The organism is Bacillus sp. FJAT-27001 (assembly GCF_019039175.1).
Taxonomy (GTDB): Bacteria; Bacillota; Bacilli; order Bacillales; family Bacillaceae; genus Bacillus; species Bacillus velezensis.
Map to the genome: position 1 here is coordinate 1 of NZ_JAHOAA010000011.1, position 55027 is coordinate 55027.

Consider the following 55027-nt stretch of genomic DNA (forward strand, 5'->3'; position numbering starts at 1 on the left):
GCGATTTATTTAAAACTTTGAATTAACAGGTACGTTTTGTCTTGTTTAGTTTTCAAAGATCATTTTGTCTTTCGTTCAAGCGACTTTATTATTATATCTTATCAATCTCTTGAAGTCAACAACTTTTTAAATTTCTTTTTTCGTCAGCGCCTTGTTTAGCGGCAACGAATAATAATATACCACCTCACAAATAATAGTGCAATAGTTTTTTAAAAGAAAATCAAAAAAGTTTTACGAGCGGCTTGTTTCTAAAAAAGCGCCGTACTGCGATAAGCAGAAACGGCGCCTTCCCTTTTATTAGCGTTGTCTCATTTGAGGGAATAATAAAACGTCTCTGATAGACGGAGCATTTGTTAACAGCATGACAAGGCGGTCGATACCGATACCCAATCCCCCGGTCGGCGGCATGCCGTATTCAAGAGCTTCAACGAAGTCTTCATCCATCATATGCGCTTCATCGTTTCCTTCTTCTCTTTCTTTTAACTGCGCTTCAAAGCGTTCCCTCTGGTCAATAGGGTCATTCAGCTCCGTAAACGCATTAGCGTGCTCACGGCCGACGATAAACAGTTCAAAACGGTCTGTAAAGCGAGGGTCCTCTGGATTTTTCTTAGCAAGAGGAGAAATCTCTACAGGGTGGCCGTAAATAAATGTAGGCTGAATGAGTGTTTCTTCAATTTTTTGTTCGAAGAATTCATTGATGATATGACCCACCGTCATTGAGTTTGTGATCTCGATACCATGCTCTTTTGCATGACCGCGCGCTTCTTCAACAGTCATCTCATTCCAGAAATCTACACCTGTCGCTTCTTTGACCGCATCTACCATGTGGAGTCGTTTCCACTCAGGTTTCAGATCAATCTGCTCTTCGCCGTACTGGATTGTGGTGCTCCCAAGCACTTCCTGCGCAATATGTGCAACGAGATTTTCCGTAAGGCTCATAATATCTTTATAATCGGCGTACGCTTCATACAGCTCGATCATCGTGAATTCAGGGTTATGGCGTGTAGAAACACCTTCATTACGGAACACGCGGCCGATTTCGTAGACTTTTTCCAATCCGCCGACAATCAGGCGTTTCAGGTGCAGTTCAATCGCAATACGCATATAAAGAGGCATGTCGAGTGCGTTATGGTGCGTGATGAACGGGCGTGCAGACGCTCCTCCCGGTATGCTGTGCATCGTAGGTGTTTCAACTTCTAAGTATCCATGGTCATCTAAGTATCTTCTCATCGCTTGGATGATTTTGCTGCGTGTGATAAACGTTTGTTTGCTGTCAGGGTTTACGATGAGATCGAGATAGCGCTGGCGGTAACGCTGTTCAACGTCTTTTAACCCATGATATTTATCAGGAAGAGGACGCAGTGCTTTTGTCAGCAGTTCAAAAGATGTCGCTTTGACAGAAAGCTCGCCTACGTTTGTTTTGAAAACTTTCCCCGTGATGCCGATAACGTCTCCGAGGTCTGAAGATTTAAAGATTTCATATTGTTCTTCGCCGACACTGTCTTTTCTTACGTAAATTTGAATTTGACCTTCTAAGTCCTGCAGATGCGCAAAGCCGGCTTTCCCTTTTCCGCGCTTTGTCATCATACGGCCTGCAATGGTCACTTCGACCGCTTTTTCTTCCAGTTCTTCTTTAGAAAGCTCCTGGTAGGCGTCAATGATCTGTTGAGATTGATGCGTTCTCTCGAAACGTTCGCCGAAAGGGTCAATGCCGTTTTCTCTCAGCTGGTTCATTTTATCTCGTCTGACTTGCAGCTGGTCGTTCAATTCCTCATGATTTTGCTCTTCTTGACTCATTGGTATCACTCCGTTACATTTTGTTTTCACGAAAAAGCAGAAAAACTGCCAGCGGTAAGCTGGCAGTGAGCAGCAATAGAGGGTGTATATTAACCTACTTTTGCATCTTGAAGCTCTTTTGCCTCTGCTTCGGCGGTAAATGCATCTAAAAGCTGCACAACTTCTTCACGCGTCTCACATTGGTTAATTTCGTTGCGTACATTCGCATTGCCTCTGACACCTTTCAGATACCAGGCAGCGTGTTTTCTCATTTCTCTGACTGCCACATTTTCGCCTTTTAACTTAATCAGGCGGTCTAAGTGCAGTTTGCATACCGACATTTTTTCACGGACTTTCGGTTCGTCTTTTAACTCGCCGGTTTCAAGGTAGTGCACCGTACGGTAAATCATCCACGGGTTGCCGAGTGCGGCCCGGCCGATCATGACGCCGTCAACCCCTGTTTCCTCAAGCATGCGTTTCGCGTCCTGAGGCGTTTTGACATCACCGTTTCCGATGACGGGAATGGAGACGGATTGCTTCACTTCTTTAATGATATCCCAGTTCGCAGTGCCTTCATACATTTGCACTCTTGTGCGGCCGTGCAGGGCAACGGCTTTTCCGCCGGCACGTTCAACGGCTTGGGCATTTTTCACCGCATAAATGTGCTCTTCATCCCAACCCATTCTCATCTTCACTGTAACCGGCTTATCAACAGCATCTACTACTGCGGATACCATTTCATAAATCTTATCGGGATCGAGAAGCCATTTGGCGCCCGCATCACATTTTGTAATCTTGGGTACGGGACATCCCATGTTAATATCAATAATATCAGCAGTCGTGTTTTGATCTACAAACTTCGCCGCTTCCACAAGGGTTTCCTTTTTTCCTCCAAAAATCTGAAGGCTGAGCGGTTTTTCACGTTCATCAATGTAAAGCATCCCCATTGTTCTGGCGTTATTGTAAAGAATCGCTTTGTCACTGACCATTTCAGCGCATACCAATCCGGCTCCGAATTCCTTTACAGTCAATCTGAACGCTGAGTTGCAGACACCGGCCATAGGGGCAAGCACAACCCGGTTTTTCAATTGAATATCACCGATTTTAAACATTTTTCCCCTCCTTTCATTTGTCTATTTTTCAGGCGGGGCCAATTCGTCCGCACTTATATTTAAAACATCTGCCGCATCTTGAATGATGGCATCTGACGGCAACCGGTTTCCGCGTTCAATTTCACCGACAATAGAAACTGATATACCTAATGCTTTTGCAAATCCTTCTTGAGTATAACCTTTCAGCTTTCTGAATGCACGAATTCGCCTACCCCAGATTTCTGCTTCCATACTCTTACACCTTCTTGGTTTGTTTCAGCACTTATCGTGATATGATCCGCCTGCGGGCATATTTCTTTTAACGGCGCAAGGACAAATAAGCGCTCATACATTCTCGGATGCGGAACAATCAGCCGCTCTGTTTCAATATTTTCACGATTATACAGCAAAATGTCAAGGTCTGCCGTCCGCGGTCCCCAGCGAATCTCTCTCGTTCTGCCTAATTCAGCTTCAATGCTCTGCGTTACATCAAGAAGTTCAAAAGGAGATAACGACGTTTTCACTTCAACCGCCATATTAAGAAACTGATCTTGATCCTCATAGCCGACGGGATCTGTTTCATATATGGAGGACACCTTTGACACCGTCACGCCATGATGCCGGCTGAGCATGGCCACTGCCTGACGCAAATAATGTTCACGGTCGCCCATATTGGAGCCGAGGCCGATATATGCCGTATTGTTCATGATTTCTTTCTCGTCATTTCTATGGCTACTGATTTATAATGGCCGGGAATCGGCGGGTCAGGCTTAACAACCTTTACCGTACATTGCTGCACCGGCTCAAATTTCTCAAGGACGGTGTCTGCGATCCGTTCCGCAAGGGTCTCGACCAAATTAACGGGCTCGCCCTCAACGATGCCGCGGCAGACACTGTACAATTCCGCATAGTTAATGGTATAAGAAAGGTCATCCGTTTTTCCCGCTTTGCTCAAATCCAGTTCGGCAGTCAGGTCTACTTTGAAGCGCTGGCCGAGTTTGTTTTCTTCTTCGAACACGCCGTGATATCCGTAAAACTCCATACCTTCCACATATACTTTATCCATAATGTACGCCTCCTTTGTTCAACATAGCATCCATCATCTTCGTCATTCTTGCGATCTCTTTGACATCGTGCACCCTCACAATGTCGCAGCCTTTTTGGACGCCAAGGCATACTGTCGCTCCCGTTCCCTCGGCACGTTCTTCAGGGGGAAGGTCAAGCACACGGCCGATGAACCTTTTTCTCGATGTCGCCAGAAGCAGCGGATAACCTAACCCGCTGAACACCTCCAGCTTGTTCATGACAGCCAGATTGTCCTCATAGTTTTTCGCAAAGCCGATCCCCGGATCCAGAATCATATTTTCATCTGTGACGCCGGCTTCCGCGGCAATTTTTACGCTTTCCATCAAGTCTGCAAGCATATCAGGAATAAGATCGTTGTAGTTTCTTTCCATGCGGTTATGCATTAAGATAATCGGAACCCCGTGTGCGGCGGCTACTGACGCCATGTCAGGATCACCTTTCGCCCCCCAGATGTCATTAAGGATAGAGGCTCCCGCTTTGACCGCTTCGTCTGCCACGGACGCTTTGTACGTATCGATTGAAAGCGGAATGTCCAGCTCGCTTGTGATCCGCTCTATGACGGGGATGACTCGTGACATTTCCTCATCAGCCGACACGAGTGATGCGCCGGGTCTTGTCGATTCGCCGCCGATATCTATGATATGCGCCCCTTCTTCAGCCATCTTCGCCGCATGCAGAAGCGCCCTTTCCGTACTGTCGTATTTACCGCCGTCAGAGAAGGAGTCTGGCGTTACATTTAATATCCCCATAACGAGCGTCTTCTCTTTATAGGAAAGAGCGCCTTTTTTTGTATGAATCAGTTTAGGCTGTTCAATTGTTTGCTGCGCCATTTTGTTCCTCCTCCTGTACATTCATTTTGTTTATTTCCTGCTGATACTGATTACGGAGCAATTGCACCGTTTTTCCGCTCACTCCGGGCAGCGGCACTTCCTCTATTTTAGAAAACGGGATGATTTCAAGCACGGAGTTTGTCAACCATGCTTCATCCGCTTCAAGCATTGATTGAAAACGGAATCGGCCTTCGGTGACTTCTGTCCCCTGCCGTTTCAATTCATCAATGACAAACTGTCTCGTTACACCATCGAGAATTCCCGTATCCAAGGATGGCGTAAAGACCTTGTCTCCTTTTCGCCAAAACACGTTGGAGACAATGCCTTCCGCGACATCTCCTTCTCCGGTCAGGAAAATGCCTTCAAAATTGGGATCATTCCCGATCTCCCGTTTAGCATACATGTTGTTTAAATAGTGATGGGATTTTAACCGGAAATATCCTTCAGGCGTATTTCTCCTGATAGAGAGAAGCCTGCCTTCTTTTTGAACAGGCAGAGTTTCCGGATTGAGCCGGTTGACGAAACAAAGGACGGTCGGCTTTTCATAAGTCTGCGCGGCAAATCCCTTATCGCTGACGCCTGCCGAGATGTTAAGCCGGACACGTGCGCTGCCGTCCTTGATCTCATTGAGGAGCAACAGTCTCCGAAGCATATCAAGCAGCTCCTGTTTGTTCACCTCATATGCAATCTGCAGATCCCGAAGCGCCCTGTTGAGCCTGGCGACATGCGCATCCGGCAGAAACGGCCGGCCGCTGTAAAGCCTGAACGTCTCGAACGCGCCGATCCCGTACAGATAACCATGGTCAAAAGGAGAAAGCGCCGCTTCTTTCTCCTCTATATATTGACCATTCAAATATATAATCACACCGTCACTTCCTTTTTGCGGTGTGTCTCTATAAAGTTTCTGAGCATCTCTTTGCCGAAGGAGGTCATGATGGATTCCGGATGGAACTGAACACCTTCAACAGGCAGCTCATTATGGCGGATTGCCATAATTTCTCCTTCTTTGGTTTGAGCGGATACCGTAAAACAATCCGGCAGCGTGTCCGCTTTGACAATAAGTGAATGGTACCGGGTGGCGACAAGCGGATTTTGCAGGCCTTTAAAAATCGTCTGTCCGTCATGCATAACTTCTGACGTTTTGCCGTGCATGAGCCGCTCCGCTCTGACGACGTCGCCGCCGAATACTTGCGCAATCGACTGATGTCCGAGACATACGCCGAAAATAGGAATACTGCCGGCAAAATGTTTGATCGCTTCGAGGCTGATCCCCGCTTCATCAGGACTGCACGGCCCGGGTGAAATCATTAAGAAGTCCGGACCCAGCTCTTCAATCTGCTCAATCGTAATCTCGTCATTCCGTCTGACGATCAGTTCCTCCCCGAGTTCACCCAAATATTGAACCAAGTTGTACGTAAATGAATCATAATTGTCAATCATTAAAATCATCTCTGCTCACCTCGTCTGATTTTTTGTCTCTTCTTCGCTCAGCTCTAACGCCTTTTTCATCGCAAAAGCTTTTTTGAACGATTCCTTGTATTCATGCTTCGGAACCGAATCAATGACCACTCCTGCTCCGGACTGCATAAAAGCATGTCCGCCGGCTGCATAGATCGTCCGGATCACAATGTTAAACTGCAAATCTCCGTTAAATCCGAACCAGCCTATAGATCCAGTATAAAGCCCCCGTCTTGTCGGCTCAAGCTCTTCTATAATTTCCATCGTTCTCACTTTGGGCGCTCCCGTGATGGTGCCCCCCGGGAATACCGCATGAATAATGTCTGTCGCGTCATATCCGTCCTGCAGCTCTCCCTGTACGTTCGACACGATATGCATGACGTGGGAATACTTTTCGATCGCCATAAATTCGTTAACCCGCACGGAGCCGTAGCGCGATACGCGCCCGAGGTCATTGCGCTCAAGATCAACAAGCATGACATGTTCCGCACGTTCTTTTTCGTTGTGAATTAATTCATCAGCCAAAGCCTTGTCTTCAGCATCGTCTTTTCCTCTTGAACGCGTACCCGCGATCGGTCTCGTTTCAAGCTTCTTCCCCTTCTTTGTCACCAATAGCTCCGGCGACCCGCATATCACTTGAAACCCCGGTGTCTCGAGATAGGCCATGTAAGGAGACGGATTGACGTTTCTCAAGTGTTTATACACCTCATACGGATGAACGGATAAGGACTGAGACTGCCTGATGGACAAATTCACCTGGAACACATCGCCGCTCGTGATATATTGTTTAATTTGTTCTACAGCCTGTGAAAATCCTTCCTCAGTGAACGGAGCGGCGTACGATCCGTCCCCATTCCGATTCAGCGGTGAAAAAGGCTCGTCCGCCGTTTGGAGGGAACACCACATGTCCTCTAAGCGGGACAGCTTTTCTTCCGCAAGATCCGCTTCTTCCGCTTCAGTATGGGTAATGAGCCATAACGCCTCTTCCTCATGGTCATAAACGGCCACATCATCAAAAACAAGAAAGTAAATATCAGGTGTTTCCAGATCATCTAACGACAGCATCTTAAAATTCTCAATATATCGGGCGTAGTCGTAACTGATAAAACCAATCGCACCGCCTTGAAAGTCCGGAAACTCAACGTTTGTTTCCGTTCCGAGCGTTCCAAACCATTCATGAAAGGCCCGCAGCGGGTCACCTTCTTTAAACAGTGTTTCCCCCTCATGCTTGATCGTTGTAATTCCGTCTTTTCCTCTGACGGACGCAATCGGATCTAGACCGGCTATACTGAATCTTCCCCCTCTCGCGCTTTCGAGCAGAACATGCCGTTTTCTCGATTTCGAAAGGTTTTCATATCGCTGTAAAAATGCTTGTTTCGTAAAAGGTATTTTTCTTCCTGCCGGTCTGCGTTGTGCCATCATATCAATCCTCTGCTTCGTTTTACTGTAGTTTTATTTTAAAGCAATCACACTGGTGAAAAAAGTGAATTTCACTTCCAACCATAAAATTCGAAACGTTTTTTGGATTTTCGATGCTTCAGGCACAAAAAAACTCCCGGATACAGCCGGGAGCCGTGTGTATGTCTCTATTCAAACTGATAAAGCGGTGTGCTTAAGTAACGTTCTCCGTTACTAGGGATGATCGCAAGCACTTTCTTGCCTTTCCCCAATTTTTTCGCGATTTCCAGTGCCGCGTAAATGGCCGCTCCGGAAGAAATGCCGCCAAGAATCCCTTCTTCTTTTGCCGTTTTACGGGCATATTCAAATGCATCCTCGTTTTTGACGGGTATGATCTGATCATAGATGTCCGTATTCAATGTTTCAGGGACAAATCCCGCTCCGATACCCTGAATTTTATGCGGGCCCGGTTTTCCGCCGGAAAGAACTGGAGAATCCGCCGGCTCTACCGCATAGATTTTGATGGATGGATATGCTTCTTTCAGCACTTCGCCCGCTCCCGTGATGGTTCCGCCGGTACCGATTCCGGCCACGAACGCATCAAGCTGGTCGTCACCAAACTGTTCTACGATTTCTTTCCCTGTCGTTTGGCGGTGAATTTCCGGGTTTGCCGCATTGTTGAATTGCTGAGGCACAAAGTATCCGTGTTCCTCGGCAAGTTCTTCCGCCTTTTTAATGGCGCCCTTCATTCCTTCTGCGCCGGGAGTCAGCACAAGCTCCGCTCCGTATGCGCGCAGCAGATTGCGTCGCTCCATACTCATTGTATCAGGCATAACGAGAATGGCTCTGAGACCTTTAGCCGCTGCCACCATCGCAAGACCGATTCCTGTATTTCCGCTTGTCGGTTCAATGATTGTGTCGCCGGCTTTTAATTTTCCTTCTTTTTCAGCCGCTTCAATCATCGCCACTCCGATCCGGTCTTTTACGCTGCTGCCCGGATTCATGTATTCAAGCTTCAGATATACATCTGCACTGTTTTCATCCGTCAGGCGATTCAATTTCACAATAGGAGTATTTCCGATTAGTTCAGTAATAGAATTTGCAATACGCACCATGTTGGACACCTCAATTTCCGACTAAATTTATTGGTATTATAAATATAAGTTATCAATTTCAAAATTTTTTGTCAATCATTTAGTTCTTTTTTCCCCGTAGAACCAAGAGACCCCCGCCTCTTTCCACAGCGTTTTGACTGTCGCCTTGTCACCTAATTGATCCATCGCGATCTGGCGTCTGATTTGGCTCTTCACTTCATTGTATGAGAAAGTTCTCGATTTAAGCTTTTCTTTCAGCTGAATGACGGCGTATCCTGAAGAAACTTTAATCGGTTCAGCGGACCATTCATCTTCTTTAAGATTTTTAGCTTCTGTGATATATGCCTGCGGGATATTTTCCTGATTTTCTGTCACAAAGCCGAGGTCTCCGCCATACTGTGACGTGTATCTGTCCGTGGAACGCTCAGCGGCGACGGCTTCAAAGCTGGAACCGCCTTTCAAATCAGCAAGCACCCTGTCCGCCTCATCTTTGTTTTTGACGACAATGTGCCGGATTCTGTAGGAATCATCAAAATGGTACAATTCTTTATTTTTATTATAAAATGATTGCATTTCCTTATCCGATATATCGATGTCCTTCGTCAGCAGTTCTTCAAGAAGAATGTTGTAGCGGATCTGGTCTCTCCATTCTTTTTCGGTAATATGGCTGTCTTCATAAAATGAATTATCTACCGCTTTGATTAAAAGAAATTCCCGCTCCAATTCGCTGTTTGAAACTGTAAGTTTATTCTTTTTCGCAAGCTCTTCCACTACTTCTGCATTAATCATGTCTTCCAGAGTTGATTTTCCGTACTGGTCTTCCATCTTTTTCATCCAGTCTTGCCGTGTGATATGTTTATCACCGATTGTCGCGATGGATTCTTCAGATGACCCCGCGGCTTGGGATTTTGTTAACTTATACGCCACTGTCACACTGCATACTAACAGCGCCGCTACAATAATCGTCAAAAGTGTTCTCGATTTCAAAATCTACCCCATCCCTTTTATAAAATAGAACAACCCGCTAAAGAGCTAGCGGGTTGTTTCGTCACGAAGCTCTTCCAGTTCTTCTTTTGTAAATAAATATTTCTCATTACAAAAATGGCAAACCGCTTCGGCTTTTCCGTCTTCTTCTATCATATCTTGTATTTCTTTTTTGCCTAGTCCTAAAATGGCCGTTTCGAATCGATCTTTTGAACAAGAACAGTGAAATTTGACCGGCATTGTTTCGAGAACGTCCGGTTTTTGACCTAGAACTTCTTCTAAGATTTCTTCCGGTGTCAGGCCTTTTTGAATCAATTTTGAAATTGGTTCGATTTGAGATAATTGCTTTTCAATTGTTGAAATGGTTTCTTCATCAGTCCCCGGAAGAAGCTGAATGATGAACCCGCCCGCAGCGAGAATGGTGTTATCAGGATTTACTAGAACACCTACGCCGACAGATGAAGGGACTTGTTCAGAAGAAACAAGATAATATGTGAAGTCGTCACCGAGTTCACCCGAGACAATCTCTACTTGTCCCGTAAAATAATCACGTAAGCCCAAATCTTTTACGACACTGAGTGTTCCGTCAGTTCCGACCGCCCGTCTGACATCCAGTTTCCCTTGTTCATTGAGATCAAAATGAACGTGCGGGTTTGATACGTATGCTCTTACCTCACCCTTTGCGTTCGCATCTGCGACAATGGCTCCGATCGGGCCGCCGCCTTCTATTTTGACTGTCAGCTTATCTTCACCCTTAAGCATCGCTCCTAGCATCAGAGAAGCTGTCATCGTCCGGCCGATTGCGGCTGATGCCGTCGGCCACGTGTCATGCCTTCTTTGCGCTTCATTAACCATATCTGTCGTTCTGGCTGCATAAGCCCGCACTTTACCGTCATATGCAATTGCTTTAATTAAATAATCCATCGTTTACCTCCTATACGTGACCCACGCGATTTCGCTCATAAATGATTTCCAGCCCTTTCAGAGTGAGAAACGGGTCAACAATATCAATACAATCTGATTCGTTTGCGATTAATGACGCAAGCCCGCCTGTCGCAATGACTTTCGGTTCCTGTGTTGCCTGCCATTTCATCCGCTTTACAATGCCTTCAACTTGTCCGACATAGCCGAAAAGGATGCCGGACTGCATGGCGCTTACCGTGTTTTTGCCGATGATATTGTCCGGACGGGCAATTTCAATTCTTGGAAGCTTCGCCGCACGTGAGTACAGCGCTTCCGTTGAAATTGTAATGCCGGGAGCAATCGCGCCGCCCATGTATTGTTTGTTTTCATCAATGTAGCAATACGTCGTCGCCGTTCCGAAATCAACAACAATTAAGGGGCCGCCATACTGCTGGATCGCCGCAACGGCATTGACGATCCTGTCAGCTCCCACTTCTTTCGGATTGTCATACTTTATATTTAAACCTGTTTTCATTCCCGGGCCGACAACTTGCGGCTCGATGTGAAAGTATTTTGTGCACATTCTTTCTAAAGAGAACATAATCGGCGGCACCACGGATGAGATGATAATCCCTTCAATCTGTTCAAACATGAGTCCGGAATGTTCAAATAAGGAGCGGAGCAGCATGCCGAATTCGTCTTCTGTTTTGTGCCTGCTCGTTTCTATGCGCCAATGATATTCTAATTCCCCATCATGATATACACCAATCACGGTGTTGGTGTTCCCCACATCTATAACCAGTAACAACCTCTATCACCACTTTTGAATAGTTTCTAATCATAACATTTTCAACATTCTACAATACCATACACGATCTGCGGCTCTTTTGTAAACAAAACGGAACCAGTAAAAAAACCGCCGGTATACGCCGGCGGTTTTCATATCAGAAAGCGAACTATTCTTTCGGCTCGTCTTTCTTTTCGTCTTCTGTTTTAGACAGGATGTTTACTTTCACATCGTCTTTTTGAAGATGGTCATCTGAGAAATTGCGCTCAGGGAGTTTTCCGTGATCCACGAGATGCTTGATTTGTTCCGCATCTAATGTTTCCACATCAAGCAATGTCTGAGCAATCAATTCAAGCTTATCACGATTTTCAGTCAGGATGGTTTTCGCACGCTCATAACATTCTTTAATGATGCGCTGAATTTCCTGATCGATTTCGTAAGCGATCTGATCACTGTAGTTTTGCTCGTTGTTGAAATCCCGGCCCAGGAATACTTGACCGCCTTGAGATTGACCGAACTGAAGCGGTCCGAGTTTTTCAGACATACCGAACTCTGTCACCATTCTTCTCGCAATGTTCGTTGCCCGCTGGAAGTCATTGTGAGCGCCCGTGCTGACTTCGCCGAAGATAATTTCCTCGGCAACGCGTCCGCCCAGAAGACCGACAATTTTATCGAGAAGTTCAGGTTTTGTCTGGAAGTAACGGTCTTCTCTCGGAAGCATGACCGCGTATCCGCCAGCCTGCCCCCTCGGAACGATCGTTACTTTATGAACCATATCGGCTTCATCCAGCACAAGTCCGATAACAGTGTGACCGCCCTCGTGGTACGCCACGATATTGCGTTCTTTTTTCGATATGACACGGCTCTTCTTCGCAGGACCCGCAATGACACGGTCCGTCGCTTCATCAATGTCGCGCATATCAATTTTCTTCTTGTTTTGACGGGCAGCAACGAGTGCCGCTTCGTTAAGAAGGTTTTCTAAATCGGCGCCTGAGAAGCCGGGTGTTCTTGAAGCGATTGCTTTTAAGTTCACCGTTTCATCAAGCGGTTTGTTTCTCGCATGGACCTGTAATACGGCTTCACGGCCGATGACATCCGGACGGTCTACCGTAATCTGACGGTCAAAACGTCCCGGACGAAGCAATGCAGGGTCAAGAATGTCCGCACGGTTTGTCGCAGCGATAATAATGATTCCTTCATTCGCACTGAAACCGTCCATCTCAACAAGCAGCTGGTTCAGCGTCTGTTCGCGTTCATCATGCCCGCCGCCAAGACCTGCGCCGCGCTGACGTCCCACCGCGTCGATCTCATCAATGAAGATCAGACAAGGCGCATTCTTTTTCGCATTTTCGAATAAATCACGCACACGGGAAGCACCGACACCGACAAACATTTCAACGAAGTCAGATCCGCTGATGCTGAAGAAAGGAACGCCCGCTTCACCGGCTGAGGCTCTCGCAAGCAGCGTCTTACCGGTTCCCGGAGGTCCGACCAACAGCACGCCTTTAGGGATTCTGGCGCCAAGCTCGGCGAATTTGCGAGGATCTTTCAGAAACTCAACAACCTCAACAAGCTCCTGCTTCTCCTCATCCGCGCCGGCTACATCTTTAAACTTCACGCGTTTCTTTTCTTCCGTATACAGCTTCGCTTTGCTCTTTCCGAAGTTCATGACACGGCTGCCGCCGCCCTGAGCCTGATTGAGCAGGAAGAAAAACAGAATAAAGATGATGACAAACGGAATGATCGTCGTTAAGAACGTCACCCACCCGCTTGTTTCCTGTGCGGGATCAACTTTTACGTCCGTCTTTTTAATTGCGTCAAATATCTGGTCTGCCCCTTTTCCTTCAGGAACATGTGTTAAAAAGTACTGGTCTTTGTCGTATTTTTTCAGCTGTCCTTTTACCTCATAAACACCTCTGACAGGCTGAACCGATACGCTATCAACTTTCCCTTCATCGAGGTTCTTGATAAACGTACTGTACGACATATTTTCTGTTTTCGGGTTTGAAGTCTGGAAGTAACTCACAACCCCGATTACTACTAATAAAATAAGTAAATAAAAAATGGTATTACGGAAGACCCGATTCATTCCTTACCTCCTCCCACAGTAAGCACAACTATGTTCAATAGTACCATAGAAAATCATTCCAATACAACCGATAACCATCTCGGAAGCAGGCAGCCGATCAGCTTTCATAAATCGCCGGTTTTAATACTCCGATGTAAGGCAGATTGCGATAGCGTTCGGCATAATCAAGTCCGTAACCCACAACAAACGCGTCAGGAACTTCAAAGCCTACGAAGTCTGCTTTAATGTCCGCTTTTCTTCCGCTTGGTTTATCCAACAGGGTAACAATCTTAATTGATTTCGCTTTACGATATCGGAAGAGTTCTACGAGATAGCTCAAGGTTAACCCACTGTCGATAATATCTTCAATGATTAAGATGTCCCGGCCTTCTACAGATGTATCCAAATCTTTGATGATTTTGACTTCTCCGGAAGAAACCGTGGAATTTCCGTAGCTTGATACATCCATGAAGTCCATTTCCAAATATGTATCAATATGCTTTATAAGATCAGCCATAAAGGGAAGCGCTCCCTTTAACACACCGATTGCCAACGGAAACGTGTCGCTGTACTCGCTTGTTAATTGTTCTCCAAGCTGTTTTACTTTCTGCTGGATCTCATCTTCTGAGATCAGCACTTTTTCGATATCCTGTTTCATGTTAATGCTTGCCCCCTACACTTTTCATGCTGTCTATATTGTAATACAATGCGGTCACTGTTTGAAATCACAAGATCGTCAAAGATGGATTTTTTCAAGCCAGGCAGCCAGATAATTTCACCGCTCGCATCCGTTACAATCGGCCATTCGTCCCGATCCCGCAGAGGCAGTTTATGATCAATAAATATATCTTTCACCTTTTTCGAGCCATTCATCCCTTTAAGTTTGATCCGGTCGCCGATTTTTCTCGTCCGGATTGTTAAAGGAAATTGCACCTTGTTTCTGCTTGTCATAAAAACAGCATTCCCATTTTTGATATGAGGGTCAGCCTGATCGGCCACCTCTATCATAAAGCCGTTGGGGAGAACAGCAGTCTCGCCTTCCGCTCCTTGCAGCTGCAGCTCAAAGGGAACTTTTTCACATTGCCATTGTTCAAATGTAAACAAACATGTCTGATATGATTTGACCACCTTCAGCCCTTTCGGAAAATCAAGCACTCCCGAGGCGCTTCCATTTTCCGCCCATTCGAGAAACTGCTGTATGTGGCGGGCGGAAAACGACGATGGAACGTTTTCATAAAGATAGTTTAATATTAGTTGAACTCCTCTTCTTTGTAAAGGTATCGGAAGGGCAAGCAATTGAGAGGAATTGACTTCAACCGATGTGTCAGACTTGCTTGTAATAACCTTATTCATTCGTTCTTTCGTTAATGCCTGCAGGTATTGTTCGTCTTCTGTCAGTGCTTCACTCACCTTTTGAAACATTTTATGAACGTCAGGTGATTCATGTTTTAAAAAAGGAAGCACGGTCTTTCTGAATCTGTTTCTTGTATAATCGTCTTTTGCATTGCTCTCATCCGTTCTGTAGCTGAGCCCTTCTTGACGGCAGTATTCAAGGATTTCATCCTTTGCCGCATAGAGGAAAGGCCTGATCAGCCAGCCGGATGCAAATTCGCGGACGGGCTGCATTCCCGCAAGCCCTGCCCCGAGCGTACCTTTCGCAAGCCTCATGAGCATTGTCTCAACCTGGTCATCGCCGTGATGAGCCAGCGCCAAAAACTTCGCTTGGTGTTTTGTCATCAGATCTTCGAAAAACTGATATCTGCAATCACGCGCGGCAGCCTGCTTGTTCAGCTTATTCTTCTTTGCGTATGCAGAAACATCAATCTGTACCGTTTCGCAGAGGATATGTTCCGCTTCGCAATATGACTGCACAAACTTCATATCTTCTTCAGATTCAGGACCCCTGAACTGATGGTCGACATGCGCCGCTATGATAACGGAAGAATGCCCGAAGTGCTTATTCAGCATACTGAGAAGCGCCATTGAATCAGGGCCTCCGGAGACCCCGGCAATAATCGTTTCTCCCTCCGCCTGAAGATGATATGTTTTGAAAAAATCTTCCACGCTTTTCACAATGTCCCCCTCACAATGAGCAGGTTTTTTAAAGATATACATATCCTATCACTTTCATTCCCTCCAAGCAAAGAAGAAGCATGAGCGCAGGCGTCCGGCCGTCACTAGATGAGAAAAAAGACGATGTAAGCGAAATAAAGGGCGAGAACGCTGATTAAAATAAGTGTTGTTTCAAACAAACCATTGTGCTTTGCGGGTTTTTGTTTAGGTTTATACCGCGTTTGAGATACAGTGCCCTGCCGCGGTTTTGATTGCGGCGGCTTAGGCTTGACGGCGGCTTTCCTTTTGCTCCCGGCGCTCTGCCCCGCCGTCAGGATGTCATGCTTCATGGCTTCCGCAGACGGATATTGGCCGTTTAAAGCAGAAAACAGAACCTTCTTATACTTATTCAGAAACGGGTGGCCTTCAATGATAGAACGAAGCTGTTCTTTCGGCTGTCCTGACTTTTTGCACTCTTTCTTCTGGACACAGTGGATCATGATCATTGCGACAGCAAACAGGTCATAGGATGGTTCTGCTTTTCTTGTTCCATACCCCCAATAGCCCCTGTCGTAAAACTCCGTATACTCTTTAATCGCGCGGCCCTGTTTTGTCGTTCCCCCTACATCAATGCAGCGAATGGCAGCCGGTGGTCCGGTTACAATGAGATTGTCCGGTTTGAGGTCGCCAAAAACCCACCCTTGCTGATGGAGGACTGACAGGCTGGAAAGAAGCTGCACCATCAGCACCGGAATCCACTCCGCTCCCTTACTGCTGATATATTGCGGAAGAAGCGGCCCTTCTATGTACTCCATCACGTAAAAAGAGACATTTTTATTCAGCTGCGGAATAAACGCGTCGTCCGCATCAAAAAAAGAAGGCCCCATCGTTTGCGACCGGGCCTTTGAAAAGGATTTTAAGACATTCACTTCAGAGGTAACAGACATGCTGTCGCTGCTTATTTTCAAAGCGACCTGTCCGCCTGATGCTTCTGCCAGATATACAATACCGTTAGCCCCTTTTCCAAGCTGTTTGAGCAATCTGTAGGGTTTGCCGTTCCATTTGCCCTGAATTGCCGTCCCCGGTGCCAGACTACATGCCAAACTCGTTAAAGCGTCGTTCATCATCAGCCAACATGCTCCTTCTTGAGCGGATTCTCTCAAACTGCTGCGTCGCTTCCCGGATAGCGGGGCCCGTAGGGGTGATACCGCCGGTCGACAGCTTCGCAAAGAGTGCAGAAAGGGATTCAAGCTTCGGCGTCCAATTCAGCACAAGCTCAACTTCCTGGCTTTTCCCGGGAAATATACACATTGCAAATTTATTTTGCCCGGCCCGGGAATTTAAACTGATGGAAAGATCGATCAGCGCTTCTTTCACCGTCGGCAGTTTCGGCGCCATACTCGCACTCGTATCAACCAGCACAAGCACTTGCAGATGAACCGTTTCGCCGAGTTCATCAACCACTTCCATCACTTCGCCGCGTTTTTCAGGAGAAAGCTCTTCCATTTCAACGTTTTTCCCTAAGATTTGTTTAAGCTCTTGATTGACGACACCTTGCAGCGTCTGGGTCATTGCTTTTTTCGTCACCATTTGAACCGTCTGAGACAATTGTGACGCATACACAACTTGATGGACGCCGCCTCCGGCCATGGCGATGCCTTCAACTTCCTTCATTGCCTCTTGGTCAATCGCGTTTTCTTCCATAATTCCTATAACATTCACCGTAATCCCCTGCTCCTTGGCGAAAGCCGCCATTGCGATCGGGTCTTCACCATGATTGGAGCAGCCATCTGTAATCAGCAGAACTTGATTTAAATGTCCCTTATTCACATACATTCCTCCCGGTGATACGATTAGTCCCATCTTCGCCAGAAGGAAAGTGATTTATACGAAATGATTAAGAAATCTCCTTTTTATTTTGGAAAACCGCCGGCACCGGTATGGAAGCCCATTTCGGCGTGTTGTGGTCAATCCGGACAACAACCACTGTCATATCGTCTTCGATTTGGCCGGAACGCGTTCTGATGACCTCTTCCATTAATATATCAGCGATTTCTTGCGGGTCTTCGGTTTTCAGCCCTTTCATTTTCCGTTTCATCCACAGGTCGTGGTTTTCAACGTGCTTCGGCCCTTCAAAAATACCGTCACTCATCATGACGAGCAGATCTCCCGCTTTTAACTGTTCACTTACAACCTCCACATCAAATTCATTGATGATGCCGATCGGCAGATTGCTGGCCTGCACTTTCATGACTTGATCTCCCCGCTTGATAAAACTCGGCGTTGAACCGACCTTCAAGAATTTGCAGCTTGCATCCTGAAGATCAATGATAGAAAGATCGAGAGTTGAGTAGATTTCGTCTGTCGTCCGTAAAGACAGAATACTGTTGATCGTTTTTATCGCTATTTTTTCATCAATACCTGATTCGAGAATTTTTTCGAGCAGCTTAATCGTTTCATTGCTCTCATAATGGGCCCTCGCCCCATTGCCCATGCCGTCACTGATCGCGGCCGCATATTTTCTCGCCCCCAGTTCCATCATGCTGTAGCTGTCGCCGGAGACAAGGCCGCCGCCTTTTGCCGCATGAGCCGCGCCTGTCGATACCCGGTACGACTTGGTCGAACCGAACGCGACATGGCTGTAGCCATTCGGATGAGTCGAGTGCTGTTCGCTTTTGACAAGTATCTGCTCCTCAAGAATGTCAGACAGCATCGGGGCGATAATTTTCTCACTCTCGCCGTGTCCTCCGCTGAACGGGATTGTCATTTCGATATCAATATTGCCCTGCTCCAAGCTGTATATCTCGACATGCTGAATCTCGATTCCGAAATGCTGAAGCGCCTCTATCATTTGTTCTTCCTGAATAAAATGCTGCTCCCTCTCCCGTTTTATTTCCCGAGAAAAGTCCGCCATGACCTCAGAAACCCCCAACAGCTGCTCGGCAACAAGCCTTCTGCTGTCCTGAACTTTTCTCTTCAGTGTCAGATGGGCGTGATGGTGGGCAAGTTCGTCCTCAATCAGCTCTTCCACCTGTCTGGATTTGGAACAGTGCTGTTGAAACTCCTTTTTTAATCTGCGGTTTGAGGCATACTGTTTTTCTTCTGTTTCATGCATAACTTGTTTCATTAAGTCATATGTTTTATCAAAGTTTTGAACCCAGCATTTGCTTTTCTTATAGCAGGATTGGCACGAATGCTCCGTGATTTTGCTTAAAAAGAGATCCACTTCCCCTTCTTCCGCCTGCTCATCGGAAGACGTCTGATGAAAGGTGGCGAAGCTCTCCGACAAGGCATGAAACACATTGGAGAACTGGTCTACTTTCTGGGCGGTGACATCTCTGATTTTCCTCGCGTACTGCTGCTGTTCCTGACTGTGCTCAGCAGTGCCCGGTATGTATCGCGCCACCTTTTTCGTAATCGATTGAGGCGTAATCAAAAACAAAACAACGGCAATCAAAGATTCATAAAGAGTGGTCATTAATCCGGCAGACCCTTCTCCATATAATGAAATCAGCAGTGAGCCGATCACTAATCCGACTGCGGCTCCGGCTTTCTTTCCTTCTTTCAGCAGCCCGCCAAGAAGCCCGGAAAACGCAAGCAGACTCATTTGATAGAGGTTCCCGATATTCGCAAGCCCGAGGATCAGTCCGGTCACAACACCGACCGTACAGCCGATGCTTGCCCCGCCGACAAAGGAAAAACTCAGCACGACATAGCGGGCCAGGATATGTTCAGCCTGCATTCCCTGAAATGAAACACCGGCAAGCCCGGTTAAAACGGATGCGATCAAGATCATAAAACAGATGATTTCTTCTATTTTTAACGATTGCTTCACTTTTTTGATCGTGAAGATCGGCAGGCTTTGCAAAAAGATCAGCGTCAAAATAAAGGCCAGGCCCGCCTCGACAACAGCCATCACATAATCATAGGTGGTAAAAGCGCCGCTTTCAAAATAAACAAATCCGATTCTCGCGGCAGCCATAGAGAAAAACACCACGATCGGCAGCATCTTCACCCGGTCCTGCACGATATATGTACCGATTTTTGAAAATAGAGTGAAGACGGCCAAAGCTGTGAGAATCAATAAAGAGTGTTTCGGCGAAATGGTTAAAGCGCCCGCAAGTAAAGACAGACAAGCATAGAAGGCTTTATCTCTTCTGATCAAAAGCATCGCTCCGAAAAACGGCAGCGCAAACGGAAGAACCTCAGATAATATGAAAGCCCGTCCAAGTAAAAAACCGATCACGACATAAATGAAACCCTTATAGAAAAAAAGTGAATGCGCTTGATGGACTGTAAGCTTTGCCGCCTTTTCAAAAAACGATTGCAGTTTTTCCAGAGCTTGTCCCGCCATCGGCCCGTTCACTCTTCTTTCCGCTTTTTCCATTGCTCTCATCCCCCACCTGTTTTATTCGTTGCTTGTCATTATAAATGAAAGCCCAGATAGGATTTTGTCAAAAGAAGGTAACAATTCCAAAGAACTCTTCGACGCTTTCCCCCTTGTTCCCCTTTCCTTTCGTATTTCCTCCGACATTTCTCAAAAAGTTGTCTAAATATGAAAAAATCGGCTTCTGCAACAGAAGCCGATTCGCTTGATGACCCGTACGGGATTCGAACCCGTGTTACCGCCGTGAAAGGGCGGTGTCTTAACCGCTTGACCAACGGGCCAGATATATATGGTAGCGGCGGAGGGGATCGAACCCCCGACCTCACGGGTATGAACCGTACGCTCTAGCCAGCTGAGCTACACCGCCATATAAGGTGCTTATAAGCACAAGTTATATAATACAAAGGTTTCTTCATTCCGTCAACAGATACTTTAAAGTTTTAATTTTCTGACTATAATGGCGCATACAAAAAAAGCACCCGCTGGGATAGACGGATGCTCCATGTATTTATAGAAAGCAGCAAGTTATCCTCTTCTTGCTCCGCGCCCTCCACGTTTTGATTCCGTGTTTCGTTTTAAAGATGATAAGCGGTCTTCGCTATCTTTAAGAAACTTGTTCATTTTCTGTTCAAAAGATTCTTTCGGACGGAAATCATTTCTAGGTCTGGCTTGCGGACGGTCTTTAGCTTTTTTAATTGATAAACCAATTTTCCCGTCTTTTTCAACGTTGATGACTTTCACTTCAACTTGATCGCCGACTTTTAAATGCTCGTTAATGTCTTTAACATAATTATCGGCTACCTCACTGATATGAACGAGACCGGTTGAGCCTCCAGGCAATTCAACAAATGCTCCGAAATTTGTAATACCTGTTATTTTCCCTTGCAACTTGCTGCCAACTTCAATCGACATAAAAAAAGTGCTCCTCCTTAGGCTTATAAAAAGATCGTTTGTTTAATTATACCTAAATAAAAATTTAAGTGTCAACAAGGCTACTTGCTCTTCTTTTCTACATTGAAGAGAATCTCACCATTTCCTGACATAAACAAGTCTCTTCTGGCAAGCTCTGTGACGTAATCCTCATCCTTTAATTTGGAAATCTCATCTTTTAAATCAGCCTGTTTCGCGTTCAATTCTTTCACTTGTTTTTCCAGCTGAGCTTTCTTTTCTTCGTTTGCGCTAAGGGAAGAGGTCTGTGACCACAGAGAACCCGCTAAGACAATAGCCGTCAACAACACAAGGGCGCCGAATACGATCAACCGTCTGAAAAGCCCTTTCCGCCTTCTTTTCATAAGCTGGGATTGCCGTTCAACCTGCTCTTTATAGTCGTTTTGGATTTCAGTTATTGTACGTTCTCTAGATAGATTCAAACCAGACGGTCCTCCTTTCACCTTTTCAAAATACGTATCATGGTCGATCTGATTGTTATGATTAGTTTCTTGCTCTTTTGTAAAAATCCTGCACTTTTTTGAAAATATCGTTTGAAAGTAAGACGCCACTTTTCAGGAAGAAGTTTCAATAATTGTTTCAACAGGAAAAACAGCGGATACAGCAAAAACGTTACGATCTTAAAAAGACACTTCGCAAAAAAGGCACTCACCCGATAGGAGTATAAAGAAATAACCGTGATCAGCCCGATGAGCAGCTTAAAGAGCAGAAGCACCGGACGGAACAGCACGTGCTGAATGAGCTTTTTTGCGAATTGGTAAAGAGACACCGCAAGATGAATGGCAAATTTCAGTATTTTTATATACATTCGTTTAAACAGGCTTTGGTACGTCGCAATCCCCAGTAAGACAGCCAAGAAAATGTATACCCTGAGTTCCCCTTCATTCACGTTGAGCAGCACATAGAAAAACAGCAGACCTTGTACAATCCAAAAGAGAATGTCATGAATGAATAACAGCCATCTGGCCGTTTTGGCGCGGCTGACAAACAGCCTGTATGTATCAAGCGACGCTCCGAGCCAGGCGCCCATACCGGTCATTGCCAGCATCGTATAAAATTGGGTGGTCAGCGTCATTTAAACAACTTGCTAAAAAACCCTTTAGCTTTATCCCCTTGCTGCTCGTCTAAATATACAAGGTCAAACACCCTGCCTTTTATAGATACAATCCCTTTTTCCACATCAAGATTTTTCATCTGCAGGTTCTCGCCTCTGACGGAAAGCATTCCCATAACCGTTTCCAGCAAAAACTCTTCGTTGTCAAAACTTTCTACATGCTTGACGCCCGAAATGTCTAAATGCTTTCTCCCTTTCATCGTTACATCATGCTGTTCCGGAACAGAAGAAGAACCTTTTTGCTCATAATATGAATTCATCTATTCAGCCCCCATATCCTCGATACTTTTAGCATTATTACTGCATTGTATGAGACGGGAGCCTTGTTTAGAACAAGCCTATTCGCCGAGTTTTTCTTCCTTGACGATTGTATACATGCCCGCGGCTTCTTCTTTTTTCGTTGTTTCTTTCAATTCGTTTACCTTCACGGTGACAAGCTTCTGGCCGAAGCGGACCGTCAGTTCATCGCCGGCTTTTACGTCTGAGCTGGCTTTCGCCTGATTCCCGTTAACTGTGATTCTCCCTTGATCGGCGACCTCTTTCGCCAATGTGCGGCGTTTAATTAATCTGGATACTTTTAAAAACTTATCAAGTCTCATATCAGAATCTCCTCTCCATTTCTTTTGCTTCATCCCACAATTTGTCCATTTCCTCAAGTGACATTGCGGTCAATTCAAGTCCCTTTGCTGCCGCTTCTTTCTCAATATAAGCAAAGCGTCTGCGGAATTTGTCATTTGTCATGGCGAGCGCTTCCTCAGGCTCAATTTTATAGTATCGGCCGATATTGACCAATGCAAATAAAACATCGCCGAATTCAGCTTTTAAGCTGATTTCATCTGCTGATTCGGCGGAAGCCTCTGCAGAAAATTCCTTCAGCTCTTCATTTACTTTATCCCATATATCCTGAACGTCATCCCAGTCAAAGCCGGTTTTTGCGGCTTTTTTCTGAAGCTTGGCCGCTTTTGCAAGAGAAGGCAGTGTTTTCGGCACGGCATCCAGCAATGAAGTGGATGTTGTTTGCTTTTCCGCCTTTTTGATTTCTTCCCAGTTGGCGACGACATCATGTTCATCCTGAACCTTAACATCCTTAAACACATGCGGGTGCCGTCTGACCATCTTCGCACTGATGTCTCTGATGACATCATCAATTGAGAAATACCCCTCGTCTTCTCCGATCTGGGCGTGCAGCATAACCTGAAGCATGACGTCCCCGAGTTCTTCTATCATGTGATCCGTGTCCTCTTCGTCAATGGCCTCAAGCAGTTCGTAGCATTCCTCAATCATATATTTCTTTAATGACTGGTGTGTCTGCTTTTGATCCCACGGACAGCCGTTCGGCCCGCGAAGCTCGCGAATAATACTTCGGAATGCAGAAAATTCCTGGTAAAGGAGTTCTTCTTTTTTAATCGGCGGAACATACACGCTTGTTAAGTTATTTATTTCTACATTGCGGTCAAGCTCAAACAAAGGCACCTTGGTCATCTTTTCTCCCTTGCTTCCGGCTGCCGTGACGATGACCACTTCATAGTCGTCAGGCAATTTCTCCATAAGCGTCAGCTTCACCTCAGAGGCCGTCATTTGGTCATAAACCTGGCAAATGATCAGGTGATGGCGGAGTTCGAGCTCATCCGGCGTCATTGTTTGCGCATCCGTAAATTGAAACCCTTCAATCGGATCAATTCGCAATGCATTAAAAGTGGCATCCAAAAAGCTTTGCCCTCCGGCAGTATGAACAGCTACCTGTTGTTCTTCCCGGCGTTCAAATAACAGCTGAACGGTTTTCTCAGCGACAAACGGATGTCCGGGAACAGCGTAGACGACATCCTCTTGCTTCGCTTTTTCAAACAGAATGTCCGCGATCTCTTCATAGACCGCTTCAAACTGATCATGTTTTTCATAAATATCATCAAAATACCGGATGTCCGCTTCCGTCTCTTGCTCTAATTCCGGAATCAAAGGGTGGTCTTTCGTTCTTATATATAAATGCTTCGCCTGAGTCAGCAGCTTATGTATGCCCACTGTCAACTGATCCATGTCTCCGGCGCCGAGGCCGACGACCGTAATGTTACCTGCCATGTTTTTCTCTCCTCTTTTTCAATTTGCTTAAAGCACTGCCGAAAGGAAGGCCGCTCAGCTCTTCGTCCGTGAAAATCTTCATTCTTATCATACAATAAATAAACAATAGCCCTCCGATGACTGACGCAGACAGACTCTCACATACAGCTCCGGCCCTGCTGACGGGAACAAATAACTGCCATAGCTTCATATATACGAGCAGAAAGAAGACCATCAGCAGACTGCACCAGCACAGACGGGCAATCACGCCGCCGATATTCGTCAGCCAGCCCTTCGACCAAATTCTCCGGAGATTCAGGCACGCAACTGCGGCAAATGCCAAGACGGTCGCCAGTGCCGCTCCTCTAATACCCCAGCCGGGGACCAGCCAAACATTCAGCACCCATTTCAGCGCCCCTCCCGCCAAAACGGATACGGCGGGGAAAACGGTATGTCCCGCTCCTTGCAGAATCGCGGCTGCTGTAAGCGCAATCGAGGCAAAAAAGATAGATAAGCTGAATATTTGTAAGGTCTGCGTCCCCTCACTGTTTTGGAAAAGCATGATATTCACCGGCTCTAAAATGCAAAAAAGCCCGGCTGATGCACCGATCCCTACCGCAAGGCAGAGCTTGACGGCTGATGTCGCTTTCTCTTTTATGATAAACGGCTTATTCTCATGCACCGCTTTTGAAATTGAAGGAACCAATGACGCGGCGATACTGACGGCAAACACGGTTCCCAGCTGAAGGAGCGGCTGTCCGCGGTCATATATGCCTTTCAGCTGTTTCGCGGCATGGCTCTCCGTCCCGTCTGAAAGCAGTGAATATAAGTTTAAGGCGTCTACAAGCTGAATCAAAAGCATGAGTACACTGCTGATACAGATGGTGACTGAATAAAGCAGCAGCTTTTTTACAATGACGGCCGTTGCGATATGTCCGCCGTCTTTCTTGGTTTCTTCCCGCTTATACCAGAAAACAGCCAATACACAAAGGGCTGCCAAGCTTCCGGCAATTGATCCCGAGGCCGCCCCCGCACCAGCGGCGTATAATGAACGGCCGCTTTTCAAAAGCCAGAAGGATAAACCGAGAAGCACCGCCACGCGAAGAAGCTGTTCCGTAATCTGGGATAAGGCTGACGGCATCATATCATGCACGCCTTGGAAATACCCCCGGAAAACCGCCGTAAACGGAAACAGTATGAAAGCGAACGCCGCGACCCTTATCAGCATCACAAGGCGGGCGTCACCCATAAAACCGGCCAACGGCGCCGCACCGGCATACATGAGCGCAAACAGAACAAGTCCGGCCGCCGTGACATAAAGGGCGGAAATTTTCATTATTTTTTGTTTATGATCGCTATAATCGTTCATTAATTTTGAGATGATAACCGGAAAACCGGATGTTGACAGCATGACCGCGATCCCTAAAAACGGATACACCTGCTGATAAATGTAAAATCCGACGTCACCGACAATATTCTGAAAAGGAACCCTGTACACGGCGCTTAATATCTTCGTCACGATACCCGCAACGACGAGCACAAAAGCACCTTTCCATGCCGATTGCCGCTTGGCGCCAACTGAATCGTTCATCCAAAAGCTCCTTCCAGCCGCTAGAAAATTACGTCTATAAAACGAGCTTATTATATCACAATCCTAACGGCCGAACCGATAGAGAGCACATATGAATATGAAAAAGAACAGCACTTGTATAAGGGCTGCTCTTTCTCCGTTTTCTTATTTCAATAATGGTAATAAGACCTACTGCTCCATTTGTCTCGCCAAAAAACTGGCTGCCGTTTCTACCGCTTTATGTTCTACTTCTCCAAGTGCCTGTTCCTTGGAAAAGATGACTACGGCACCGATAGGATCGCCATTTGCCACGATCGGAGCTATTGTATAGGAGCTCATATCTTCATCAATGTCATTAACAAGCTGCGCGGACTTCACGTCGTTTTCTACCACTGAGCTGCGCTGATCCATCGTTTTTTCGAGCAAATCGCTGATGGCTTTGTTCAGAAATTCTTTTTTCGAACTGCCTGAAACGGCAATATACGCGTCACGGTCGCAAATCAAGACGGAATGGCCGAGACTGTCATACAAAGCATCTGCATATTCCTTCGCAAAATCGCCAAGCTCACTGATAGGAGAATATTTTTTCAATATAACTTCTCCGTCGCGGTCAACGAATATTTCAAGCGGGTCTCCTTCCCTGATTCGCAGTGTTCTCCGAATTTCTTTAGGAATGACGACCCGTCCTAGATCATCAATACGACGTACGATACCTGTAGCTTTCATCTCTCTGGTGCCTCTCTTTCATGTGATGATATTTAAGGGAAAGTACTAAAGCTCTTTACTTTATGTAGCTTCCGCCACTCGCTTGAAATTAGTATCCGTCACATCAAATGTAATATACACCAGAGAGTAACAATTTTTATGAAGACGCGATTGTTTCTTTCTTCACATCCTGAAGGCCTTTCAGCATGCCGAGCACGGTCTCCAGCCACTCTTCCGTTTTGCGGCCTTTCGTCTGTACTGAGATTTTCAGCTTTTTCCCTTCCATTCCCAGTCCGATCTGCCGGCCGTATTTATTGCCGAGTTCGAACAATTTCTGGCCGTCAATCTGTGCGCTGGCCTCTTCAGAAATGGTAAATCTGATCGCGTCTTTATCCTGCTTGATGAGTTCGACGCGTTCATATTTTCCGTATACCTTCATCTCAGCAACCGTAAACAGCCATTCAACCTCTTTAGGGTAGCTGCCGAACCTGTCGATGATTTCATCTTGAAGCTCATTTTTCTCCTCAATTGTGGCGATTGACCTGAACCGTTTGTACATGTCGATTTTTTGCTTGCCGTCTTGTATATAGTTTTCAGGAATATACGCGTCAAGCTCGATATCAATTTCTGTCTCAAACTGTTCGCTTTTCGGAATATCGCCTTTCCGCTCTTCAATCGCTTCCTTGAGCATTTGCGAGTACAGGTCAAAACCGACTGAGTCGATAAAGCCGTGCTGCTGGGCGCCGAGAAGGTTCCCCGCTCCCCTGATCGTCAAGTCACGCATGGCGATTTTAAAGCCTGATCCCAGCTCGGTAAATTCTTTAATCGCCTGCAGCCGTTTTTCCGCCACCTCAGTGAGCACTTTGTCTCTGCGGTACGTAAAATACGCGTAAGCGACGCGGTTGGAACGGCCGACCCGTCCTCTCAGCTGATACAGCTGAGACAGCCCCATTTTGTCTCCGTCGAACACAATCAAGGTATTGACATTTGGTATATCTACGCCTGTCTCAATAATAGTCGTGCTGACAAGGACGTCTGATTCCCCTTCCAGAAAATTGAGCATGACGCTTTCCAATTCATTTTCGGTCATTTTTCCGTGGGCATATGCCACTTTCGCATCGGGAACAAGCATGGAAATTTCATCAGCCTTCCGCTCGATGTCATCCACGCGGTTGTACAAGAAATATACCTGTCCTCCGCGCGCCAGTTCTCTTTCGATGGCTTCCCGCACAAGCGCGCCGTTGTATTCCACGACATATGTCTGAACAGGGAAACGGTTTTCCGGCGGCGTTTCAATAACAGATAAGTCCCGCACACCGAGCATGGACATATGAAGCGTGCGCGGTATCGGCGTCGCTGTAAGAGTCAGCACATCGACATTGGCTTTGATCTGTTTGATTTTTTCCTTATGCGTTACGCCGAAGCGCTGCTCTTCATCAATGATGAGCAAGCCGAGATCTTTATAGACGACGTCTTTAGATAAGAGCCTGTGGGTTCCGATTACGATGTCTACCGTTCCGTTTTTCAGGCCTTTAATCGTTTCATTGGATTCTTTTCTCGTTCTGAATCGGCTGAGAAGACCGATGTTAATCGGATAGTCCTGGAAACGCTCCATAATGGTTTCATAATGCTGCTGCGCGAGTATTGTCGTCGGCACAAGAAGCGCGACCTGCTTTCCGTCGGCGATCGCTTTAAAGGCCGCTCGGATGGCTACCTCCGTCTTCCCGTAACCCACATCACCGCAAAGCAAACGGTCCATCGGGCGCTCTCTTTCCATATCCTTTTTAATCTCCTGAATGGAACGGAGCTGGTCCTCTGTTTCCTGATAAGGGAAAGCAGATTCGAACTGCCGCTGCATTTCATGATCCGGCGAGAACGCATAGCCCTTGCTTGCTTCCCGTTCCGCATAAAGCTTAATCAGATCATCGGCAATATCCTGAACGGAGTTTTCAACTTTTTTCTTCACCCGTTTCCATTCACTGCCGCCCAGTTTATAAAGCTTCGGTTCTTTTCCTTCAGAGCCGACGTACTTCTGCACCTGGTCGATTTGTTCTACAGGGACGTACAGCTTATCGCTGCCCTGATAATGAATGTTGAGGTAATCTTTATGAATGCCTTTGATTTCTAGTGTTTCGATCCCCAAATACTTACCGATCCCGTGGTTGACGTGGACGACATAGTCACCGACCTGAAGCTCGGAATAGCTTTTGATCCGTTCGGCATTTGTCAGCTTCTGCTTTCTCGGCTTTTTCTTGATTCGGTTTTTGAACAGCTCTTCCTCCGTAATGACGGCCAGCTTCATCAGCGGCAGTTCAAAACCGGATTGCAGCTCGCCTTCCATGACATAGACCTGTCCTTGCACAAGCGCTTTGGAGCTGTCCGTTTTTGCGGCTTCAATTTCGTAATCAGCCAGCACGGATGCCAATCTGTCGGTTCTGTCCTTATTTGCGCCTAAAAAGACGACGGTGAAGTTTGATTTCTTAAAGCGCTCCATTTCACCTGCGAGCACATTCATCTGCCCGTGAAAACTCTGCATCTGCCGGCTTGTCACATTCACGATATTCTGAGGGCTTGTATGCTGGACATGACGCAAAAATAATGAATAATAAATAGCCGGGCGCCGCTTTTCGCTCATAAGCTCCTGAAAGCTGAAGGATAAATGAATGTCATGCAGAATTTTCCCTTCCTCGAGCAGACTTGTCATAAATTCGGCCTCTTCTTTTTGCAGCTGATCCTCCATTTCATGAATGCGGCTGACCTCGTCTAACAGTAACAACGTGTCTGCCGGTGTATAATCTAGCAAACTAGCAGGTTTTTCGTAAAAGTACGAGAGATACTTCACAAGTTCCTGATCAGTCTGTCCCGTTGATAACCGTTCTTTATCATGTGAGATATTGATATGAAGCATTTCCTTTTGTTTGTCCTGCTTCAGCTTTTTCAGACTGTCGGCAAGCCCTTTATCGAGCCTTTCCATCGCCCGGGCTTTTTCTTCCGCCCTGATGATCAATTCCTTCGCCGGTCCGATCGCCACATGTTTGAGCGTCTCAATTGATCTCTGGTCATCAGAATTGAAGCTTCTGATGGAATCGACCTCCGTATCAAACAGTTCAATTCGCACCGGATGCTCCGACGTCAGCGGATAAATGTCGATAATTCCGCCGCGAATACTGAATTCACCGGGTGCAGAAACCATATCGGAACGCTCATACCCCACCTCTACAAGGCGCGCGGACAGCTGATCCGGTTCTATTTCGTCTCCGAGTGAAATGACGAGCTGGCTGCTTTTCCACAGCTCCTTCGGCGGAAGCATTCTTCTCACTGCCGCAACGGGCGCCACAACGACCGGCGCTTCTCCGTTTGTTAATCTATTAATGACATCAAGCCGCTGAGCGCGCAGTTCAGGGCTCGCTACCGCAATTTCTGAAGAAATCAATTCATTCACGGGGTATAAAAAAACAGATTGATCCCCGAGAAGCGCCGTCAGATCTTCCGTCACTTTTTGGGCCTGATATAAATTATGGGTGATAAAGAAAATCGGCCTTTTCGTTTCCTGTGCAAGGGCGGAGGTAAAAACAGAACGCGCGGAACCTGACAGACCCGCAAGCAGCTGTTCCTTCAGCCCCTCATGTAAACCGTTGACAATGGATTTAAAATCATCGCTTTCTTTAATAAAGGTTTGAATGTTGTCCATATGGGCCCTCCTCTCTATTTTCTGCAAGAACAGAAAAACGCTTTGGTCTAGAATCTACACCAAAGCTTCTTATTGAATAAATGTGTTGTGTTCATGGTAGTGCGGATTGCGCTCCAGCGCCTCTTGGCAGTCTTCACAAATTGTAAGAACATGGACATCTCCATTGTCTTTATATGAAATCATATCGTTTCTTTCCTCATTTGTTAAGTGCTGAAATCCAAGTGACTGTGTCGGCACCGTCGAATATTCCAGGCTCCCTACCTTAAAGCCGCAGTGGCGGCAGAAATAATGCAAAGCCATACGTTGGACCTCCTGATGTGAAAAAATCATTTTTCCCTAGTATGGTCTCCCATTATTTATCTTATACATTTGCATTAAATTCGTTCATGACTTCTAAAAATGGTTTCGTTAAGGAAGCTTCGCAGGCTTTTACGGTTTTTGTGACGGCATCATTGATATGCGGCGCTTCTTCCTTCGTAAAAGCTCCCAGTACATAGTCAACGACTTTCATTCCGTTGACGGGGCGGCCGATTCCGATTCTGACCCGGTCAAATTCAGGGGTTCCGAGGTGCTGTATAAGCGATTTAATTCCGTTATGTCCGCCTGCGCTCCCCTTCGTCCGGAGCCTGATTTTTCCCGTCGGAAGATCAAGGTCATCGTATATGACTTTCAGATCTTCATGATCGGCATCATAATAATCCAGTAGCGGCCGCAAACATTCCCCTGATAAATTCATATATGTAAGCGGTTTAACAAGTAGAACTTTTTTTCCGGAAACAAACCCCATTCCGTAAAGTCCGTTGAATTTCGTTTTATTCAATTCAATATTCCATTCTTTAGAAAGCTCGTCAATGGCCATAAAGCCGACATTATGTCTCGTGTTCTCGTAGGTTTTTCCCGGGTTACCGAGACCGGCAATCACAAGCATCGTAAATCCTCCCTCAACATCGCTGTAATTCTTCTCATTCTAGCACAAAAGACGTAACCTCGGGCGGGTTACGTCTTAAAGCGCTTATTGATTTTCTCCTTCGGGCTCTTCCCCAGGAGACGGTTCTGCATCTTCTTCGAATGCTTCCTGCTTAGGAGGAAGGATGGAAGCCACGACTTCTTCCGGGTCGTTTGTAAATGTATAATTGCCGTCAGCAGTCAGATCTGCGGTGGTCAGCACATCATTCATTTCAAGCCCGGAAATATCAACATTGATTGTCTGAGGGATGTCCTTCGGCTTAGCCTTGATCGAAAGCTCATGCAGCGGCTGCTGGATGACGCCTCCGTCTTTGACTCCCTTCGCCTCTCCCGTCAGCTGAATCGGCACCTCGGCCTCCAGCTCCTCACTCATATTCACGACTTGAAAATCGGCGTGCGTCAATTCGTTTTTGAGCGGGTCTGTCTGAAGATCAGTCACCATAACCGATTGCTGATTTCCGTTGACATCAATTGTGATAATCGTGTTTTTTCCTTCGTCCCGCAATGTTTTAAGCAATTCAACACTGTCTAAAGAGACAGGCGTGTTCGTTATTTCTTTACCGTATATAATCCCTGGAACATGTCCTGAATGACGGATTTTCCGAAGCGTCGAACGTTTAAAATCTGTTCTTTCATTTGCTTTTAAAGTTGCCATATTCAGCACCATCCTAATTATCGTTTTATCGTCCTATTAGAACAATACCCACAATAACTGGGATTTAAACCTTAAAGTTTCGGTTTAGCTGAATAAATAGCTGACAGATTGTTTCTCGTGAACGCGGATAATCGCTTCAGCCAGAAGCGGTCCGACAGAAAGCTGCTTAAAGCGTTCGATTTTTTTCTCATCAGGAAGCTTAATGCTGTTCGTTACGACAAGCTCCTTGATTTTAGAGTTATTGATCCGCTCAACGGCAGGGCCTGACAGTACAGGGTGCGTACAGCATGCATACACTTCTGCAGCTCCATTTTCAACCAGCGCGTTAGCGGCAAGTGTGATTGTGCCGGCCGTATCAATAATATCATCGATCAGAATCGCTGTTTTACCTTCCACGTTACCGACGATGTTCATCACTTCTACCTCATTCGGTCTAGGACGGCGTTTGTCGATAATCGCGATCGGCGCTTTCAGACGGTCCGCAAGTTTGCGGGCGCGCGTCACACCGCCGTGGTCAGGAGAAACAATAACGATATCTTTCAAGTCTTTACCTTCAAAGTAATGGCCTAAAATCGGAACACCCATTAAGTGGTCAATCGGAATATCAAAGAAACCTTGAATTTGCGGCGCGTGTAAATCAAGCGCGATCACGCGTGTCGCACCCGCTGTTTCAAGCAGGTTTGCAAAAAGTTTTGCCGTAATCGGTTCACGTGATCTTGCTTTTCTGTCCTGGCGCGCATAACCGTAGTACGGAATGACAATGTTGATTGTTTTCGCGGAAGCGCGCTTTAAAGCGTCAACCATAATCAGCAATTCCATGATGTGCTCGTTGACCGGCGCACTTGTAGACTGAATGATATAGCAATCACAGCCGCGAATACTTTCTTCTATGTTGATCTGGACCTCTCCGTCACTGAATCTTGTAACAGAGCACTTTCCTAATTGAACCCCTACATTATCCGCGATTTCTTTTGCAAGTTCTGGATTTGAATTCAAAGAAAAAATCTTTAAATTCTTATCTCCGTATTCGTTAGACATGGTAAACCTCCGATTTTAGGATTATTTTTTATGAATGTTTTTCACATAATCTTCTTTATTTACTTGTCTTGCTCTGGCAATGGCAAGCGCTTCGCCCGGCACATCTTCAGTTACGGTTGAACCCGCAGCGACGTACGCGCCTTCTCCCACTGTAACAGGAGCGACCAGATTGGAGTTGCAGCCAATAAAGGCGCCGTCTTCAATTTTGGTTAAATACTTTTTCTTCCCATCATAATTGACCGTGATGGAGCCGCAGCCCAGATTCACATCCGTGCCCACTTCGGCATCACCGATATAGCTTAAATGAGATGCTTTGCTTCGGTCGCCGAATTGTGTTTTCTTGATTTCAACAAAGTTTCCGATCTTCACTTCATTGCCGATTGCGGAATCGGGTCTGATGTGAGCAAAAGGACCGATATTTACATCATTCCCAACTTTGCTGCGATTGACAACGGATTGTTTAATCACAGTGCGGCTGCCGATTGAGCTGTCCTCTATCTCAGTGTGGGGGCCGATGACACATTCATCGCCGATTTCAGCTTGTCCCTTTAACACAGTTCCGGGATAAATAACTGTATCTTGTCCGATACGTGCGTCAGGTGAGATGTACGTATTCATCGGATCGATTAAAGTGACTCCGTTCTGCATATGCCGTTTGTTAATACGCTCTTTCATATACATTTCAGCCTGAGAAAGAGCGACTCTATCATTCACTCCGAGCGTCTCTTGGAAGTTACCAGTCTGGTAAGCGGCAACAGTTTCGCCTTCGTCTTTGAGGATTTCGATCACATCCGGCAGATAATACTCGCCTTGGGCATTTTCATTCGAAACCTGTTCGATGACACGAAAAAGAGCCTCGTTATCAAAACAGTACGTTCCCGTGTTAATTTCTTTCACAAGACGTTCTTGCTCCGAAGCATCCTTGTGCTCCACGATTTTTTGAACGGCGCCGTCTTCACTGCGGATGATTCTTCCGTATCCGGCGGGATCGTCGGCAACGGCCGTTAACACCGTGGCTTTTGCACCTTTGTCTGTATGTTCATTCAGCATGGCTTCCATCGTCTCCGCCGTCAGAAGCGGTGTATCGCCGCAAATAACGATCGTGACACCCTTTTCTCCGTGAAGAAATGGTTTTGCCTGTTTGACCGCGTGAGCCGTACCGAGCTGTTCTGCTTGGAGAGCGTAATCGCTTTTCTGTCCGAGCTGCTTCTTCACATCTTCGGCGCCGTGTCCTACGATGGTGACAAGCTTCGCTAAAGATAATTTCAGAGCTTCGTCTGCGACGTGCTCTACCATAGGCTTTCCGCATACCGGATGAAGGACCTTGTAAAGCTTCGATTTCATTCTCGTTCCTTTTCCGGCAGCTAAAATCACTGCAAACCGCTTATCCATTTAATGGCCTCCAATATCCCTTTTATCCATAGAAAAATATATCCTAAATAGCTGTTGATTTCAAGAAGACATCAAAAAGTGCAAGAATTTTCTATGTAATCGCTTTATTACTGAAAAATCAGATTTAAAAAAGGACTGCCGGAAAAGGCCTTGTGTCAGCCTTTATCAGCAGTCCTTACATTTTGTTATGTTTAAGAAGCCCCGGCTTCTTCATATTCTAATGCTTCAGAATCACCCAAACGATGATACTCATTTAAAACAGCATCCTGGATCTTGCCCCGCGTGCTGGAATTAATAGGATGAGCAATATCGCGGAATTCTCCATCAGGGGTGCGTTTACTCGGCATCGCAACGAAAAGACCATTGTTTCCATCAATCACACGAATATCATGTACGACAAATTCGTGATCCAGCGTGATGGATGCAATCGCTCTCATGCGACCATCGGTATTCACGCGGCGTAATCTTACGTCAGTAACTTCCACAGTAGTTCACCACCTTTTCCCTATATAAAAGCATTAGTCTAACAATTCCACGATTCTTTTTAAATTCCTGCACGTTTCAAAAAGTTTTTTTGAAAATATAGGATATACATACACAATTAGGTGATAAACCATATTTGGGGATCATATACTGCATAAAAAAAGTGATCCCGGAGACCGGAACCACTTTTCTGAGATTTAAGATTTCACCAGCGCAATGACTTCAATTTCCACGAGAGCGTCTTTCGGCAGTCTCGCCACTTCCACACAAGACCTTGCCGGCTTATGTACATCAAAGTATTGTCCGTACACTTCATTCACTTCCGCAAACTGCTCCATATCAGCAATAAACACCGTTGCTTTGACAACCGTCTCGAGAGAAGCGCCCGCTTCTTTCAGCACAGCTTTTAAATTGCTGAACACCTGATGCGTTTGTTCTGTGATATCACCGTTTACCATTTCTCCTTCAGCAGTAAGAGGAATCTGGCCTGAGCTGTAAAACATGTTGTTTACGATGATTCCCTGTGAATATGGCCCGATCGCTGCCGGCGCGTGTTTTGTATGGATTGCTTTTGTCATTTTTCTGTCTCCCCATTCTTTAAATGCTGTTCTTTAAAAAATCGCAGAAAATTGCCGTTTTGAATCTCAATCGTTTTGTCTTTCATATTGATGGTTGAAAGCGTGAGCAGTGACATGTATTCATCGACAAGCCGTTCGTTCACTCCCTCGGCTTCAACCAAGACGCCTATTCCCGCAACGTTTGCATTAAACTCATCAAGCAGGCTGATCATGCCGTTAATGGTGCCGCCGGCTTTCATAAAATCGTCAATAATCAAAACGTTCGAACCCGTAGCCAAACTTCTTTTCGCAAGCGACATCGTTTGAATGCGGTTAGATGACCCTGATACATAATTGATGCTCACCGTGGAGCCTTCCGTCACTTTATTGTCTTTTCGCACGATGACAACCGGAACGTTCAGATAACTGGCCGCTGCGTAAGCAAGAGGGATTCCTTTTGTCGCAACGGTCATCACCACATCAATCTCCCGCTCCGCAAAAACGGAAGCAAAAAGCCTGCCTACATGAGAGAGGACAGATGGTTTTCCTAAGATATCCGTTAAATATACATAACCGCCCGGAAGGATACGCTCAGGATTTACTAAAGACTGTCCCAGCTCCTGTATAAACGCTTCTGCTTCAGCCTGTTTCACTTTCGGAATGTATTTGACGCCTCCGGCAGCTCCCGGCACTGTAAGCAGCGTCCCAATGCCTTGCTGTTCAAAGGTCTGTTTAATAATCGTTAAATCTTCACTGATTGATGACTTTGCTGATTGATACCGTTCTGAGAAAAACGTTAACGGTATTAATTCATGCGGATGGGTTAACAAATAATTTGTTAAGTCCACCAATCTGCCGCTGCGACGAAACTTCATGAACTTACCCCCAAAATCCGAATAATTTAAAAATAATATAACTTAACATACGGATTTAATCAAGAGCATTCTGTTCGCCGATCATCCGCACCGCGTACACTTGATCACAGAAACCTCTTAACCCGTTATAAATCCGCTGCACCTTCGATTCGTATTGAACCAAACCGAATACAGTCGGTCCGCTTCCGCTCATTAACACCGCATCAGCGCCGAAGCGTTTCATTTGATTTTTAATCATCGCCACCTCGGGATGGAGGCTGAGCGTAACCGACTCCAATACGTTTCCTAATTGTCCGCATACCTTTTGGAAGCTTTTTTCTTCAATCGCGTCAATCATCGCCTGCACATCCGGATGCCGAACCTGCTGTAAGTTCAGCCGGCGGTACACTTCGGCAGTCGATACCCCGATCGTCGGTTTGGCGAGCACGACCCAGCAATGAGGCGGAGCACTGATGTGCCTGATCTTCTCACCGCGTCCGGTTGCCAGGGCAGTTCCTCCGTATACACAGAAGGACACGTCTGAACCGATTTCAGCTCCAAGCTCCGCGAGCTCTTCGACAGAAAGCTTTAAATCCCAAAGCCTGTTCAGCCCTCTGAGCGTGGCTGCCGCATCGCTGCTTCCGCCGGCAAGCCCTGCCGCTACAGGGATCACTTTTGTAATCATAATGGAAACGCCTTTTTTGACTTGAAATCGTTCTTTAAGCAGTTTGGCTGCCTGATAAGCCAGATTCCTTTGATCATCCGGAACAAAGCGATTATGCGACGCCACTCTGATAACGTTTTCGGGCAGTTCTGTCAGTTCAATCCGATCTGCCAAATCAATTGTCGTCATGATCATCTCCACTTCGTGATAACCATCCGGGCGTTTACTCGTCACATCGAGGGACAGATTGATTTTGGCCGGCGCTTTTTCTAAAATACGCATAGCTTTCACCTACTTCTCCATCTAAACATAAGTATGAACATTGTATCACATTTGGAGACCCGGAGGTACTTATCCGAAATTGAAGCCGGTTTTGACAGCCGATAGAAAAAACCGGGGAACGGATTGTCCCCCGGGCCACTGCATTATCGGTTATTTTGGTTCTGAGCCGCCATCTGCTGTTCGGCAATCTCAATCGCGCGCTTTACCATATTCCCGGCGTCACGCGCCCGAATGCCTCCCCAGCCCTCGTTTTTCACCGTATCGTAAAAACCAAGGTCCTTCGCCAGCTCATATTTGAACTCATCTGACATAACTCCACGACGTCTGCCCAAACGAAACAACCCCTTTTATAGAATTGATCACCATTCGTGCACGCCACGATAAAACATGTGACACTTATAGCTTCCGTTTAATCGGCTGAAACTTTCGAGGGAATAATTAGAAGAGCTTTAGAAGGCAAAACAAAAAGCAGTAAACAAAAGGTTCACTGCCCATTAAAATGCTACTGAGCTTGCCGCATCGTCATTGAATGTCAATTCAACAGTCTCAGTCAGAATATCAGCATAACTGTATGAAACTCTTTCAAACGAATTCTCGTCTTGATCTAGTTGTATCACAAAAACAGAAGGGTACGTCTCAGCTAAAATGCCCGAACGCTCAATCGTTTTTCGGCGGCCGCCGTTTGCTTTTAACGTAAGCCGTTTACCTAAATTCCCATCAAGCGATCTTTTTATATCGGACAACGTCTTCGCCATTGCATCCACCTCACTACATTTATTGTACAACAAGAGCCCAATTTTGTCAAATAAAATTTAAATTATATCAACGTTAATAAGTCATTGTCAACAAAATTATTTTGACAAAATTCTATTGATTTCTGCGTTATTTTTCACAAGTTCCGGAAATTTATGTATCAATATGTAAAATAATTAACCCGCATAGCGAAATATATGCGGGTTTTATCACTCATCCATTTGATTTATACGGCATACCGACACGCAGCACACCCTTCGTTTCAATTCCTCCCAGCCCTTTCTCTCTCGTCAGCGTATTTCTCAGGACATCCCATACATTGATCCGCTCCATAAACGGGGTGAAGCTGATTTTCGCGACAATATATACCGGGTCAAGCGCGTGGATATTGACGCGTGACGGAGAACTTGCGAAATTCGCGCCCGCTCTGATTAAAGACTCGAAATGAGATTGGCAGGCCCCCGCGAATATGACCAGCTGATCCAAATGAGGGACTTTACGCCTCGCTCTTTGAACGGTTTCGACAAAGTGTTTGGAATGCCTGTAGGCGCTTAAATCGTTCACGCCTCCCTTATGCTTGGAATATGCATCATGGCCGGTGATGACTAAAATATCCGGCCTGTATTTATCAAGCAGCTCGTCAATTGATGCCGGCATTTTTTTCTCATGGCAATGAATTCCGTATACCGGCACACCGATTTTTTCATAAAAGTTCAGGCACTTTTTCAAATAGGCCTCATCGCCGTCCAGATGCAATACCTTTCCGGGCATATGAAAGTAGTGCTCCTGATGCTGATATTGATTTGTCGCATAATATTCCTGTTTTTCCCGAAGCAGCTTATAATCCTGGCGGAGCAGCTCGAGAGATTCATTCATCCTGCTTTCATCTCTTTTCTTTCTCATGGCCTGTTCGTCTTTTCTGACAGGCTCCAAATCAGAAAAATCAGCATCCGCAATCAATCTGACTTCGTCACCATGCAGGATGGCAATTGAATTTCCGTTGCTTGTTTGCTCTATACCGATAATGCGAAATAAAACATCCATTTGATAGGATTTCCTGGCTACCATATCTCCTATTTGAAATTGCACGTTACCCACTCCACAAATAGACTAAGCCTCATCATGAAAGAAGTCTTGGCAAATACACCTCTTTCCGCTGCGGCGCTTGATGTTTCAAGCTTTTCTTGCAGTTGAATGAATAAGGTTCTCCTCTAGCCTATGTAGCGGCAGTCCAAGTGGTGACGCAAAACAAAAAGCCCTCTTAGAAAAGGGCTTTATGCAATCCGTTGGACAGGAGCGCGAATTCTTCTATGGACAGGGATTCACCGCGCCGCTTTCCGTCAATATTCGTTTCTTGAAGAACTTCTTCAATTTGAGCTTTTTTCTCTTTTCCGCCCGGAAGATTGTTCACAAGGTTGTTAAGCAAGGTTTTCCGGCGCTGTGCGAAGCTTGCTTTAATCAGCTGGAAGAAAAACGGTTCATTATCGACGTCAACCGCCGGGCCGTCACGAAGCAAGAGACGGATGACGGCAGAATCGACATTAGGCTGAGGCACAAACACCGTTTTCGGGACGGTCATGACGGTTTTGGCCTCCGTATAGAACTGAACCGCAATGGAAAGCGATCCGTACTCCTTAGAGGAAGGATCAGCGGCCATCCGCTCAGCGACCTCTTTTTGCAGCATCACGACAATTCCTTTTAACGGAAGATGTTCTTCCAAAAGCTTCATGATGATCGGCGTCGTCACATAATATGGGAGATTCGCCGTCACCATAATTTCATCACAATCCTGAAACTGCTCTTCAATGACAGATTTGACGTCTGCTTTCAGCACATCTTGATGAATGATCGTTACATTGTCATACGGAGACAGCGTATCATTGAGAATGGGAAGCAGGCGCTGATCAATTTCAAACGCGACGACCTTTTTCGCCCGTTTGGCAAGCTGCTCTGTCAGCGCGCCGATTCCGGGCCCGATTTCAATGACTCCGGTCCGATCCGTAATTTCCGCATGGTCCACAATTCTGTCCAATATATTTGTATCAATTAAGAAATTCTGTCCCAGACTCTTTTTAAAAGAGAAACCGTACTTTTTCAGAATTTCCTTCGTTCTGATAGGTGTCGCGATATCTTTATTGTTCATCCTGTTCCTCCTGCCTCATAGCATCGAGCGCATCAATAAAATCACTTCTTTTGATTTGAAACATTTGCAGCCGTTTTTGAAGCTGCTTGCCGTTTGTATAGCCGATCTTCAGCAGGTCGCCCAATCGTTCGCGGCGTCTTTTGGCAGCCGGTCCGCCGATCAGACCGGCCTGTATGACATCTTCAGCTGAAATCTCACTCGGCTTTGCCTCCATCTCTTCATGCACATTTTCCAGACATGCTCTGATGCTTTCAATGGATGCGTGCTCAACGCCAATGCCGCGCTTGTTTTTCGGTTTGGCAAGATGTTTGGGCAGAAATGCGTGTTTACAGCCGGGTACTGCTTCAGAAATGGTTTTCCGGATCTTTTCCCCCGGAAAATCCGGGTCCGTCAGCACGATGACCCCTCTCGTTTCCTGCGCCAGCCGAATCTGTCTGATGACTTCGTCTCCGATTGCGGAACCGTTTGTCTCGATCGTATCCGCATCAACGGCAAGTTTTATGCGCGCAGTGTCATCGCGTCCCTCGACTACAATAATTTCTTTAATTTTCATTACTTCCTCCAAAAAAACTTTTTATATCCAAAACGAAACCTTTGCTTACATGTCACGTCTAATATACTGAAAATACACTTTACCTATTATAACGAAAAAAACAGAGGGCGCAAAACCCTCTGAGTGAATCGGAATTAATTTAAGATTTTTATTTTGACCTGTTTCTTTCCCCAGCGGTAAGCCGAAGATTTTTCAGGGAAAAAGACATCAATCCGTCTTCCTTTAATGGCTGAGCCTGTATCAGCGGCCACGGCATCCCCGTATCCGTCTACGTGGACTCTTGTGCCGAGCGGAATGACGCTTGGGTCTACCGCAATGACTTTAGCATTCGGATTGCTTGTCAGGTTAACGCCTGTAGCCGTATGGCCGGAACAGCCGCTGCAGCTTGCGGTATAAGCCGTGGAAGACACGGTAATCACTTTACCGGAAGATCCGGTTTCGCCAGAAGATGCCTTCACAGGTGCACTGAGCTGCTCAATCTTGGGACTGTGCCGCTTTGTGCCGACCGCAATGATTTGATCTTTGCTTTTTTCAGATGTTTCTTCTTTAACAAGCTTTCTTGAAACTTCTTTTCCATTTTCTTTGACAACATGAAAATGCTTTTTAAGTTTGCCTTCTTTTCCTTTTTGAACGATCTTTTCTTTCCCGCTGTCGAGAGACGCATCTTCTTTTTCTTTCACTTGATACGCTATTTTTTCCTCAACTACATCGGTGACTTTTTCGATACGAGTGATTTGTATGCCGGCCTGATTTTTTGTGAGCTTTTCGTGTAATGCCGGTTTTACTTTATCTTCGTCTTTCATGTCCATCTTATGCTGCGTTAAAAAGTCAGCGACCGTAGTCGAAGTCGTCCATATTTTCTTTTTCTTTCCCGCATCATTTACAGTGACCTGAAAAGCCGGGTCGACCGTGACTTTCATGCCGTTTGTCACCTTCGTATCTGCTGCTGGATCTATTTTATCGTGCTGATTCACAGGTGTATGCTGTTCGTTCAGAAATGCGCCGACTGTTTTTGCCGTTGACCATAAAGTCTTTTCTTCTCCGCCTCTTGTCACACGGATCTGCTTTGCAGCTTCATACACGACATTCATGTTGTCTGCCAATGCTGTCTGCTTAGACGGGGTAATCCGGTCTTCATTTCTCGTCTCTATATGTAAATCTTCCAGAAGTTCCCCAACCGTTTTTGCATGAGTGCGTATTTGCTTTTTCTTGCCGTTGATAGAAACAGAAACTGATTGTTTTGAGAGCTCATGTGCCCCGTATGCAGTCCCGGTTCCGCCCAGCAGAATAATAGCTGCAATAAGAATAACCTTGCTTTTACCAAGCTTTACGGAAAACAGTTTTTTCATTTTTTGTGTGATGAAAAACGCCTCCTTCTCCTCGGAGAGATTATATAGAGTATCTAAAATGCTGTCAACCCTCCCATCTCGAAGATGAAAAACCTTCAGCGTATCCCTCATTATGCAAAAACAAAGCAAAAAAAGGAAGAGAGACATATCGACAACCTATCTTATGAGGAGAAGGAAGCTTGTAGAACCGTTTTACATATCCACTGAATCGGACAAGCCTTTACACGTTACGACAGCGCATTCTGTCAGTTCATGCGGAAAAGTCTTTTTGCGTTTTCGGTTGTAATTGAGGCAATTTCTTCATATGTCAGCCCTTTTAATTCAGCGAGCTGTTCAGCAACATATTTTACGTAGCTTGGCTCATTTCGTTTACCGCGGAAAGGATGCGGTGTCAGGAAAGGACAGTCCGTTTCAATCAGCAAACGGTCATTCGGAATTTCCTTTGCTACTTCTTTTGGTTTCTTCGCATTTTTGAAGGTAACCGGTCCGCCGAATGAAATATAAAAATTCATATCCATACACTGCCGCGCAACCTCCGCGCTCCCCGTAAAGCAGTGCATAATACCGCCGACTTCTTCCGCCCCCGCTTCTTTCAAAATCGTGACAACATCTTCCGTTGCATCACGATTATGAATGATAATTGGAAGGTTCACTTCTTTGGCGAGAGCGATTTGTTTCCGGAATACTTCTTTCTGAACGTCTTTTGGTGATTTATCCCAGTGATAATCAAGGCCCATCTCTCCGATTGCCACGACTTTTTCGTGAGAGGACAGTTCCTTAATCCATGATAAATCTTCCTCTGTCATGTCAATTGCGTCTACCGGATGCCAGCCGATCGCAGCGTATATAAAGTCATATTCCTCAATCAGCTCCATCGCACGCGTGATAGTGGGTTTGTCGAATCCGACAACGACGATCCGTTCAACTTTTTCAGCCTTTGCACGCGCAATGACTTCCTCTAAGTCTGTGTCAAATTGCTCGGCATTTAAGTGCGCATGTGTATCAAAAAGCATCATAAAAACTCCTTTCTTGTTGAAAAACAAAAGGTGTTCGACGGAATGTTACACGTGAAACACCTTTTGCATCTATTATTTAATTCGAGTGCCTTTCGGTAATGACTGGTCGACAGCTACAACTTTGAGAACGCCGTCCGATTCTCCTGCCAGTATCATTCCTTGAGAAAGCTCGCCTCTCAGTTTTACCGGTTTTAGATTCGTTACACAAATGATCTTCATTCCCACAAGCTGATCCGGTGTGTAATGCTTCGCGATACCTGATACAACTTGGCGCTGTTCAAAGCCCAGATCAATTTGCAATTTCAGCAGCCGATCTGCTTTTTTCACCGGCTCTGCGGACAAGACTTCTGCGACGCGAAGTTCTGTATCCATAAATTGATCAAACGTAATTTCAGGAAGACGCTCTGCTTCTTGCGGCTCTTCCGCCTTTTCTTCTTTAGCAGGAGCAGTTCCTTGCATTTTTTGCTTGATGTAAGCTACTTCCTCTTCAGCTTCAAGACGAGGGAAAAGCGGTTCCCCTTTTTTCACTTTCGCGTTCTTCAATTGGCCGAATGTCTGAATGCTGTCCCATGCTTTAAGAGACTGATCCTCAACTCCGAGCTGGGCAAACATTTTTTCAGGCGTTTGTGTCAAGAAAGGCTGGAGCAATACGGCTGAGATACGTAAAGATTCAGCTAAATGATACATGACGGAACGTAATTCTTTTTCTTTTTCCTGATCTTTAGCAAGCACCCACGGAGCAGTTTCATCAATATATTTGTTCGTACGGCTGATTAATTGCCATAGCGTTGATAAAGCGACTGAAAACTCCATGTTTTCCATTGCCTTTTCATAAGCTTTAACCGTTTCACCGGCTACAGAAGAAAGCTCTGAATCAAAATCGGTCACATTTCCTTCATATGAACCAATCTCACCGTCAAAATATTTTTGGATCATCGCGACTGTACGATTCAGAAGGTTTCCTAAGTCGTTCGCCAAGTCATAATTAATCCGTTCTACGAAACCTTCCGGCGTAAAGACACCGTCTGAACCGAACGGTACTTCGCGAAGCAGGTAATAGCGAAGCTCATCCAAGCCGTAGCGTTCAATTAACGTTACCGGATCAACGACATTTCCTTTTGATTTCGACATTTTTCCGTCTTTCATCAATAACCAGCCATGCGCGAATACTTGCTTAGGCAGCGGGAGATCAAGCGCCATCAGCATAATCGGCCAGTAAATGGTATGAAAACGGACAATTTCTTTACCGACAAGATGGACGTCAGCCGGCCAATACTTTTTGTAAAGCTCATCATTTTCCGTATCGTAACCGAGCGCTGTTATATAGTTGAACAGTGCGTCAATCCATACATACACGACATGCTTCGGATTTCCCGGCACTTTTACGCCCCAGTCGAACGTCGTTCTGGAAACGGCCAAGTCTTCAAGCCCCGGTTTAATGAAGTTGTTAATCATTTCATTTTTGCGTGATTCAGGCTGGATGAAAGAAGGATTTTCCTCATAAAACTTCAGCAGGCGGTCTGCGTATTTGCTCATGCGGAAGAAGTATGACTCCTCGTTGATTAATTCGACCGGATGGCCGCTGTCCGGGCTTTTTCCGCCGACAACCTCACCCTTCTCATTTCTTTCTACATCCACCAGCTGTGTTTCCGTATAGAATGTTTCATCAGGGATGCTGTACCAGCCCTCATACTCATCCAGGTAAATGTCACCATTATCAAGAAGTTTTTGAAACACTTTCTCGATAATTTCTTTGTGCCGGCTTTCCGTCGTCCGGATGAAATCATCGTGAGAAATGTCGAGCTGCTTCCATAGTTTTTGGATTTCAGCAACTGCACGATCCACATAAGCTTGAGGCGTGATATTCTCTTCCTCCGCTTTCTGCTGGATTTTCTGTCCGTGCTCATCCGTTCCGGTTAAGTAGCGTACGTCAAATCCTTTTAATCTTTTGTAACGCGCCATCGCATCGCCGGCCACGGTAGTATAAGCATGGCCGATATGTAATTTTCCGCTCGGATAATATATCGGGGTTGTAATATAAAAAGTATTATTGTCTTGCGGCATGTTGCAACCTCCCATTCAGAATGTCGAAAAGCTCACGCCCAAAGGACGAGAGCGGTTTTATTTGATATACAATATTGATATTTGTCCTCTATCTATGATACCATCTTAGCCTTTAAGATCAAGGATATATACGTACTGCGCGTAAAAGAGTAAATAAAATTAAAAATTTTTATTGAAATTAAAAAAAGTCTTAACATGTCGAAATTTGTCGTATATAATCTACTAATATAAAACATCTTGGTTCGAAAGTCTTGATTTAAAAGGATTTTCAGTAGGATAATAGGTTCGAAAAAGCAGTCAAAAAGCCTGTTATTTCAGGATTTCCAAGGCTTTACTTACTATAAGAACTAATTCTTACAATCAATAGTAAACAAAAAGATTGACGATTATTGGAAACCTTGTTATGCTAGGAATGTAAGGAATTTTGTCGAATAATGACGAAGAAAAATATAAACTACAAAATAATTATCTCTCGGGAGGAGACTGTTAATGAAATCTACTGGTATCGTACGTAAAGTTGATGAACTTGGACGCGTCGTTATCCCTATCGAACTTCGCCGTACACTGGGCATCGCAGAAAAAGACGCTCTTGAAATTTATGTTGATGATGAAAAAATCATCCTTAAAAAATATAAACCAAACATGACTTGCCAAGTAACTGGTGAAGTTTCTGATGATAACCTTAAACTTGCCGGCGGCAAATTGGTACTCAGCAAAGAAGGCGCTGAGCAAATCATCTCTGAAATTCAAAACCAGCTTCAAAACCAAAAATAAGCTATTTCATACAAAAACCGTTCTTGTTACGATACAAGAACGGTTTTTTTTATGATTGAATGTGATAAGCGTCATAAATCTCTCGTTTCGGTACGCCCCGATCTACCGCTGTTTGTTTTATGGCCTGTTTGGAAGATGCTCCTTCGTTTATGTAATGCTCCACATGCTCTTTCTCAGAAAGCTCCGTCCACCAAGGCTTTTCCTCTTCATCCGGTTCAGCGGTTTGATTTCCTTCGACAACGAGACAGAACTCACCGCGGATTTGATCTTCATTTGCCCATTCCATCACCTCGGCGATGGTTCCTCTGATGAATTCCTCGTACTTTTTCGTTAATTCTCTCGTGACGGCGATGGTTCGATTACCCAAAACGTCATGCATTGCTATTAATGTTTCTTTTAATCTGTGCGGCGCTTCGTAAAATATCATCGTTTCCTGCCGTTTTTTCAGGATTTCGAGTTCTTTCTTCTTTTCTTTTTTCTGTCTGTTTAAAAATCCGTAGAAGAAAAACGGCTGCGGGGTGATGCCTGATGCGGTCAGCGCGGTTAATGCCGCATTAGCACCCGGGAGCGGAACGACATATCCGCCGATTTGGGTGAAATCTCTCACAATCTCAGCCCCCGGGTCGGAAATTGTCGGCATGCCGGCATCACTGACCAATGCCACATTCTTTCCGCTTTTCAGCCATTCAATGATTTTATGGCCGCTGCTTTCTTTATTATGTTCATGATAGCTGATGAGAGATGTTTCTATGTCATAAACATGGCACAGCTTTTTCGTCTGTCTCGTATCTTCGGCAGCTATGACATCGGCCGATTTCAGCGTCTCTACTGCACGAAAGGTCATGTCCTCCAAATTGCCGATCGGTGTAGGAACAAGGTACAGAGTTCCCATTTCAGATTTTCCGTTAAAACTCATCTGGCGTCTTAACATATACAGCCTCCTTGCTGCGTCGTTTTTCTTCTATATATTGCTCTTTTTTCTTTCGGGTCAGCTGCTTAAAACGGTATTCCGCCTGCATCGCTTCCCGTTTTGTTTCAAATGATTCCGCATGGCATAACGAAACCGGCCTACGCGCCCTTGTGTACTTCGCGCCCTTTCCCTCATTGTGGGTTTTCAGCCGTTTTTGCAGATCATTTGTATAACCGGCATACAGACTGTTGTCATTGCACAGCAGCACATAAAAGAAATGACTATTTGTCTCCATATAAAATCGTGCGGATCTCTTTCGTATATTCATTTTGTTCATTGTATACGAACAGCGGGGGAAGAATTTTGAGATCAGGGCGGCCGCCTTTAATTCCTTCAACCAAAATGGTATTCGCTTCTTTACCTTGTTTCGGATAAATAAACTGAACCCGTTTCGGTTCTATTCGGTACGCTTTCATTAATTCAAAGATTTCCAAAAGCCTCCCCGGCCGATGAACGAGAGCCGCTTTTCCGCCTTGCTTCAGCAGTTTGCTGCTGACGGAAATCACATCTTCAAGCGTGCAAAGAATTTCGTGCCTTGCGATTCTGAGATGCTCGTTCAGGTTCTGCTCCGCCTCTTTCGGTGTTTTAAAATAAGGCGGATTGCAGGTGACAATATCATATTTATTATGTCCGAGTCTTTCCGGCATATTTTTCAGATCATCATGAATGAGACTGATCTGACCGCCCAGCCCGTTGTATTCCACGCTTCGGAGCGCCATATCATACAAGCGTTCCTGAATTTCAACCCCGGTGATATCAGCTTTTGACCTTGTGCTGAGCAAAAGCGGCACAATGCCGTTCCCCGTGCATAAATCAACGATGTTCCCCTTTTGAATCGGAACGTATGCAAACTTAGACAGCAGCACGGCATCTAATGAAAAAGCGAAAACCGTCGGACTCTGTACTATTTTCATATCCTCTGCTAATAAGTAATCCAATCTTTCATCATCACGTAATGAAACCATAATCTTATTCCTTTCGGCACTCTTTGAAAAAGGCTTCCGACATCAGCGGAAGCCTTTTCCTTATTTTTTATTTAAGAAGGACAGACAAAAAAGGCAATCTCCCTTGCGGACGCTCCCATAATGGACGTTGCAAATATGAAAGCCTTCTTGATACAGCCGGGCCAGATTGTCGTACCCTTCTCCTATATCACTCTGCTCTGCCTTCTGTGTTTTTGTTTCTTTCTGATCGGCTTTGAATTTCTCAATTTGCTCTGTCGTATCATCAAGCCGCTTACGCAAATGCTTATTTTCAAGCTGAAGATGGTGATTCTCTTCAATCATTTCGCCGATATGCTGCTTTAAGTCACCCAGCTGACGGTACAGCGAACCGATTTGTTCCTCCAGGTTTATGACAGTATCAAATAACTCTTTTTTATCCAAGGTTCCACACCTCGTTAATCTGTGGTTTGTGCGGATACGACGCCCTCTTCCAAGAGCTCTTCCCAAGTATATTCTATCACTTTTTCACGATTCTTCAGTTCCACCTGAAGCACCCGTTCCAGAATATTAAGACCGACAACCTTTGCGGGGCCGTTTGCCGTCGTAATCATTTCGCCTAAATCCGGCAGCTGTTCTTTTGCCGTCTCATACTCATCATTTTCGTACTTCAAACAGCACATCAAACGGCCGCACAGACCGGAAATCTTCGTTGGGTTCAACGATAAATTTTGATCCTTCGCCATTTTGATGGACACCGGTTCAAAATCACCGAGGAACGTGGAGCAGCAAAGCATTCTCCCGCATGGTCCGATACCGCCGAGCATTTTCGCCTCGTCCCTCACCCCGATTTGGCGCAATTCGATTCTCGTTTTAAAGATAGAAGCCAAGTCTTTGACCAATTCCCTGAAATCAACCCGTCCGTCTGCTGTAAAGTAAAAAATGACTTTATTGCGGTCAAATGTAAACTCAACATCAACCAGCTTCATATCTAAGCCGTGGTCAGCCACTTTTTTCTGACAGACTTCAAAAGCGGACAGGGCCTCCTGTTTGTTTTCTTCTACAATGAGAAGATCGCGTTCATCAGCAACGCGTATGACCTTTCGAAGCGGAAGCACAACATCATGCTCGTCCACTTGTTTATTTGCGATGACAACCTGCCCGTATTCGACACCTCTTACGGTTTCAACAATGACGCAGCTGTCTTGTTCTATATCAAATCCGTTCGGATCAAAATAATAAATTTTCCCCGCTTTTTTAAAGCGGACGCCTATTACGTTGTACAAGCTTATCCCTCCTGCAACGTTAACACCAAGTGCTCCATTAATCCCTGCACATTCACATTGGAATGAAGCCGTTTTTTTGCTTCTAAAACAGCGAGAATTTGGTTCGTAACGCTTTGTTGTGTAAATTGCAGCGCATGCTGTTTTATTGATTGGAATAAGTCTTGATAAATCAGTTTATCTTCATTTCCAATTTGGATGGATAATACATCACGGTATATCAATAAGAGCATATCAAGACCCATTTCTTGATGGGTTTTTTCTTTGAAAAAGGGCACCCACTGATCCTGAATGAAGAAAAAGGCATGTCCTTTCCGCTGATGTAAGACTTCATACAATTTTATCACTTTCGCTCTGGACTCTGCAAACTCATCATTTCGACTTAATTCGACTGCTTCCGCAATATTATTTGTCATATTTGCTAAGAGCCGGGCCATGTGAGGGCTCACTTCCTGTTCAATCAGTCTTTCTTCTATGGCTTTCGGCTGAAGCGGCTGGAACGGGAGAACCTGACATCTCGAAACGATGGTATCCAGTATTCGGTGGAGCTGCTCAGTAATAAGAATTGCGATGGTGTCTTGACTCGGCTCCTCTAAAAATTTCAGCAGACTGTTTGCTGCATTTGTCGTCATTTGATCCGCATGGGATATAATGTACAGCTTTTTATGCGATTCCAGTCCTGTTTTAGAAAACTCTTCCTGAAGCGATTGGATCTGAGCCTTTTTAATGGATAATCCGTCGGGCTGAACCACATGGAGGTCGGGATGGTTTCCGGATTCAATACGCTTACAGTTCCGGCACTCCCCGCAAGGCTCAGTCCCGTCTTCAAGGCAAAAAAAGCTTTTTGCGAGAAGCAGTGCGGCATCCAATTTGCCCGTTCCTTTTTTGCCTTCAAACAGATATGCGTGAGAAAGCCTTTTCTTTTCAATGCTGTTATGCAAAAGCCGCATCACTCTGGGCTGCTGCCCGGTCATTTCCTTCCATGATATTGCCATTGTATCACTCTCTATGTGTAAAGGTTAATCAATAAACCTTTTATTTCTCCGATTCGATCCAGCAAATCAATTGCCGGTTTTTCCTGATCTAACATTTCTTCCGTCAGCTGAAGCAGTTTTTCATCTATTTCTTTCACAAGCCCCAGAGTCCGGCTGCTTCCGTACAGGTCAAAGCTTTTCTCCGTCTCATGCGATAACCCGCTGTCTACGGCCTCTTTTACAAAACGTTTTACCAATCCTTTGAATTTCGCTAAGTCTTTGAAGTTTCTCGACTTCGTCAGCCTTTTCCCGAACGTTTCTATATCCGTTAAGAACCTGCTCAGCTGATCAAATTTCAGCTTGCTGCTTTGGCTGTCCATTGAACTTTTAAATGTTCCGGAAAGCTCTGCCGCTTTATAAGCAGGCTGCTGCTTTTTCTCAATAAATGTACGTAAGTCAGAATTTATTTTCACGTCGTCAAATCCTTAAAATTGATGAAATTCATCGACCGGGAGGACAAAGACCGTCGCTCCGCCGACTTCCACTTCGACGGGATATGGAACGTAGGAATCCGCATTCCCGCCCATCGGGGATACCGGGGCAATCATCTGATCACGTTTACAGCCATTCTCTTTAATGAGGCTGAGCGCTTTATCGACACGGATATCTTCCACCCCGATCATAAACGTCGTATTGCCTGATTTAAGGAATCCGCCTGTTGTCGCAAGCTTCGTCACCCTGAAGTTGTGGTCGGTTAATACTTTCAAAAGCCTGTTGCTGTCCTGATCCTGCACCACTGCCACTATTAGTTTCATTCTCTAGGCCCCCTTTAGGTTGGAAAGAACATTATCGTTACATTCATTATAGCAACTTATGAGAAACAGGTCACAACTGAATTTTTTTCAATGCTTCATTTATCACTTGAAGTGCGTCCTGAATGACGAGTTCCTTCTTTTTCGATGCGTCGATTGTATGGAATCTTTCCGGAAAACGCTGCATTACCTTTTGGTATCCTTCCCGTACTTTCGTATGAAAGTGCAGGGCCTCAAGATCGAGACGATTCTTCTCTCTTGAATCATTCGACGTAATCCGTTTCAACCCTTCTTCCGGCTCAATAGAAAAATAGATGGTGACATCAGGCATCGTATCGCCGATTGCAAACTGGTTGATAGAAAGGACTTCATCAATGCCGAGCCCTCTCGCATAGCCTTGGTAAGCCAGCGAACTGTCGATGAAACGATCGCACAGCACAATGCGGCCTTCTTTCAATGCAGGCTGCACCTTTTCGACTAAATGCTGTCTTCTCGCCGCAGCGTAAAGCAGCGCCTCCGTTTTGGCATCCATCAGTGTATTGTTTTTATTTAAGATCACTTCTCTGATCTGTTCCGCAATGTCGATGCCGCCCGGTTCTCTTGTCGCTGTCACCGGGAGCCCCTCTGCCGACAGAATCTCTTTCATTTCCTGAAGCACAGTCGTTTTCCCTGCACCTTCAGGACCTTCAAATGTTATAAATAAACCGCTCATGATTTCTCCTCTTCTATATAGACAAGTAATTGTTCCCCGTTTAACAAGCCTTGAATATGCGCGTCCATGCCGATTAAACGGGAAAGCTTTTGTACGATCTCTTCTGTTATCCGTTCTCCGTCCATGATCAGCGGAATTCCCGGCGGATAAGGAATAATGTTGCCCGCATGCAAGCGCCCGGCCGCCTTATTTATATCTGCAGGCTCTTTTGTAAACTTCCGCATCTCATTTTGCGGGTATTCAAGTGTCGATATGGACGGAAATGTCCAATTCACGGCATCCGGCAATTTATCGGGCGGTGTATTCTCCAGTTTCTGCTGTATGTTTCTTACGGTTGCCTGTTCTATCATCCGCCGGCCGCCTATCGGCAGTACGAGCAATACTTGGTACTCGTCAGCCAGCTCGGCAACAATGCCTTCACTCTCCAAAATCCGTTGTAATGAATAGCCGGAATGTCCGAGCTTTGACCGAAGAATTAATTTTAACGGGTCCGCCCGCAGCCCATATCCGGAAGGCTCGATTATTTCAATAGAAGAAATTGATGCGAACCTTCGTTTGATTTTCTCAATGTGCTCCATATGAACGGGAAGTGTCCCTTTTTCAGCAATATCCTGCACATAAGCGCGCGCCGTATCTAAAGATGCCATAATCGGGTATGACGGGCTGCTGCTTTGCAAACTGCTTACATAATAAGTTAATCGATCTCTGTCAATTCTGGTGCTGTTCAAATGAAAGTAAGACCCCATCGTCATAGCCGGAAGCGTTTTGTGAGCCGATTGAACAACGGCGTCTGCCCCCATAGCCAATGATGAAGGCGGGAAAGGCTGGCCTAACACAAAGTGAGCCCCATGAGCCTCATCCACCAGTACAGGAACGCCGTATGAATGGGCTTTGTTAACTGCCGCAGTCAAATCGGCAGCATGCCCGTAGTAAGTCGGATTGGTCAGAACAAGTCCTTTCGCGTTCGGATATGACGCCAGCGCTTTTTCGATGACTGAAAGGGATACATGTGCCGGCACATGCATGTTTTCATCGATTTCCGGCGCCAAATAAACCGGCTTGGCTCCGGCCAATGCCGCCGCATGGAAAACAGACTTGTGACAATTACGCTGGATCAGAATGGGTTCACCCGGTTCACAAACAGCTAAAATCATCGCCAGATTGCCGGCGGTCGTTCCATTGACGAGAAAGAAACTTTCCTGAGAGCCGTAAAATCTGCTCACCAAATCCTGCGCTTCCTTAATGACCCCCGTCGGGTGATGCAAGTCATCAAGACCCGTGATCTCAGTCATATCAATAGATAAAAGAGATTGATATACAGATTTGGCTTCATCAAAAAAGACATCTCCATTGTGATGTCCCGGAACATGAAAAGAATACGTATTTCGGTGCGCATGCTTCATCAGCGCTGTATATAAAGGTGTGTCCATTTTTAAACAAATCCTTTTCCTGTCTTTCTTATTATATCGTGCCTGCGAGCCAACTTAAAGCTAAGACTTTTTGCCATCTAGCCGTTATCCCGGCCGGACCTCATATCAAGCAGCTTCTTTTTTAAATCGCCTTCCATGATAACAAGCTCCTCCTCGGCACGCCTGCGTTTCATCCTGCCTTCTTCTTGAATAGACATGATTTCTTCAAGTGTGCTGACTAAGCTTTCCTGCACTTTTTTGAGGGTTTCTGCCTCAACAAGTCCGCGCTCATTGGCTTTCGCGGTCTCGACTGTACTTGTTTTCAGAAGTTCAGCGTTTTTCAGCAGCAATTGATTTGTCGTATCCGCCGCCTTCTGCTGCACATCTGCCGCACTCCGCTGCCTCATAAGCGTCAGCGCGATGGCGACTTGATTCTTCCATAAAGGAATAGCCGTAACAATGGAGGACTGAATTTTCTCTGCCAGTGCCTGATTCGTGTTTTGAATCAGGCGGATTTGCGGCGCACTCTGAAGCGTAATCTGCCTGCTCAGCAGCAGATCATGCACCCTCTTATCCAGACGGTCGGCAAACTGGCGAAGATCATTCACTTCCTGCGCGGCCATTTGATTGTGTTTTTGTAATTCGGCTTTTCTTGCCGCTTCAGGTATCAGCTTTGTTTTCAGCTCATCTGATTTTAATTCCCCCGCTGCTATATACATAGTTAAATCAGAAAAGTATTGTTTATTTTGGGCGTACAGCTGATCTAACAATTTATTGTCACTCAACAGCACATTTTTAGAATGTTCCAGCCTTCTGCTGATACGGTCAATCTGCACACTTGTCTTTTGATATTTCGAAAGCACTTCCTGCACGGAACCGGACACCCTTTTAAACAGCCTGGCGAAAAACCCTTTGTTCTTCATCTGCAGATCATCGGGGTTTACCTGGTCAAGCTTAATCATCAGATCAGCCAATATTTGTCCCATCTCTCCTGCATCTTTTCTTTGCACGTGCTCTATCATCGTATGGGAAAATTCCAGAAGATTCGCCTGCGCCTGTGAACCAAACAGAACAATGCTTTGCATGTTCCCAGGGTCCAGTTTTTCAGCGAGCTGAAGTGCCGCTTCTCTTTTTTCTTCCGGCAGCGTATCTGCAAGCTTTAGAGGAGTCTGGTCATTTTGGGCGCCCATGCTGTCGTCGGAACGGTCTTTGGCCATTTCCTTCTTCCTTTCTTATTTTCTCAGTGAATGCTTTGCCATATCTAATTCAAAGTGCAGGTCGTCGATGTCCTCCTTCATCAGTTCATGAAGATCCTCTTCCAGCCTTCTGGAAAGCCCTGCCAGAGTCATCCTCGTCTCACTCAAGGACATTGATAAATCTTTATTTTTTCGCGGCTGTGAGGAGAGCAGAGCATACTTTTCCGTCAGTTCCACAACAGAATCAAGCGTTTGATAATAGAAACGCTCTGCCTGATAAAAACGCTTCGGCTCCTGCTTTGTGAGCAGATATATTCGTCGGGTTATCCGCAGTATCTCTGCATTCTGCTTCAGCATTTGTATACTTTTAGAGCGAAAAAGCGCCCTGCGTAATCGGATGATTTTACCCTTTGCTTCCTCAAGATTTTCCTTGATATAAGCATATTCTTTTCTTGTCAGCCGGTGTTTTTTTAAAAAGAGACGCTTCGCATTCCACAGGCCGGCCGCACTGACAGCGGCTCCGCCGGCTGCCCCGTATAAAAGCGAATACAGAAAAGGCTGATGCCCTATCGTAAAGAAGGTTATCCCCGCTAATACAAAAACTGTGCTGCCGCAAAGCGTCCATTTCATATATTGAATAAACGGTTTCATACTTGATCGACTCCTATTTATTCACTTTTATCAGTATTATCTATTACATTCCATGTCTAAACAAGTTCCTCTTCTTATCGTATCAGTTCTTTTATAAAAAGTGTAAAAACTCCTCTGATTTCAGGCAAAAAAAAAACCCTTTTCAGGGTTAAGAATATAACGTCGGTGTATGAAGGCTTTTCAGTTTACGAACGAAAAATTCATAATTCGGATCAGAGGTCGGAGTGGAAACTACTTTCTTCTCACACTCTAAACATATAAATTTCGTATAAATATGGATTCCCCTGCTTTTTTTGGTTTCACACACAATACATGTTTCTTCATGGCTGGACGTTTCATTCATTTTGCCCACCTCCGTATGAATAGCCTTCCCTTAAGCTGTTGATTGTATACACAATTTGGACCTTTTTGAAGTTTGCAATTAGTATATGGGCGTTTCCGTATTTCGGTGTTTGTTTTGTTTTTATTCAAAAACAAAAAAGGCAGCTCATGATGAGCTGCCTTTACCGTAATGATAGCTTGGCGGCGTCCTACTCTCA

59 protein-coding genes and 2 tRNA genes are annotated in these 55027 nt (G+C 45.5%); 1 reads left to right on the forward strand and 60 read right to left on the reverse strand.

Features of this window, described 5'->3' with window-relative positions:
• Nucleotides 1-297: 297 nt before the first annotated feature.
• The 47 genes from lysS to metG form a co-directional block, all read right to left on the reverse strand.
• On the reverse strand, nucleotides 298-1797 hold the full coding sequence (lysS, locus tag BGM27_RS19140; RefSeq protein WP_007409949.1) for a lysine--tRNA ligase: 1500 nt from the start codon (nucleotides 1795-1797) through the stop codon (nucleotides 298-300).
• A gap of 89 nt (nucleotides 1798-1886) precedes the next feature.
• Nucleotides 1887-2888: a tRNA dihydrouridine synthase DusB gene (gene dusB / locus BGM27_RS19145; protein WP_007409948.1), complete on the reverse strand. Its 1002-nt coding sequence runs from the start codon at nucleotides 2886-2888 to the stop codon at nucleotides 1887-1889.
• A 21-nt stretch (nucleotides 2889-2909) separates the two neighbouring features.
• Nucleotides 2910-3119: a helix-turn-helix domain-containing protein gene (locus BGM27_RS19150; protein WP_003150668.1), complete on the reverse strand. Its 210-nt coding sequence runs from the start codon at nucleotides 3117-3119 to the stop codon at nucleotides 2910-2912.
• Complete coding sequence (gene folK, locus BGM27_RS19155) at nucleotides 3071-3574, reverse strand: 2-amino-4-hydroxy-6-hydroxymethyldihydropteridine diphosphokinase (protein WP_007409947.1); 504 nt, start codon at nucleotides 3572-3574, stop codon at nucleotides 3071-3073. Before folK ends, BGM27_RS19150 begins: the two co-directional genes overlap by 49 nt.
• Nucleotides 3571-3933, reverse strand: coding sequence for a dihydroneopterin aldolase (gene folB / locus BGM27_RS19160; protein WP_003150671.1), 363 nt, complete (start codon nucleotides 3931-3933; stop codon nucleotides 3571-3573). Before folB ends, folK begins: the two co-directional genes overlap by 4 nt.
• On the reverse strand, nucleotides 3926-4783 hold the full coding sequence (gene folP, locus BGM27_RS19165) for a dihydropteroate synthase (protein WP_007409946.1): 858 nt from the start codon (nucleotides 4781-4783) through the stop codon (nucleotides 3926-3928). The genes folB and folP overlap by 8 nt, the downstream gene beginning before the upstream one ends.
• The gene (gene pabC / locus BGM27_RS19170; protein WP_007409945.1) at nucleotides 4764-5648 is read right to left on the reverse strand and encodes an aminodeoxychorismate lyase; all 885 of its coding nucleotides are present in this window, start codon (nucleotides 5646-5648) and stop codon (nucleotides 4764-4766) included. The genes folP and pabC overlap by 20 nt, the downstream gene beginning before the upstream one ends.
• Nucleotides 5645-6232: an aminodeoxychorismate/anthranilate synthase component II gene (pabA, locus tag BGM27_RS19175; RefSeq protein WP_007409944.1), complete on the reverse strand. Its 588-nt coding sequence runs from the start codon at nucleotides 6230-6232 to the stop codon at nucleotides 5645-5647. Before pabA ends, pabC begins: the two co-directional genes overlap by 4 nt.
• A gap of 6 nt (nucleotides 6233-6238) precedes the next feature.
• Nucleotides 6239-7660 carry an aminodeoxychorismate synthase, component I gene (gene pabB / locus BGM27_RS19180; RefSeq protein ID WP_007409943.1) on the reverse strand — a complete coding sequence of 474 codons (1422 nt, stop codon included), beginning with the start codon at nucleotides 7658-7660 and terminating at the stop codon, nucleotides 6239-6241.
• Nucleotides 7661-7827: 167 nt separating this feature from the next.
• On the reverse strand, nucleotides 7828-8754 hold the full coding sequence (gene cysK / locus BGM27_RS19185; RefSeq protein WP_007615206.1) for a cysteine synthase A: 927 nt from the start codon (nucleotides 8752-8754) through the stop codon (nucleotides 7828-7830).
• A 75-nt stretch (nucleotides 8755-8829) separates the two neighbouring features.
• Nucleotides 8830-9720, reverse strand: coding sequence for a peptidyl-prolyl cis-trans isomerase (locus BGM27_RS19190; RefSeq protein ID WP_007409941.1), 891 nt, complete (start codon nucleotides 9718-9720; stop codon nucleotides 8830-8832).
• Between the two features lie 45 nt (nucleotides 9721-9765).
• On the reverse strand, nucleotides 9766-10641 hold the full coding sequence (gene hslO, locus BGM27_RS19195; protein WP_004264606.1) for an Hsp33 family molecular chaperone HslO: 876 nt from the start codon (nucleotides 10639-10641) through the stop codon (nucleotides 9766-9768).
• Nucleotides 10642-10651: 10 nt separating this feature from the next.
• The gene (locus BGM27_RS19200; RefSeq protein ID WP_007409940.1) at nucleotides 10652-11428 is read right to left on the reverse strand and encodes a type III pantothenate kinase; all 777 of its coding nucleotides are present in this window, start codon (nucleotides 11426-11428) and stop codon (nucleotides 10652-10654) included.
• Between the two features lie 148 nt (nucleotides 11429-11576).
• A complete protein-coding gene (gene ftsH / locus BGM27_RS19205) occupies nucleotides 11577-13496 on the reverse strand; it encodes an ATP-dependent zinc metalloprotease FtsH (protein ID WP_004264608.1) in 1920 nt (639 codons plus the stop codon).
• A gap of 97 nt (nucleotides 13497-13593) precedes the next feature.
• Entirely contained in the window at nucleotides 13594-14133 is a 540-nt protein-coding gene (gene hpt / locus BGM27_RS19210; RefSeq protein WP_004264611.1) for a hypoxanthine phosphoribosyltransferase, read from the reverse strand.
• Nucleotides 14130-15548, reverse strand: coding sequence for a tRNA lysidine(34) synthetase TilS (gene tilS, locus BGM27_RS19215; protein WP_007409939.1), 1419 nt, complete (start codon nucleotides 15546-15548; stop codon nucleotides 14130-14132). The genes hpt and tilS overlap by 4 nt, the downstream gene beginning before the upstream one ends.
• A 104-nt stretch (nucleotides 15549-15652) precedes the next feature.
• The gene (locus BGM27_RS19220; RefSeq protein ID WP_007409938.1) at nucleotides 15653-16654 is read right to left on the reverse strand and encodes a protein kinase domain-containing protein; all 1002 of its coding nucleotides are present in this window, start codon (nucleotides 16652-16654) and stop codon (nucleotides 15653-15655) included.
• The gene (locus tag BGM27_RS19225) at nucleotides 16620-17357 is read right to left on the reverse strand and encodes a vWA domain-containing protein (protein WP_007409937.1); all 738 of its coding nucleotides are present in this window, start codon (nucleotides 17355-17357) and stop codon (nucleotides 16620-16622) included. The genes BGM27_RS19220 and BGM27_RS19225 overlap by 35 nt, the downstream gene beginning before the upstream one ends.
• Before the next feature lie 67 nt (nucleotides 17358-17424).
• Nucleotides 17425-19914 carry a stage II sporulation protein E gene (gene spoIIE / locus BGM27_RS19230; protein ID WP_007409936.1) on the reverse strand — a complete coding sequence of 830 codons (2490 nt, stop codon included), beginning with the start codon at nucleotides 19912-19914 and terminating at the stop codon, nucleotides 17425-17427.
• A 209-nt stretch (nucleotides 19915-20123) separates the two neighbouring features.
• Nucleotides 20124-20195 (reverse strand) — tRNA-Glu (locus BGM27_RS19235).
• Nucleotides 20196-20204: 9 nt separating this feature from the next.
• Nucleotides 20205-20281: transfer RNA gene (locus tag BGM27_RS19240), tRNA-Met, on the reverse strand.
• Nucleotides 20282-20439: 158 nt separating this feature from the next.
• Nucleotides 20440-20826 (reverse strand): S1 domain-containing RNA-binding protein, encoded by a 387-nt coding sequence (locus BGM27_RS19245; protein WP_004264630.1) that lies wholly within the window; start codon nucleotides 20824-20826, stop codon nucleotides 20440-20442.
• Between the two features lie 80 nt (nucleotides 20827-20906).
• Nucleotides 20907-21284: a cell division protein DivIC gene (divIC, locus tag BGM27_RS19250; RefSeq protein ID WP_004264632.1), complete on the reverse strand. Its 378-nt coding sequence runs from the start codon at nucleotides 21282-21284 to the stop codon at nucleotides 20907-20909.
• 17 nt (nucleotides 21285-21301) lie between these two features.
• Nucleotides 21302-21937 (reverse strand): spore cortex biosynthesis protein YabQ, encoded by a 636-nt coding sequence (gene yabQ, locus BGM27_RS19255; RefSeq protein ID WP_007409935.1) that lies wholly within the window; start codon nucleotides 21935-21937, stop codon nucleotides 21302-21304.
• Complete coding sequence (yabP, locus tag BGM27_RS19260; protein WP_004264638.1) at nucleotides 21934-22236, reverse strand: sporulation protein YabP; 303 nt, start codon at nucleotides 22234-22236, stop codon at nucleotides 21934-21936. The genes yabQ and yabP overlap by 4 nt, the downstream gene beginning before the upstream one ends.
• Before the next feature lie 78 nt (nucleotides 22237-22314).
• A complete protein-coding gene (locus BGM27_RS19265) occupies nucleotides 22315-22575 on the reverse strand; it encodes an RNA-binding S4 domain-containing protein (protein WP_007409934.1) in 261 nt (86 codons plus the stop codon).
• Nucleotide 22576: 1 nt separating this feature from the next.
• Nucleotides 22577-24052: a bifunctional methyltransferase/pyrophosphohydrolase YabN gene (gene yabN / locus BGM27_RS19270; RefSeq protein WP_007409933.1), complete on the reverse strand. Its 1476-nt coding sequence runs from the start codon at nucleotides 24050-24052 to the stop codon at nucleotides 22577-22579.
• Entirely contained in the window at nucleotides 24042-25622 is a 1581-nt protein-coding gene (locus tag BGM27_RS19275) for a putative polysaccharide biosynthesis protein (RefSeq protein WP_007409932.1), read from the reverse strand. Before BGM27_RS19275 ends, yabN begins: the two co-directional genes overlap by 11 nt.
• Before the next feature lie 168 nt (nucleotides 25623-25790).
• Nucleotides 25791-26327: a stage V sporulation protein T gene (gene spoVT / locus BGM27_RS19280; RefSeq protein ID WP_004264646.1), complete on the reverse strand. Its 537-nt coding sequence runs from the start codon at nucleotides 26325-26327 to the stop codon at nucleotides 25791-25793.
• Nucleotides 26328-26463: 136 nt separating this feature from the next.
• Complete coding sequence (gene mfd / locus BGM27_RS19285; RefSeq protein ID WP_007409931.1) at nucleotides 26464-29997, reverse strand: transcription-repair coupling factor; 3534 nt, start codon at nucleotides 29995-29997, stop codon at nucleotides 26464-26466.
• Nucleotides 29998-30066: 69 nt separating this feature from the next.
• Nucleotides 30067-30297: an anti-sigma-F factor Fin gene (gene fin / locus BGM27_RS19290; protein ID WP_004264650.1), complete on the reverse strand. Its 231-nt coding sequence runs from the start codon at nucleotides 30295-30297 to the stop codon at nucleotides 30067-30069.
• Between the two features lie 61 nt (nucleotides 30298-30358).
• Complete coding sequence (pth, locus tag BGM27_RS19295) at nucleotides 30359-30925, reverse strand: aminoacyl-tRNA hydrolase (RefSeq protein ID WP_007409930.1); 567 nt, start codon at nucleotides 30923-30925, stop codon at nucleotides 30359-30361.
• An 84-nt stretch (nucleotides 30926-31009) separates the two neighbouring features.
• Nucleotides 31010-31618, reverse strand: coding sequence for a 50S ribosomal protein L25/general stress protein Ctc (locus tag BGM27_RS19300; RefSeq protein ID WP_007409929.1), 609 nt, complete (start codon nucleotides 31616-31618; stop codon nucleotides 31010-31012).
• Between the two features lie 84 nt (nucleotides 31619-31702).
• Complete coding sequence (locus BGM27_RS19305) at nucleotides 31703-32656, reverse strand: ribose-phosphate diphosphokinase (protein ID WP_007409928.1); 954 nt, start codon at nucleotides 32654-32656, stop codon at nucleotides 31703-31705.
• Between the two features lie 21 nt (nucleotides 32657-32677).
• The gene (gene glmU / locus BGM27_RS19310) at nucleotides 32678-34048 is read right to left on the reverse strand and encodes a bifunctional UDP-N-acetylglucosamine diphosphorylase/glucosamine-1-phosphate N-acetyltransferase GlmU (RefSeq protein WP_004264658.1); all 1371 of its coding nucleotides are present in this window, start codon (nucleotides 34046-34048) and stop codon (nucleotides 32678-32680) included.
• A 191-nt stretch (nucleotides 34049-34239) separates the two neighbouring features.
• A complete protein-coding gene (gene spoVG, locus BGM27_RS19315; protein ID WP_004264660.1) occupies nucleotides 34240-34533 on the reverse strand; it encodes a septation regulator SpoVG in 294 nt (97 codons plus the stop codon).
• 195 nt (nucleotides 34534-34728) lie between these two features.
• Nucleotides 34729-35109 carry a 2-iminobutanoate/2-iminopropanoate deaminase gene (gene ridA, locus BGM27_RS19320; RefSeq protein ID WP_004264663.1) on the reverse strand — a complete coding sequence of 127 codons (381 nt, stop codon included), beginning with the start codon at nucleotides 35107-35109 and terminating at the stop codon, nucleotides 34729-34731.
• Nucleotides 35106-35963: a pur operon repressor gene (purR, locus tag BGM27_RS19325; protein WP_004264666.1), complete on the reverse strand. Its 858-nt coding sequence runs from the start codon at nucleotides 35961-35963 to the stop codon at nucleotides 35106-35108. Before purR ends, ridA begins: the two co-directional genes overlap by 4 nt.
• Before the next feature lie 55 nt (nucleotides 35964-36018).
• Nucleotides 36019-36888 (reverse strand): 4-(cytidine 5'-diphospho)-2-C-methyl-D-erythritol kinase, encoded by an 870-nt coding sequence (ispE, locus tag BGM27_RS19330; protein WP_007409927.1) that lies wholly within the window; start codon nucleotides 36886-36888, stop codon nucleotides 36019-36021.
• A gap of 143 nt (nucleotides 36889-37031) precedes the next feature.
• Complete coding sequence (locus BGM27_RS19335; protein ID WP_011996172.1) at nucleotides 37032-37220, reverse strand: small, acid-soluble spore protein, alpha/beta type; 189 nt, start codon at nucleotides 37218-37220, stop codon at nucleotides 37032-37034.
• A gap of 162 nt (nucleotides 37221-37382) precedes the next feature.
• Nucleotides 37383-37643, reverse strand: a complete 261-nt coding sequence (veg, locus tag BGM27_RS19340; RefSeq protein ID WP_003218330.1) for a biofilm formation stimulator Veg — start codon at nucleotides 37641-37643, stop codon at nucleotides 37383-37385.
• Nucleotides 37644-37854: 211 nt separating this feature from the next.
• Entirely contained in the window at nucleotides 37855-38730 is an 876-nt protein-coding gene (gene yabG / locus BGM27_RS19345) for a sporulation peptidase YabG (RefSeq protein ID WP_004264691.1), read from the reverse strand.
• A gap of 172 nt (nucleotides 38731-38902) precedes the next feature.
• Nucleotides 38903-39784 carry a 16S rRNA (adenine(1518)-N(6)/adenine(1519)-N(6))-dimethyltransferase RsmA gene (rsmA, locus tag BGM27_RS19350; protein ID WP_004264694.1) on the reverse strand — a complete coding sequence of 294 codons (882 nt, stop codon included), beginning with the start codon at nucleotides 39782-39784 and terminating at the stop codon, nucleotides 38903-38905.
• Nucleotides 39774-40337 carry a ribonuclease M5 gene (rnmV, locus tag BGM27_RS19355; protein ID WP_004264696.1) on the reverse strand — a complete coding sequence of 188 codons (564 nt, stop codon included), beginning with the start codon at nucleotides 40335-40337 and terminating at the stop codon, nucleotides 39774-39776. The genes rsmA and rnmV overlap by 11 nt, the downstream gene beginning before the upstream one ends.
• 134 nt (nucleotides 40338-40471) lie before the next feature.
• A complete protein-coding gene (locus tag BGM27_RS19360; RefSeq protein WP_023356663.1) occupies nucleotides 40472-41797 on the reverse strand; it encodes a resuscitation-promoting factor in 1326 nt (441 codons plus the stop codon).
• A 134-nt stretch (nucleotides 41798-41931) separates the two neighbouring features.
• Nucleotides 41932-42699, reverse strand: coding sequence for a TatD family hydrolase (locus BGM27_RS19365; RefSeq protein WP_007409924.1), 768 nt, complete (start codon nucleotides 42697-42699; stop codon nucleotides 41932-41934).
• 75 nt (nucleotides 42700-42774) lie between these two features.
• Nucleotides 42775-44766: a methionine--tRNA ligase gene (metG, locus tag BGM27_RS19370; RefSeq protein ID WP_007409923.1), complete on the reverse strand. Its 1992-nt coding sequence runs from the start codon at nucleotides 44764-44766 to the stop codon at nucleotides 42775-42777.
• A gap of 483 nt (nucleotides 44767-45249) precedes the next feature.
• On the opposite strand from metG, the gene abrB reads away from it, so the two are divergent.
• A complete protein-coding gene (gene abrB, locus BGM27_RS19375; RefSeq protein ID WP_169510469.1) occupies nucleotides 45250-45540 on the forward strand; it encodes a transition state genes transcriptional regulator AbrB in 291 nt (96 codons plus the stop codon).
• A gap of 49 nt (nucleotides 45541-45589) precedes the next feature.
• Here abrB and rsmI read toward each other — a convergent pair whose 3' ends face one another.
• From rsmI to BGM27_RS19440, 13 genes are all read right to left on the reverse strand, one after another.
• Nucleotides 45590-46471, reverse strand: coding sequence for a 16S rRNA (cytidine(1402)-2'-O)-methyltransferase (rsmI, locus tag BGM27_RS19380; protein ID WP_020953847.1), 882 nt, complete (start codon nucleotides 46469-46471; stop codon nucleotides 45590-45592).
• The gene (locus BGM27_RS19385) at nucleotides 46446-46745 is read right to left on the reverse strand and encodes a GIY-YIG nuclease family protein (protein WP_007409921.1); all 300 of its coding nucleotides are present in this window, start codon (nucleotides 46743-46745) and stop codon (nucleotides 46446-46448) included. The genes rsmI and BGM27_RS19385 overlap by 26 nt, the downstream gene beginning before the upstream one ends.
• A complete protein-coding gene (locus tag BGM27_RS19390; protein ID WP_007409920.1) occupies nucleotides 46732-47475 on the reverse strand; it encodes a tRNA1(Val) (adenine(37)-N6)-methyltransferase in 744 nt (247 codons plus the stop codon). The genes BGM27_RS19385 and BGM27_RS19390 overlap by 14 nt, the downstream gene beginning before the upstream one ends.
• Before the next feature lie 60 nt (nucleotides 47476-47535).
• Nucleotides 47536-47895 carry a replication initiation-control protein YabA gene (gene yabA, locus BGM27_RS19395; protein ID WP_004264720.1) on the reverse strand — a complete coding sequence of 120 codons (360 nt, stop codon included), beginning with the start codon at nucleotides 47893-47895 and terminating at the stop codon, nucleotides 47536-47538.
• 14 nt (nucleotides 47896-47909) lie between these two features.
• A complete protein-coding gene (gene ricT, locus BGM27_RS19400) occupies nucleotides 47910-48737 on the reverse strand; it encodes a competence/sporulation regulator complex protein RicT (RefSeq protein ID WP_004264723.1) in 828 nt (275 codons plus the stop codon).
• 2 nt (nucleotides 48738-48739) lie between these two features.
• Nucleotides 48740-49729 (reverse strand): DNA polymerase III subunit delta', encoded by a 990-nt coding sequence (gene holB / locus BGM27_RS19405; RefSeq protein ID WP_007409919.1) that lies wholly within the window; start codon nucleotides 49727-49729, stop codon nucleotides 48740-48742.
• An 11-nt stretch (nucleotides 49730-49740) separates the two neighbouring features.
• Nucleotides 49741-50181, reverse strand: a complete 441-nt coding sequence (locus tag BGM27_RS19410) for a YaaR family protein (RefSeq protein ID WP_004264730.1) — start codon at nucleotides 50179-50181, stop codon at nucleotides 49741-49743.
• A 12-nt stretch (nucleotides 50182-50193) separates the two neighbouring features.
• The gene (gene darA, locus BGM27_RS19415) at nucleotides 50194-50523 is read right to left on the reverse strand and encodes a cyclic di-AMP receptor DarA (RefSeq protein WP_004264734.1); all 330 of its coding nucleotides are present in this window, start codon (nucleotides 50521-50523) and stop codon (nucleotides 50194-50196) included.
• Between the two features lie 70 nt (nucleotides 50524-50593).
• Nucleotides 50594-51232: a dTMP kinase gene (gene tmk / locus BGM27_RS19420; protein ID WP_007409918.1), complete on the reverse strand. Its 639-nt coding sequence runs from the start codon at nucleotides 51230-51232 to the stop codon at nucleotides 50594-50596.
• Complete coding sequence (locus tag BGM27_RS19425; protein ID WP_007409917.1) at nucleotides 51229-52662, reverse strand: aminotransferase class I/II-fold pyridoxal phosphate-dependent enzyme; 1434 nt, start codon at nucleotides 52660-52662, stop codon at nucleotides 51229-51231. The genes tmk and BGM27_RS19425 overlap by 4 nt, the downstream gene beginning before the upstream one ends.
• A gap of 77 nt (nucleotides 52663-52739) precedes the next feature.
• Entirely contained in the window at nucleotides 52740-53858 is a 1119-nt protein-coding gene (locus tag BGM27_RS19430; protein WP_007409916.1) for a toxic anion resistance protein, read from the reverse strand.
• A 15-nt stretch (nucleotides 53859-53873) separates the two neighbouring features.
• A complete protein-coding gene (locus tag BGM27_RS19435; RefSeq protein ID WP_007409915.1) occupies nucleotides 53874-54488 on the reverse strand; it encodes a 5-bromo-4-chloroindolyl phosphate hydrolysis family protein in 615 nt (204 codons plus the stop codon).
• A gap of 148 nt (nucleotides 54489-54636) precedes the next feature.
• Nucleotides 54637-54831 carry a sigma factor G inhibitor Gin gene (locus BGM27_RS19440; RefSeq protein ID WP_007409914.1) on the reverse strand — a complete coding sequence of 65 codons (195 nt, stop codon included), beginning with the start codon at nucleotides 54829-54831 and terminating at the stop codon, nucleotides 54637-54639.
• Nucleotides 54832-55027: the final 196 nt, after the last annotated feature.

Excerpts from the sequence above, each read along its gene's own strand:
- BGM27_RS19220 (WP_007409938.1), bottom strand. The coding sequence starts at position 16,654 with ATGATGAACGACGCTTTAACGAGTTTGGCATGTAGTCTGGCACCGGGG.
- pabA (WP_007409944.1), bottom strand. The coding sequence starts at position 6,232 with ATGATTTTAATGATTGACAATTATGATTCATTTACGTACAACTTGGTT.
- rsmI (WP_020953847.1), bottom strand. The coding sequence starts at position 46,471 with ATGTTAAGACGCCAGATGAGTTTTAACGGAAAATCTGAAATGGGAACT.
- darA (WP_004264734.1), bottom strand. The coding sequence starts at position 50,523 with ATGAAACTAATAGTGGCAGTGGTGCAGGATCAGGACAGCAACAGGCTT.
- BGM27_RS19150 (WP_003150668.1), bottom strand. The coding sequence starts at position 3,119 with ATGGAAGCAGAAATCTGGGGTAGGCGAATTCGTGCATTCAGAAAGCTG.
- veg (WP_003218330.1), bottom strand. The coding sequence starts at position 37,643 with ATGGCGAAGACGTTGTCCGATATAAAAAGATCGCTTGATGGGAATTTA.
- rnmV (WP_004264696.1), bottom strand. The coding sequence starts at position 40,337 with ATGAAAATTAAAGAAATTATTGTAGTCGAGGGACGCGATGACACTGCG.
- ridA (WP_004264663.1), bottom strand. The coding sequence starts at position 35,109 with ATGACAAAAGCAATCCATACAAAACACGCGCCGGCAGCGATCGGGCCA.
- metG (WP_007409923.1), bottom strand. The coding sequence starts at position 44,766 with ATGCCGCAAGACAATAATACTTTTTATATTACAACCCCGATATATTAT.
- BGM27_RS19430 (WP_007409916.1), bottom strand. The coding sequence starts at position 53,858 with ATGGCCAAAGACCGTTCCGACGACAGCATGGGCGCCCAAAATGACCAG.
- BGM27_RS19365 (WP_007409924.1), bottom strand. The coding sequence starts at position 42,699 with ATGCTTTTTGATACACATGCGCACTTAAATGCCGAGCAATTTGACACA.
- cysK (WP_007615206.1), bottom strand. The coding sequence starts at position 8,754 with ATGGTGCGTATTGCAAATTCTATTACTGAACTAATCGGAAATACTCCT.
- folP (WP_007409946.1), bottom strand. The coding sequence starts at position 4,783 with ATGGCGCAGCAAACAATTGAACAGCCTAAACTGATTCATACAAAAAAA.
- pth (WP_007409930.1), bottom strand. The coding sequence starts at position 30,925 with ATGCTTGTGATTGCCGGTCTCGGTAACCCGGGAAAAACCTACGAGAAC.
- spoIIE (WP_007409936.1), bottom strand. The coding sequence starts at position 19,914 with ATGGAAAAAGCGGAAAGAAGAGTGAACGGGCCGATGGCGGGACAAGCT.
- BGM27_RS19425 (WP_007409917.1), bottom strand. The coding sequence starts at position 52,662 with ATGGACACACCTTTATATACAGCGCTGATGAAGCATGCGCACCGAAAT.
- yabP (WP_004264638.1), bottom strand. The coding sequence starts at position 22,236 with ATGAATTCATATTATGAGCAAAAAGGTTCTTCTTCTGTTCCGGAACAG.
- BGM27_RS19275 (WP_007409932.1), bottom strand. The coding sequence starts at position 25,622 with ATGAACGATTCAGTTGGCGCCAAGCGGCAATCGGCATGGAAAGGTGCT.
- BGM27_RS19300 (WP_007409929.1), bottom strand. The coding sequence starts at position 31,618 with ATGGCAACTTTAAAAGCAAATGAAAGAACAGATTTTAAACGTTCGACG.
- ftsH (WP_004264608.1), bottom strand. The coding sequence starts at position 13,496 with ATGAATCGGGTCTTCCGTAATACCATTTTTTATTTACTTATTTTATTA.
- purR (WP_004264666.1), bottom strand. The coding sequence starts at position 35,963 with ATGAAGTTTCGTCGCAGCGGCAGATTGGTGGACTTAACAAATTATTTG.
- fin (WP_004264650.1), bottom strand. The coding sequence starts at position 30,297 with ATGGCTTTGCATTATTTCTGCCGCCACTGCGGCTTTAAGGTAGGGAGC.
- hpt (WP_004264611.1), bottom strand. The coding sequence starts at position 14,133 with ATGAAACAGGATATCGAAAAAGTGCTGATCTCAGAAGATGAGATCCAG.
- BGM27_RS19435 (WP_007409915.1), bottom strand. The coding sequence starts at position 54,488 with ATGAAACCGTTTATTCAATATATGAAATGGACGCTTTGCGGCAGCACA.
- lysS (WP_007409949.1), bottom strand. The coding sequence starts at position 1,797 with ATGAGTCAAGAAGAGCAAAATCATGAGGAATTGAACGACCAGCTGCAA.
- rsmA (WP_004264694.1), bottom strand. The coding sequence starts at position 39,784 with ATGAACAATAAAGATATCGCGACACCTATCAGAACGAAGGAAATTCTG.
- glmU (WP_004264658.1), bottom strand. The coding sequence starts at position 34,048 with ATGGATAAGCGGTTTGCAGTGATTTTAGCTGCCGGAAAAGGAACGAGA.
- tmk (WP_007409918.1), bottom strand. The coding sequence starts at position 51,232 with ATGAGCGGTTTATTTATAACATTTGAAGGTCCTGAAGGTGCAGGGAAA.
- BGM27_RS19305 (WP_007409928.1), bottom strand. The coding sequence starts at position 32,656 with ATGTCTAACGAATACGGAGATAAGAATTTAAAGATTTTTTCTTTGAAT.
- yabN (WP_007409933.1), bottom strand. The coding sequence starts at position 24,052 with ATGGCAGGTAACATTACGGTCGTCGGCCTCGGCGCCGGAGACATGGAT.
- yabQ (WP_007409935.1), bottom strand. The coding sequence starts at position 21,937 with ATGACGCTGACCACCCAATTTTATACGATGCTGGCAATGACCGGTATG.
- pabB (WP_007409943.1), bottom strand. The coding sequence starts at position 7,660 with ATGGCACAACGCAGACCGGCAGGAAGAAAAATACCTTTTACGAAACAA.
- hslO (WP_004264606.1), bottom strand. The coding sequence starts at position 10,641 with ATGGATTATTTAATTAAAGCAATTGCATATGACGGTAAAGTGCGGGCT.
- BGM27_RS19390 (WP_007409920.1), bottom strand. The coding sequence starts at position 47,475 with ATGGTTTCATTACGTGATGATGAAAGATTGGATTACTTATTAGCAGAG.
- holB (WP_007409919.1), bottom strand. The coding sequence starts at position 49,729 with ATGGCAATATCATGGAAGGAAATGACCGGGCAGCAGCCCAGAGTGATG.
- BGM27_RS19385 (WP_007409921.1), bottom strand. The coding sequence starts at position 46,745 with ATGGAGACAAATAGTCATTTCTTTTATGTGCTGCTGTGCAATGACAAC.
- ispE (WP_007409927.1), bottom strand. The coding sequence starts at position 36,888 with ATGCGTATTTTAGAAAAAGCGCCGGCCAAAATCAATCTGTCCCTCGAT.
- folK (WP_007409947.1), bottom strand. The coding sequence starts at position 3,574 with ATGAACAATACGGCATATATCGGCCTCGGCTCCAATATGGGCGACCGT.
- BGM27_RS19360 (WP_023356663.1), bottom strand. The coding sequence starts at position 41,797 with ATGAGGGATACGCTGAAGGTTTTTCATCTTCGAGATGGGAGGGTTGAC.
- BGM27_RS19265 (WP_007409934.1), bottom strand. The coding sequence starts at position 22,575 with ATGAGACTTGATAAGTTTTTAAAAGTATCCAGATTAATTAAACGCCGC.
- BGM27_RS19440 (WP_007409914.1), bottom strand. The coding sequence starts at position 54,831 with ATGAATGAAACGTCCAGCCATGAAGAAACATGTATTGTGTGTGAAACC.
- dusB (WP_007409948.1), bottom strand. The coding sequence starts at position 2,888 with ATGTTTAAAATCGGTGATATTCAATTGAAAAACCGGGTTGTGCTTGCC.
- spoVT (WP_004264646.1), bottom strand. The coding sequence starts at position 26,327 with ATGAAAGCTACAGGTATCGTACGTCGTATTGATGATCTAGGACGGGTC.
- mfd (WP_007409931.1), bottom strand. The coding sequence starts at position 29,997 with ATGGACAACATTCAAACCTTTATTAAAGAAAGCGATGATTTTAAATCC.
- BGM27_RS19245 (WP_004264630.1), bottom strand. The coding sequence starts at position 20,826 with ATGTCGATTGAAGTTGGCAGCAAGTTGCAAGGGAAAATAACAGGTATT.
- folB (WP_003150671.1), bottom strand. The coding sequence starts at position 3,933 with ATGGATAAAGTATATGTGGAAGGTATGGAGTTTTACGGATATCACGGC.